This is a genomic window from Ferriphaselus amnicola (assembly GCF_000974685.2).
GTDB lineage: Bacteria > Pseudomonadota > Gammaproteobacteria > Burkholderiales > Gallionellaceae > Ferriphaselus > Ferriphaselus amnicola.
Genome location: NZ_AP018738.1, coordinates 862,387 through 920,057, shown reverse-complemented (window position 1 = coordinate 920,057; position 57,671 = coordinate 862,387). Strand labels below are relative to the sequence as shown.

Below are 57,671 nucleotides of genomic sequence, written 5' to 3'. Positions count from 1 at the left end.
CTACCTTCCGGCGCCAATAACAGATCGCAATCAAACAGCTTGGGGAATTTCCAATAACGCTCACATGACCAAGTGGCTATTCTGGCCAAGCCGCACAAACCCGTCTCGATACTCGGAATGAGCGCAGCCACCCCATCTTCATCGGAAGCTTCGATCATCAGCCGTAGCCGCAACTCTGCACGGGCTTGCATGGCGACATCACCCACTTGGCTGGTCACGTTCTCGCCCTCTCAGCGTGCTACCAGCTTACCAGCGGCAGCACTTGCCACGGGATCGTGCCACAAGGCTTTTTTGCGGGCGGGCGTAAGTAGGGTCGTTTCCGATTTTTGGGGCTTGTTGGTGTACTGCGCCCAGAAGGGGAAGCGCGCATCCTGCGAGTTGTTCAGCTTCGCGCCCTTGGGGGACGCAGGATCGAATTGAACAAGGTCGAAAATGAAGTAGCTATGCTCTTTGCCGTCGCGACTCAGCACCGCAGTCGGACCATCCGGTCCGGCTGGCTCCGCGATGCGCTGCAATATCAGAGTAGCAGCCGACTCATTGGCAAAACGCACAATGCGCGAGTCGCTCATTACGCCAGATTTGCTCAAATAGCGATAACCGTCATCACTTGAAAGCAGAAAGAGTCTGCCGCCAAACTCACCCGCCAAACCGTTGCCATGCGAGCTGGTCTCGATCACGAAGTCTGGCTTACCATCACCATTCAAGTCGGCAGAGTAGGCCAAATCGACAAACTCGCCTCCGGGGAAAGAGGCCATTTTCAACACCGCTTTCGCCGCAGCCTTGCCCTTTTCCTGAAGTTTAATCACCACATGCGTGCCCGCCTCGCTCTCTTCTTCAGCATGCTTGTTCGTCTTGGAGATACTGGCGAGGGAAATGTCATAGCCGGCACAGCTCGCACTCGCCTGCCCGCCCGCCCAATACACCATGCCGGGGGTCATGTTGCACTCCGTCAGCTTGACCGCCTGAACGCTACCCGGCTCGAAATCCGGTGCATAAACAGGCGTAACGCCCGCCCCCCATGCCTCGGCAAACGCACCGCCTGCAAACAGGCTAATGCCCAGCCCCAAGGCAGAACACACACCCGACCAACGCACAACCCAACTCTGACTTTCCACAACACCCTCCTTAGCCACCAATTTTTTCAGTGCGTTATGCCGATTGGCATAATCATCAACGACAAGACGAACTGCCATTGCAACCATTTCCGTAATAAGGGGTATTTTTGTAGCTGTGATCCTCCATCATCCCCTTCAGTTTCTTCCTTGCCGCTTCCGCATTCAGCTCCCCAACGCTTGGGCCTTCTTGGGTTTTTGGGGCGCGAGCAGCCTCTGCCTGCCTCCTCTTCTCCTCCGCCCTATCAGCCTCTATCCGTTTGTCTAATTGCCTGCTGTACTCCTTTGCCAGCTGCCTGTCGCCCCTAGCACCCGCAAAATCGTTTAGCTTCTCCTCCATACACTTAGCCCTATTGCTGTGAAGATGACTCAAGCCATATCCACGAAGTTCGTCATGCCGAATTGCCTCACTATAATCTTCCATTGCGCCTTGAGGATCGTTCAGCTCGTAACACTTCCAGTACGCCAGATCAGAATGCATGTAGCTCATGGCATCGTGGTCTGGATGCTCAGACTTTCGCCCCAACTCTATCCCTTTGTTATAGTCACTCATAGCGCCTTGCCGGTCACCGTTATTTCTCTTCTTCATCCCCGACTCCATATAACGATGCTCCGGCGAAGCGCACCCCGCCAGCGCAAGTGCCAATACCATTAACCCCAGTTGCAGACATTGTGATTTTCTCATGACATAACTCCTTGTAAGATTTTTCAGTTTTCTCGCCTTTTTGATACTTTTGACAAGCGCTGCGCGCACAATGTGCACGCAATCTCGTCCAACACTTATTTCAGTTTGCTCCGTGCTCTTTCAACTGTGCCAAGGTCTTCTGCGCACGCTCGTTGCCATGCTCAGCCGCCAAGGTGAGCCATTTCATCGCCTCGGCTCGATCCTGAGGCACCCCGACTCCGTTCAGGTACATGTAACCAAGATCATTTTCAGCCGAGGGAAATCCCTGCGCGGCCGCCAATTTTTCCCACTTCAGCGCTTCAGTAGCATCTACCGCGACTCCGATGCCCTTAAGGTAGTGCGCCCCCAGCATCTGTTGTGCGCTGGCATCGCCCTGTTCAGCTGCTAGGCGATACCATTTGTGGGCTTCGGTGTAGTCCTGCTTGATGCCAGTTGCACCATTATTGAAAATGTCGCCTAGTCGGTTGTAAGCCGTTATGTGTCGATGCTCCGCCGCAAGCTTGTACCACTTGATGGCCTCTGCAACATCAGGGGGTACGCCGTAACCGTTCTCATAAATCACCCCCAGATTGGATTGCGCCTCGACATTTCCTTGTGCTGCTGCAAGTTTTAACCACTTGAGCGCTTGTACATCATCCTGCTTGATGCCCCGTCCCTGTGAATAGAAAACCCCCAGCTTGTTTTGTGCGGTCGCATCGCCCGCTTCTGCGGCTTTTTCATACCATTTTGCCGCTTGCACGTCATCCTTTGGGACACCGTGCCCCATCTCATACATCCCCCCCAGATTACGCAAAGCACCCGAGTCCCCCTGTTCTGCTGCCAGCCTGTACCATTTCACCGCCTGCACATCATCCTGCGCTATGCCTTCGCCATGTTCGTACATGGCACCGAGGTTATATTGCGCCTTGGCAAACCCCTTTTGCGCCGCACTCTGGGTCAGCTTCACCGCCTCGCCCAAATTCTTGGCGACTCCCCATCCGGAGTAATAATGCACAGCTAATCTGTGCTCTGCTTCAGCGCTGCCCTGCGCTGCGGCCAATCGATACCACTTGAGCGCCTCGGCATAATCCTGCGTCACATGCCTGCCTGATGAATAATCATTTCCCAATTCAACCTGCGCAAGCACCAAGCCCTGTTCGGCGGCCTTGCGATACCATTGGATGGCTAGCGAGATATCTTTGGGTACGCCCAGACCATTCCAATACAGCGAACCGAGATTCAGTTGTGCATTGTCATAGCCCTGATCCGCTGCCAGCCTGAACCACTTCGCCGCTTCGGTGTAATCCTGTTTGACCCCTTCAGCATCGCGGTACAACACCCCCAGATTAGCCTGTGCTTCAGCATCCCCTTGGTCAGCGGCGAGTCGAATTAACCTTGCCGCCTCAGTAACATCTTTGGTGACACCTTCACCGAGGAGATACATGCCACCCAGATTGCTTTGCGCCTTGGCGTCTCCTTGCTTGACCGCCAGTTGAAACCATTTAATCGCCTCGGCTAAATTCGCCGTCACACCGATGCCTCGCTTATAAAACACACCCAAGGCGTTTTGCGCAGACGCATCGCCTTGGTCGGCCATCGTTTTAAAAATCTTGTAAGCCGCCGCGTAGTCCTTGCTGGCATACGCGGCCTTGCCCTGGGCGTAGCTCACTTGCTCTTGGGCAAAAGACGGTGCAGCCACCAAATTTGCGCCAAGCAAAGCAAGAGTCACCGTGCATACGCGAAATAAACCTGCTGTTTTCATAAGTTTTCCCTTCGTTAGTCGCAAGCCCATTGAGCCTACCTTGTTGATGCTGTATGAATCGTTTTACGGCTTCTATAACTCGGTTGCATCAGCCGACAAATCAGCTTCAAAGCTCTGCAACGGTTCTCGTCCCCTGGATAGCGTTTCCACCACGCCGTTGGGCGGTGTTCATGCGATGGCATCGAGTATTTCCCAGCAAATTTGATCAGTCCGGCTGGCTTCAGCCGCCCTGGGACAGCTCAACGCATAGGCAGCAGCATCGGGCGCGCGCCAGATCAAGTCGTGGCGCCCCAGCACATCATCGTATCTCGCCAGCGTTGCGCCCGGCGTTTGCTTCGCTATGTCGATGAAGCTGTCGAGCACCGAGGACGACACGAAAAACAAGTTGCAGATGTCCCATATGAACGAAGTCGCATGAAATTTCACAAAATATTCCCCAAAGTCTAGACCGCTCCAGCTACACTCAACGGCGACCCGGCCTGCTGCAGCGTCAGCGTCACCGGCAAACTGGCTTTCACTCTGAAAAACACGCAAGGGCTCATCGGGCGGGAAGAGAAAGGTCAGACACAGATCACAATCCAAGCGCGAATCGTAGTCGTTGCGCGCCTCGCGCCCCATAAGCTGCTCCACCCCCGTGTCAAGCGCGCGCAGCAATCTGGCTCGGTCTGCCGCCACCAGATGCTCTGCCACGGCCCGCACCAACTGCGCGGCACTGCCACGCGGGGCGACGATATCAAATGAAGTTATTCGGCTCATCCATCACCTCTCTCTAAAACAGTTCAAAGGTTGTCATCCACCCACAGCAGCAAGGAACATCTAAGCAGCGCACCCTGGCGATCAATTTGCCTGAGCACCCGTTCGATCACTGCGGGAGTCAGTTCCGCTGCAACGACTATCATGTGTGGCGCGTCAATCAGTGCCAATCAGCATGGCAAACAAACACAAACCAGAGATGAATCTTTTCATTGCATGTCCCCTTTTCATCGAAATTATTGAACCGCCATTATGTGTAGTTTTCCTCACCATCGACACGTCGGCAGCTAAATGGCCAGTATCCATTTTTGTCGTTCGTGCTTATTAGGGCTTGGCTCGTTGCATCGCCGCATCTGAGCAGCTCGATAAGCAACGTGTCCTTAACGCTTTCCTTCCTGCTTCCGAACAAACCGTTTTGCCTGTTCGTCATCCTCGCCCACTTTCCTGATTTCTTTGCCCTGAGGGGTAATCAACCAGTAATAGTCCGATGAGCCGCCCGCCTTGAAGTATTTATGCTTAGCCACAACCAGATGGTTGGCGTATTTTCCTTTGCCTACGACCAGCACATCATTTGCGTCTGTAATGTAATGCTCTTTGCCACTGGCCAGATCCAGCACATGCAGGGCATTGGAAACCGCCCATGCGACACTCAAAAAATACAACTGCTTTCCATCCGCAGAAAACTTCCAGTTGTTGATCTGCGTGAGTGTTTTTTCGAGAGCTTCGTCATAATGCGTCGCCAATAGACGGCGCACCTGCTTGCCGGAAATATCGGCAATCCAGAGTTCCCTTTCCAGTTCCTCGCTATCCGGTGCCTTCTGGCGCGTGGCTCGCCCGAACACCACCGTCTGCCCATCCGGCGACAGGATCGGCTCACTGTCACTACGCAGGGAAGTCAATTGCCGTGAAACGCCATCATCCCCAACATAAAAAATATTCCCCGCTTGTTCGTGCACGGAGGCGGCATTCGCCACACCCGCAAACATCAACACCAGCAACATAAAACCGAACCGCATACCACCTCCACCATGAGCATTAGAAAATTTACTACGATGCCACTCTATTTCATCAACCATGACTGATTAGACGCACTAGCTCACTGAGTATCAGGCTCAGGTTCGCAACCTCTTAAGCCGCCGATTTTTGCACTGCGTTATTGCTGATCGTCTTAATCATCAACGACAAGATGCACTGCCATTGCAACCAGTTCCGTAATAAGGGCTTGTTTTGTAGGTGTGATCATCCATCATCCCCTTCAGTTTCTTCCTTGCCGCTTCGTTACTCTGTTCCCAAGCGCTGGGGCTGGGGGGTTGATTGTGTCGGGCAAGATAGGCTTCAGTTGCTGCCCTGCCGGCTTCCTGCGTTCTCTTGCGTGCTTCTACTACGCGCTTGTCATAGTCGTCTGCTCGATCACGCTCATAACGATCAATCTGGGTGATTTGATTGCGGGCGTAATTGCGGGCGTATTCATTTTCCTGCTGGCTCGCGGCCAGTTGATACCATCTGCGGGCTTCCACATAATTCATCGATTCGGTATAGGAGTTACCAACTTTGACTTGTGCATCAGCATCCCCTTGCTCAGCAGCTTTGCGGTACCACTGAAGTGCAGCAGTTGCATCGCGCGTAACTCCTTCGCCATTTTCGTATGCCTTAGCGAGAGCTAGTTGCGAATCTCTATGCCCTTGATCAGCGGCCTTACGATACCAGTAGAGGGCACTCGACTTGCTTTGTGCTACGCCCTCTCCGTTGTCATACATTGCCGCCATGTTATATTGGGCTTGAGCCACACCATCCTCGGCTGCGATACGCATGTAGTTGAATGCAGAAGGGTAATCCGCTTGATTGTAGGCAAGGACTCCCTTGTTGTAGGCATCGTATCCTACTTGTGTATATGCAAGGACAGGGCGTGCGAGCACCGTGAAAAGCACAAATAAGAGAGCAAACAATTTTTGCATTGGCGTTGGGCGAGTCATGAAGTTCTCCGTAAAAGTTCAACTAATGATGAGGGACGTGCTCATTTGAACCAGACGCGCTGATCGATCAACAAAAAACTGAGTTGCTCAGCGCGTCCATAAGTGATAGTGCGTTATTGCTGACCGTCTTAATCATCAACGACAAGATGAACTGCCATTACAACCAGTTCCGTAATAAGGGCTTGTTTTATGGCTGTGATCCGCTTGCATTTCCTTCAGTTTCTTGCTTGCCGCTTCCGCATTCAGCTCCCAAACGCTGGGACCTTGGGCTTTACGAGCAGCCTCTTCCGCATATCGCTTTTCGAATTCTGCGTGCTTCGCAGCTTCCCCCGCTTGTCGAGCCCGTTCCGACAGTTCTAAAAGGGCTTGATCCTTGGCCCGAGATTTTTCCAACAAGATCGGCCAGTACTCCCTTGGCGCATAGCCGAGTTTGTTTTTTACATTTTGATTCGCGCCTTTGTAAATTAATGTGTTCTGAAACGACTCCCAAAATTCGTTATATCTCGCCGCATAATGAAGAACTGTATTTCCCTCACAGTCAGTGGCGTTGATGTCGTTTTCGTAGTATCTCGCTATCCTTTCGTACTTAAACCTACAATCTTCACCGCCCAAAGCTGCTTTCAACAATGGTGTCCGATTACAACTGGATTTGACTGAATAACTTGCTCCCTTGGCCTTCAACAATCTGACCATTTCTGCCTGATTTTCTTTTCGGGTGGCAGGTGCATTGTCCACTTGGTGGAGCATTTCTTCAGCTTTGCCTAAGGGTATCTCCCCACATTCAGTCATGTGGTTCGGGTCGGCCCCCCGATCCAGCAGTAGCTTTACCACGTCAAGTTTGCCGTAGGTTATGGCCTGTAGCATTGCAGTTGACTTATAGGGATCTTGCGCATCAACCGGATAGCCAGAGTTCAACAACAACTCCACCATATCTTTTTTGCTGTACTCTGCGGCACGTGCAAGAAATGCTCCGCTTCGCCACGCTTCTCGTGGGTCTGGCCGGAAACCACCTCGAATCACTTCCGCAGCCGCTGAAACATTACCCTCTCGTACCGCCTTGTCCATTTTCTGATACGGGGTAAGCGTTTCGCACCCCACCAACCCGCTAGCCAGAATCAAAACCAACAGTCCCTGCGTAAGATATTTATTCAATTTCGTCCCCTTTAGTTTCCGTTTTTGTTAAATGCTGTGCACACAAAGCGCGTGCCACCTCCCATTCAGCCCATGAGGCAAAGTGCGACACGGGTAAAATGCGTGCACCGCCTGTTGACAGCACGACCAGCATGTCATCGTCAGCATTCCAGCTCGTCCATTCCGACCACGGTGAGAATCGCCAAGTGTTGCTGCCGTGGGTGTCGATGCCCGCCTCGCTGAGTGTCCCGTAATAATGCTTGCGATAGTCGGGATTCTGATCCCAAGTGGTCGCCTTGCCGTACCAGATTTTAGCGATAACGCCCAGCGCCAGCCCGAGCAGCAACATCATCATGGCTGGGATTGGAAGTTGGTTCAGCCAAGTCAACACGCCAGCCAGCAACGCCCAAGCGGACAGGAACAACGCGATCTGCCACGCAACAAGAGTTTTACCCGATATCAACTGCTCTGCCTGCAAGTACTCATCCCGCGTCAGGCTACCGGCGAAATGGATGACGTTGCCATCGCCGTCATCGCCCCAATAGCGACCACCACCTAGTTTTTTTACCACATCATGGTTGCGCAGCACCTCGGGCATGTCGCCCTGCAACATCTCGTGAACAGCCGCTGCCAACATCTCCAGCACCACCACCGGACAACTATCCACCAGGTCGCGCGCCGCCTCGAAGCCTTGCGCCATGTGTGTGGTGGGGAGCGAGCGAAAGGCCTCCAGTTTTACCCATTTGTCGGCATCCTGCGCCACAAGCAGCGCCAAGCTCAAATCGCCCACGGCAGCGTGCTGGCGTTGCGCCAACTCGCGCAACACCGCAGCGGCGCAGTCAGGCTGTTGCGCGTGGCCTTGCACCAATTCGATCAGCGTTGCATCGTCCTCCAACGCCCAGTCTGGCTCGGTCGGATAGGCTTGCAGAATGCGTTGTACTCGGTCGGAGGTCATGTTCGAGTTGATAACGATTCGGACAAAGATTTCAGATTATCAGCGCACCGTGCTCGGGCACGCTCATAGTCAGCCGATGAAGCGAAGAACGAGGCTGGAAACGCGCGTGCTTCGATGAGCGAGACGACCACCAGCAGCTCGTCGCCCGAAGTCGCCCAGTGGCTCAGCTTGGGCCAGGCCGTGAAGCGCCAGAAATCCTCGCCATAAGCGTCGATGCCCGCTTCTCCGATCACCCCGAAGACATGCCCTCGACAATTTGGGTTGCGCTCCCAGAGCAAAGCCTGCTCGCTCTCTAGCCTCCACCCCATCCAGACTAACGCCAAGCCGAGTAAGCACATCAGAATGGCCGGTGTTTCCAATCTGCCCAGACCGGCTAAGACAGCACAGGCGATGGCCCAACCGCCTAATCCCAACATGAACTTTGACCAAGATATCCTAGTCGGCGCGGCCAATTTATTGGCCCGCATAAACTCATCTTTGCTCAGGCTACCGGCAAAATAGATCGCCTCTCGGCGGCTCGATAACGAGTTGATTATTCCGACCAATGGATGACTGCGCACTTGGCTGGGCAGGTCATTCTGTAGCTTTTCATGCACCGCACTTACCACGCTCTCCAGCATCTCAGCATCGCACCAACGGATCAAATCCAGCAACTCGTCCATGCCCAATGCCAAGTGCGTATCAGGCAGCAAACTGATCGCCTGCGCTTTCAAACCACTATGCGCACCCTGCTCTTTCAGTAAAAATATGCACAGATCGCCCACCGCCGAATTCTCTCGACGGGACAGCTCGGCCAGCGCCACATCCGCAAAATAGGGTTCACAATCAGCGCAAAATACCAGCTCAATCAAAACTGCGTCATCCACCAAGAGCCAGTCTGGCTCAGCGGGATAATCGATCAGTATTTGACTGACGCGCTGGTCAACTTCAGCCTGCTCCGTCGCCGTAAGCGGTGCTTGAGATCGTTCTTTGTCATTACTCATATCACACGCTTTCACTGCCATTCAGTCATATGAACCATGAGACGGAATCCACAATCAGGTATCAGGTGCAGCCACGATTATTTTTCCAGCTCGAAATTTTGAACACCCTTGTTTTGCACAGGCTGGGGTGACTCACCTTTGCCAGTTATAGACCTGACCTGACTCATCAAGCAGAGCATGAGTCGTGCAATCGGCGATAGTCCAGCAAACAATGGGCTTGCAATTCGGTGGGGTAGCGCAGGGGTGGCACACCCACCTAAGCTCGGCATTTGTTATCGGTATCCTACGGGGTTACTGGCTTGTTGGCAGCGGCGGGGGCAGATACATCGGGCTCAACGCGCTCTACGGGAGAGATCCTGATTCTCCTGCGCTCTGCAATCTCTGGCGTGTTGGGCACTACAACCCGATTGTTTTTGTATTCGGCTGGCGGGTTAGAGAACTTTGAAAAATCCATGGGCAGCCCCGTTTGAGTAGCCTGATTGTTTGCCTCTGCATGCACATAAAGCGGAAGCGCCAGTGTACACAGCAGTGCTAGTGTGGAGGATGTGAGTTTCATTGCAAAGTCTCCTTAAAAAGATTTACCGGTCAATTGAGTGCTAGTGATTGCAACCATTAAGTGCTCTCGCAAGAGGATCTGAGGTGTTCGAGCATAAATTTCTCCTTCTATCTTCTAGTTCAGTTTTGTGTTTCCTGCAGTCCCAATTGCAGTTCCGGTCGGCAGCTTCCCTTTCTGCTTCCAGCTCACTGTAGGTTTTTTCGCGCGGTGGCACATTGTGGGCAGCTGCGTTTTCACGGGCTGTACGTTCAGCGTTGTAACGATCAATCTCGGCAATTTGATTGCGGGCGTAATTGCGGGCGTATTCATTTTCCTGCTGGCTCGCGGCCAGTTGATACCATTTGCGCGCTTCAGCATAATTCATCGATTCGACGTACGAGATGCCAACTTTAACTTGTGCCTCAGCATCTCCTTGCTCAGCAGCCTTGCGGTACCACTGGAGTGCAGTAGCAGCATCGCGTGTAACACCTTCGCCCTTATCGTATGCATCGGCAAGGGCTACCTGTGAATCTCTATGTCCTTGATCTGCCGCTTTACGATACCAGTAGAGGGCACTCGATTTGCTTTGAGCTACGCCCTCTCCGCTTTCATACATTGTCGCCAAGTTGTACTGGGCCTTATCCACACCTTGCTCGGCTGCGATACGGAAATAGTTGAATGCAGATGTGTAATTAGCTTGTTGGTAGGCAAGGACTCCATTGTTGTAGGCATCCACTCCCTCATTTGTGTATGCAAAGACGGAGGGGGAGACAAGCACCGTGAAAAGCACAATAAATAGTGCGAACAATTTTTGTATTGGCGTTGGGCGAGTCATGAAGTTCTCTGTAAAAGTTCAAATAATGATGAGGGACGTGCTCATCCTACAGTACCGCTTGTCAAAATTTCCGGGGGCGCTGAACAACTCACCGGATTGAAACCCAGTTTGCTCCAGTCCAGCTGTACTTGTTTTACAGGCCAGCCCGCCGCAAGCTGAGCCAACAACGTTTCAAAGCTCACGGGGCAATCGGGCAATCGGCTGATCCAGTACAACTCGTGCCCTGAGCCAGCACACAGCTCAACCGCAGAACCGAAACGGATGACCACTTCTGGCAGACTGTCGTTCAAAATCGGCCAGCGCAATTGCTCTGCCACAGGTAGTGGTTCGCCTGGTTTCCAAAAGCGAAAAAGGGAACGATCTTCGACTAATGGCTCACTCAATACAACGGCATGGCCAAGCTCAGCCAGTACCGAAAGCACGCGCTGTTGCAAAATCTCCGCCTGCGCATCCCAGTGCGACTCCGACCAGCCTTCATCGTCAGATTGAAAATGACTAAAGCCCGCCTCGGCAAAACACTGGTCATCATTGACCGGCGCGGGCCACAGCGCATATGTCTGCCTGACATGCGCATGGTCATCGCTTACGGCAACCACTCCCCAATTGATCTCGAATGAGTGCATCATTAGCTCGCTTTCAGGATGGTTTTAATCTTTTGCCATATGCTAGGCTGAGGCAACTCCACCAGTGGCTGATCGCTCCCGTCCAGCATGAGCTGATCGGAAAACCAATACGCACAGCCACTCACTTCAACCTCATACACATAACGGTGACGATACCTGTGCCACTCCACGCGTAAAACCTGTCGCGCCTTAGCAGGTTTGCCACATAGCCGCACCATCGTGCCTATGGCCAAGCGCGGATCGGGAGTTTCGCTAGCCCACGCATCACGCCCCCCAATCGCGTCCTTGTTTGGGTAACGCTTCCACCAAAGTGATGTATTTTGATTGCCCATATCAACCTCGCCCACCGCTCGACACCCAGCCGCTTCTGGTGCTATTGGGCTTTTGCGGTAGCCTGAGCATGGCAGCTGCTGCTTTGATACACCTCGCTCCAGCGCCTAAGCTCACCCGACTGATGGCGCTGCAACAAGGACTGCGCCTCAGGAATCGACACTGTGCACAGCCTCATCTCGTCCAAACTGCTCCGGGCTTTATCCGCTTGATCGATCATCACCGCCTTAAGTGGCGGAGCACTTCCTGCGAAATCCTCAGCGGCCTGCGCTGCCATGGCGATGGCAATACCCACCCACATGGTGCGCATTTTTTCTTCTGCAAAGTGCGCCTTAGACACGATCATCAGCAGGTCAGGCTGACCGTTCTTCACACTAGCTGCAGGTAAGCAGGTAGCGACTTGTCGGCCTGAATAGTCATTGATGTCCTGCACGATTTGAACGCACATACCTCTCAGGCTCGCCTCCCCATCTTTGGGGGCATCGCTGTTGGCCAAGCTGGCATTACTCAGCATCATGGCAGCCATCGTTAAAGTTGCATAAACGTAGCGCATCGCACCCTCCTATCAAACCGTCGAAGAAAACTGCTGGCCACGTAACCGGCACAGCCCCTGTATTTCACGCAACTCGCTAGCGATCAAGGCGAAGGCTGGCAACGCTCCAAGCATCGTATCGACGATGAGCCACACCCATAGTGCACGGCGCACGATTTCACTAGGTGGCAGTAGCAGGAAAGACGCCCAAACCGTCATGGCTAACATGGTGAGGCTCATCACGGGTAACAGCCAGGATGACGACAATCTCACTGGATGCCACCCTTTGCCTCCCAGCCCGCGAGTCCAGCGGCGTACAGTAAAAAAACCAGCTACCGCCTGTAATGGCAACAGATACAAATTGACCTCGTCCAGCAAGGACAGCATCGCCTCCTGACCGGAATTCCAGACCAAGGGACTACGGAACAGCTCAAACATCAAAGTCAGGGAGTTTGACGAACCATCGATCCAGAGCAACAGAAACAGCATCGTCAGCATCAACACTCGCAGCAGGTAATATCCGCCAAACATCAGCGCGATCACGTAACACCCCTTGGTGATTGTCTTGCTCACGGGAAGTCTATCGCCTAGATATGGGCTATTTGACAATGTCGTCCTCATCCATTTGATTGACCGCCGTCATGGCGACATCCATAGAGTAGCGCGCGGTAGAAGCGATTTGGTATCTGGTCACGCCCTCGTCATAGGACTGAAAGTAATCTACAACCAAGGTGTCCGCTTGCCCTTTGGGAATATACGCACGCACCATGATGATCTCTCGGTTAATTCTATTCGCCAGTTCTAGCTTCTGGGTATCCGTTGCCGAGGTTTTAAAGCGATATACCCTGTAGTAACGAAGCAGCTGATGAGCTTGGTCGATATGAACCGTTGCTCTGCCACCCCCCGCCCCAAACTGAACAGACAGGTCTCCACTCTCAAGGCGGCTCGTTTTGAAGAGCGCTTGAGTGAATATGGACTCCAGCGTCGTCGGAGTCATTTCACTTGCTACCACCAAAGTGGGCGACGATACCGCAGCAGGATTTGCCTCAGACGCAGCCATCTGTTCGCCTGCCATCGCCACGCCGCACATGCCTAGCAGAGCCATCCCCAATATCCATTTTTTACTCATCAAACCTCTCCTCGTTATCGATCAACACTATTTGCAAGACCACACCAACTTAGACGAATGCAAAGCGGCTGTGTCAGGCTTGAGTCTGCAACTCTATGGCAGCTCGAAAACTTCAGCGTAGAACAACCTTTCCATCCGACTTAACAGAGAACTGAGTTTTCATACCCGCTTTCCATTGCCCTTTAGCTTTAGTAGTGAATTTTTCACCGGTATCATCATCAGTTATGAAGAGTATCGCGCAAGGCACATTCACTTCGGTGCCGCCAGCCGCCGCTCCCGCCAATGCTCCGGCCAAAATACCTAGTGCAGTAGCGGCGCGTCTGCCATTGCCATTACCAATTTGATGGCCAACAACCCCACCGGCAGCGGCTCCTACGACAGCACCACCCACATTGGGTTTGAATTCCTTACAAACTGACTGAGCCGTAGTATTGATCGTGCCTGTACGCACTGGTAACTGTTGGAGTGTCGAGGCGCATCCTGACGTGAGTACCACCGAGATGCTGAGTAGCAGTACAGAAATATTTTTCTTGATAGGCATTTGTGCTCTCCTTGTCGAGTTCAAAAATGCCCTCCGAGCGAGGGCTAAATTTAGACGTAGCCATCCCGTTTTCGTCAGGAAATTAATACGGTTTTTGCCCCACCCAGTTCCCTGAAGGTTCATATTGGCATGCCCAAACTTGGGTATTGTTACTACACACAGCCACGCCACACCCGATCGTTGTCGTGTTTTTCCAGACAACTTGCGTGTAATGACCGCACACCTGCCCGGCGGCGCAGCTGTTGTCCGAGTAGGTGTAAGCCTTCTTCTCGCTGCCCCAACTATCAACCACCTCTTTATCTGAAATATCCTGCATCGGTCCATTCGACCAAGCACCCGCCCAAAACAGATTCTCGCCATAGCTGCCACTCGAATGGCGCATATTGCATTGATTGGTATCCCTCAGATGCTCCGCCCACGCTTGAGCCGAAGCGGCCACTGTTGGTGAGTAGGTCACTTCGCCCACACCCACTTGAGCGCGCCAACGATTATGAGCGGCAACCATTTCGGCTGGATTCACCTCCACACACCAGGCATCAGAAACCGCCAACACCACCAGCAATCCAGTCATTACTTTGGAAATTTTCATTGTTCTCTCCCCGTTGAGAATCATTTTCGACCTATATGTTGAGATTAGTAATCTAGCTGAGCTCGCCAGCATCACTTCCGTCGCGCTTTATTCAAGGCTGAGTCTGCCCGCTCCATAAAAATGGGAGGAACGCTCATATAGACACTGGTTGAATTGCAAAATGAGTTGAGCACAGCCAATGCATCGCGCAAGTCTGGGGCGGCCATGAACAACTCAGCTGACACCTCTTGGCTGGCATATCCCAACATCGTGCCTTTCAAACCCACTTGAGTAAGTCTTTGAGCAATATCTTCCGACTCTGGTATCTCGACCAGCACATACTTCACGCCTTCTTTCATGGCAAAACTCACTTAGCACTTTGCTCCATTGCGACCGTGAACTTGGATAGCCTAGCTTTTGCTATGGGTAGCCCCTTGTCGCTAAATCCCCTCGGGTCTGCCACTCACCTGCAAGAGAATATCCAAATGAGTGGCATGTTTCGCTTCAAATATTAATAAGCTCGACGCAGCTGTTCATGGAACGAGTTGTAGTTTCCGCTATACGGATACGAGTTATAGTCCTTGGTCTTGGAGGCCTTGATATCCTCGGCTAGAGCCGCGATTTCCTTGCTACCGCTGGAGTTTTTCTTCGCCCGCTGGAGCACGTCTTCAGTTTTGGTGCTCTCCGTAGATGACGGGGCGCTCGACTCTGACAATGATCTCTGCATCTTGGCAGCGGCCAACAACAAAATCGGATCATGGCGCGCATCACCGTAGGCGATTAAACGATTGATCAAATTCGCCTGCTCAGTGCTTGCAGCCATGGATTGTGGCGATGCCGCTTTTGCTTCCTCGGCGCAAGCATTACCAATACACGCGAGAACCACAACGGAAGCTAATCCCAACTGTTTAGATACGTTCATTTAATTTCTCCTTTACCTTCATCACACGAAAACCCGCCAAATAAAAACGGAGGCTTGTAGCCTCCGTCCTATTACATGTCATCTTTTCCTGTCAGCTCTTTCTCCACTGCATCCCCTGTCAGCGCAACCGCCATGATCACCGCATTCACGGCCTTCTTATCCGCATTGGCAGGAACCTGAACCGTAAATACGGCTGCATATCGAGAGCCGTATTTCTTTAGCGACCAAGAGCCGACCTTGTAACTGGCATTCTTTTCCAAGAGCATCTTGGCCTTTTCGTCAGGCAGGGGCTGCTCAGACAAATATGCGATAGACCACAAGTCGCGTGACTCATACTCCCCCAAAATATTGGTATTCGCATTCACCCACAGGAGCTGGGAGCGACCATCCGACAATCCCCCCATAGTCAGCTTGGCATCACCGTCTGCATCCACCTCGTACTTGTAACCGATATCTTTCAGAACAGCATCGACACGCGCATCTTTCGTTGAATCAGCCATCGCGGGCGACGAGATACATGCTGCTGCCAACAAAGAGACCAAACATACTTTTTTCATCACATCCCCTTTCAAGTTAAGTGGGCGAAGTTATCTGCCCGATTTTTACAACACAACACTGCACATCTACTTAGACGGATAAACCCGGCACATTGTCAGGTAGTTCAGGACTGTTTTTTTGAGTGACGCAAGTTATGGGCGTTCGTCAACGAGGCTAAAGCTGCTCTCGTGATAGAACTTGTTTTTATGATTCCCTTGTTGACTAAGGCGACTTATTCGAAATAGGGATCGGTTTATCCTTCTACCGATCCACTCATATGGGAAGGATTCTAACAGCACGCCAAATATGCACCTATATGCCTAAAGACATAGGCAAACCCCCTACTGCGAACAACACCTATAACCACATAGCTGTACAGATAAACCCACGCAAACGCAGCATTACAACGTTAGAATACCCATCAGTAACTTTGCCATTGACCTACGTTAAGGAGAACGCAATGCCCGCATACAAGTCACTCACTTTAGCCATCTTAGCCGCAGCCGTAGGAATGTCTGCCTGCTCCAAACCAACCAGTCCGCCAGAAGCACCGGCAGTTCCGGTTGTTGTAGCGCCAGAAGCCAGCGCTCCGCTGCCTGCTTCCGAAGCATCGATTGCGGCGCCGGTAGCAACACCTACTGCTCCGGTCTCAGAACCAGAAAAGCCTGCTCCCGCGCAGGTTGCACCGGCCGCTACAAAGCCAGAGCCAGCATTGAAGACTCCTGAACCTACCAAGCCGAAGGTGGTAGCGACACCCGCTACTCCTGCGCCAAAACCAACTCCAGCGCCCACACCTACCCCGACTCCAAGCCCGACGCCTGCACCGACACCTGCTCCCACACCAACTCCTGTACCAGCAGCAGCGGCAACACTCTCTCAAGATCAATTCTTGTCATTGGCCTCGAAGAGTGGTTGTCTGGCCTGTCACGCAATCGATGCCGATAAGATCGGCCCTGCATGGCGCAAAGTGGGCGACAAATACAAGAGTGATGCCCATGGCGCATCCACTATTGCAAGCAATATCACGAGAGGTGGACGCTTTGGCTGGAACAAGTCTATGGCCATGCCCGCCAAGGGTGCTGGACGTGCGACCGAAGCAGAAATTGCGCAACTCGCTGCTTTCATCGCCGCATTGAGATAATCTCTTCAACAAAAAATAACGGGGCGTCAATTGACGCCCCGTTATTTTTCGCAAGCAGAATTCACATTCAGCTTGTCACCACCTCGTGAAGCAAGCCATCGGCAAATAACAAGGCACAGCGTACCGATTTAGCCGGATACACCGTCTGCATCGCAGCCCGATACTGCTCCATTTGCATAGTATGCCGCGACAGATTTGCGCTCTCACCCATCTTGTAATCCAGCACCCACACTTCGTCATCGAACTCGACTAGACGGTCGATGCGGCGCAGCTCGCCGTCGGCGCTGACGTAAGGGAGCTCGTTGCAGGCTCGTTGGAATTGCAAAGGATCAAAGAAGCGGTGCAAGTGTGGCTGAGCCAGCAAAGTTTGTGCTTGTGGCAGCAAGACTTCCAGCTCAGCGGTGGAAAGGTTGCAGCGTGATCGCAGCAGTGCGGCATCCGCATCACTCAACGCGATACCGCTCACCACCTCTCCCAGTGGGCGAGGAGTGTCGGTGGCCAGATGCTGCAACAGCGCGTGCAGCTTGATGCCACGCCGTTGCGCTTCACTCAAGCTGGCGCGACGTTGGCCGGTGGGAATGGGGCGAGTCAGCGCCGCATCGACCTCGGGCGCACTCACCGCAACGGTCTCCGCCACACTCAGCGCCTCACGCAGCAACGGGTTGCCCGCCACCGTCAAAGCATCCAGCGCCGCTGCGATGCGCCCGTACCACGAACCTTCGCTCAATTTTTCATTGCCGCTCACTAGCAGCGCCTGTTTGGCGCGCGTCATGGCGACGTAGAGCAGGTTCATCGCCTCGCGCTCGGCCAGTTTTTCTTCCGCCGAAAAATACGCGTCCCGCTTGATTCCGCGCGCCTTTTGCGTGGTGTAGAGGGAAAAGTGATTGGGCTGTTTTTCATCCGGCGACCAGTCCAGCAGCACGCCGTAGCTGTCGGATTTCTCACGCGCGTCGTTAGCATCGATCAGCCACACAATGGGCGCTTCCAGCCCCTTGGATTCATGCACGGTCAGGAAACGCAGCGCGTTGCCCACCGCCCCCAGCTTGCCCTCGTCCGGCGACTCATTGTCGCTGGCGGCGCGCAGCTCGGCCAGCTCCTGCAAAAAGCGCGGCAAGCTCGGGTAGCGCCCCGCATCCACGTTGAGCGCGATATGCAAGAAGGCTTGCAGATTGGCGCACACCTGCTCGCGGAACTCCGGCGGCACGGCGGCGCGATAGCGCGCCATGGCATCGGCCTCGAAGTAGATGCGGTCGAGCAAGTCATGCACCGGCAGGCGGTCGGCGAGGTTCAGCCAGTTGCGCAGCAGACGCTCAGCGCGCTGCAACAGGGGTGACGAAGTTCCCGATTCGACCAACAACTGTAAGCGTCGCCACCAGCTCCCCTCCTCCACCGCAGCCAGTTGCAGCAACTCCCCATCCCCGCAGCCGAACAGCGGCGAACGCAGCACCTGCGCCAGTTGCAGGTCGGCGAACGGGGTGATGAGGAAGGTCAGCAGCGCCTGCAAGTCCAGAGCTTCCAGCGTCTCCAGCAACCCGCCGCGCCGTGAGGTGACGAAGGGAATATGGCGCTGGCGCAGTGCCTGTTCGTAGATGGCGAGGTGAGTGCGTTTGCGCACCAACACCATGAGGTCGCCGTATTGCGCCGGGCGCACCGTGCCGTCTTCGTCATGCACATGCCAGTTGCCGACGATCTCGGCGACCCTGGCGGCGAACTGTTCGGCCTCTGCCTCACGCGCGCTGCCGCCCTTCTCCGCTCTGGCTTCCAGCAAAGGGTTACGCAACACCAACGCCCCCGCAGGCTCGGCTTCGGCCTTCTCCACCTGCGCCAATTCCAGCACCTCGACGTAGCCCGGCAGCCCGACGTTGTGCGACTCATGCGTGACGAAATCGTGGAATACCGGCTGCCCCTCGAACACGCCGTTCACCGCCGCCAGCACCGCAGGCGCGTTGCGCCGGGTGACGTTGCGCTTCTGATGCGCCGCGCCGTAGTGCTCTTGCAGGAATTCGCGCACCACGTCGAAGATGCGCGCATCGGCGCGGCGGAAGCGGTAGATGGACTGCTTCGGATCGCCCACCATGAAGATGGTCGGGCGCGAATCCACCGCGTCCGCCGCCGCGAACCACGCCTTGAGGATCTGCCACTGCAAGGGGTTGGTGTCCTGAAACTCGTCCAGCAACACATGCTTGTAGCGGCTGTCGAGCTTGTACTGCATGTATTCGGCATGGTCGCTGTCGTTGAGCAGACGTGCCGCCTGCCATTCCAAATCGCCGAAATCCATCTGCTGCTGGCGCTGTTTCAGGCTTTGGTAACAGTCCAGCAAGGCCGCGCCGCAGCGCAGCGCGTAAGTGTTGATGGCGTACACCTTGCGGTCGTCCAGCTCACCACGCAGGGCTTCGAGTTGGGCGAACAACGCGTCGCGTGCAAGAAGGAAGGCATCGGCGTTCTGCTTAGCGGTCGATTTCAGCGCACGCCGCTCGTCCTTTTGGGTGAACAGCAGCGCCCACACGGCGACAAAGCGCGCCTCGCCCACATTGTCCGTCCACGCCTGCTCCAGCGCACTCGCCGATTCTTTCTGCTTGGCCGTACCGCCCGCCGCCCACTGCCCAGCGAACGCCATCACCGCCTGCTCACTGCGACCATCCTGCGCCCACTCCGCGACCGGATCGCGCGATTCGTCGATCTCCAACTCGTCGCGCAACTGCGCCAGCGCCCAATCCACCGGCTCGCCCTGCCCAGCGACATACGCCTGCCACTCGTTGCGTAGCGCGACGAACTTGAACAGCAGCGCCTGCGTGCTGTGCAGCCCGATCTCGGCCAGCAGCGCCTGCATCGCCTGCTCGGTGACACTGCCCGGCGCATCGCCCAACTGGTCAGCGAACATGCGCCACGCCTCGTCCTGCAAAGCCTGCGTCTTCTCCAGCAGACTCACCCCGCCGGGTGCTGCCGCCAGCGGCGCGCGCTGCATCAACTGCATGAACCAACCGTGGAAGGTATTGATGGTGAGCGGCGGCTGGGCCTGCAACACCTCGGCGAACAAGGCGCGCGCGCGCGGCAAAGCCGCTTCGACCTCCGCCTCGGCCAGCGCCCGTTCGCGCAGAAACTGGCGCACTTTCTCGTCATCCGCCACCGCCAGCAGATGCAACCAATCATGCAACCGCTGCTGCATCTCCTGCGCCGCCTTGCGCGTGAAGGTGATCGCCAGAATCTCGGCAGGCTTCCCCCCCGCCAGCAACAGCCGCACCACCCGCGACACCAGCAACCAAGTCTTGCCGCTGCCCGCACAGGCTTCAACGACGATGCTGCGGGTGGGGTCTAGCGCGGTGTGGTTATCCATGATCGTTTAAATTTGAATCGTAGGCTGGGGTGAGGCACGAACCCCAACAATGTCAGATAAGCGAAAAAAATACTAGGTGCAAGCTCATCCGAGCCTTCGCGGATCAAACTTACGTAACAAAGTATCTGCCGAGATTTCTTTTCGGATCATGTCTGTCTGATCAATTTTCCGCCCCCGGTAGAAAAGGTTATATGACTCGAACGGAATCAACTTCCCGTCTGGCTGGGCAAAGTGAATGCAGGATTTCTTCACGGCGCGCAGGTCAAGGTTATGGATATCCATGAATTGCACGATGAGGACACGGAAGACGTTTTCGTAATCCAGTTTTGCCGCAGCCACTTTGGGTAGGCAACACAACAAGTCGGACAGACAAGAGGCTTGTGATTTTGGCGAGTGGTTGGTGGAGAAGAGTTTAAACACTTGATCTTTGAGTGCGGGGTCGCGCTCGAATACGATCGTGTTGCGCGGCCCAGCCAGTAGAGCATCCGGCCCTAGATGGCGAGTAAGGGGAATAACCTTGCCACCGAGTTTGAGCGCATAGGCCATCGCCAACGTATCTGGATTGCAAGGCACGGGTACCACATCTTCCTTGGTAAAAAGTTGCGACTGCTCCGCCACCGCGCGGCGAATACCGCTCACGGTGAGGCGTTTGTTCTGCCCTTGCACGGTCTTCCGCCCCACCTCACTCACAGGCTGCAAAGTCACACCGCGTACGCATTTCCATTGCAAGGCATGCTGAATCACTTCGCCGATTTGGTCTTCATTGATGCCGGGTAGCACGGTCATCACCAGCGTGGTGGAAATGCCAAATTTTTCCAATCGTTCCAGTGTGCGTTGATGCACTTCCGCCAAAGTCGCACCGCGCAGTTGCTTGAGTGTGTCGTCATGCAATGAATCGAATTGCAGATAGATTTCCAGCCCCGGCGAATATTTCACCAACCGTTCCGCGAAAGCGGCATCAGTCGCAATCGTCAGGCCGTTGGTGTTGACCATCAGATGTTTGATGGGGCGACTCTTCGCTGCATCCAAAATAGCAAAGAAATCGGGATGAAGCGTCGGCTCACCGCCAGAGAGTTGCACCACGTCCGGTTCACCCTCGTTCGCCACCACCGCATCCAGCATGGCGATGACATCGCTCAATGGTTTATGTTGCTGCTGCGGCGTGGATTCGGCATAGCACACAGGACAAGTGAGATTGCAGTTGTCGGTAATCTCCAGCACCGACAGACAAGAGTGCTGCATGTGGTCTGGGCACAGCCCGCAATCGTATGGGCAACCGTAGGTCATCTTGGTATTAAACTGCTCCGGCATCTCGGGATGCTTCACATATACCTCGCGGCACAGGCGGTAATACTCGGCATCGTCACAAATCAAGGTGCGCTCGAAGCCATGCGCGGGGCACCATTTTTCCAGAAGCACCTCTTCGCCTTTGATGATGATCTTGGCTTCGACATGGCGCAGGCAAGTGGAACACACCGACCCGGTCGTGTCGTAAAACAACCAAGGACGATTCTTTCTGCTCATGCGACCACCTTTAATTTTCGCCACTGTTCCCAACACAGCGGCATGTAGAACAACAGGGCAATGGCGCACACCACTTGTATGCCAGACAAACCAAAGCCGTAATCGAAGGGAACGGGTTTAAGCCCATCCACACACAAGCGCCACAACAGATAACTGCACAGCATCACCTTGAATAACAGCCCCGATTGCATCGCCCACGCCGACTGCACACGACGCAACGCCAACCACAACAACGCAGCAAACGCGATTTCATAAAGCTGAGTGGGATGGCGCGGAATACCGTCTCCAAAATCAATACCCCAAGGCAAACTGGTTGGCACACCGTAAGTGCCATCTTCCAGCCCCGCCACAAAACAACCGATGCGCCCTATCATCAAACCGAGCAAGACAGGGAACACAAAGGCATCACCCATTGAATTGCGCACACCAGAAAATTTCTTCGCCAACTCCACCCCGAGCAACCCGCCCAGCAAACCTCCTACCATGGACTGCCCAGCGAACCACACCTCTGCCTTGTTCCAATACATAGCCAACAGATGCGGCATCTCGATCCAGAACACTAGTTTGTTGCCTATGCCCGCCCCAAAAACACACCCTAGCAATACGGCATAACGTGCACCATGGAGCAATGATAGTGTCGTCTCCCCCTGACACAACAACAGCCGCCGGTAGTAAAACGCTCCCGCCGAAATCGCAAAGGCTTCCAAACCCGCATGAAATTGTTGCGGAAAGGATGTAATAGGAAACAACATTGACACCCCAACCTCACTCCCCGTCCGATGCTTGATGCTGTCCTGATTTACAACCCTGAATGGTGTTCGCTTTTTTGATCGCCCACCACCCTAACACCGCCACCACAGCGGAAAAACTCAAAGAAACCGGCACGATCTGAATTAGGCTCCAATCTTGAATCAAGAAAACAACATTGCTCACAACACAGCCACCACCGCCTAGCAACATCAAGCTTCCCAGCAGCAACAGAAAACATTTCGCGGCATATTCCACACTTCCCCCTCGAACAGAGTCGTTCATCCTCAAGACGTTGATTGGCAGCATAGGTTGAACCACCGCCCCTACTCAATCTACAAACCTTTCATGTCATCGATGCCAACCGGAAATTATCTTCGGCAATAACCGGGGACACGGTTTTCCCGCTCATCGCCCAGCCTTCCAATACTCTGGCCCACTCTATGGCGCGCGGCAGTGTGTGTCAACTTGCCCGCCGCTCAAAGAGCGCCCTGATCACCTCACTCGGCAGCCCACCACCCCTTGCGGCACAAGCCCTTCATCGCGCAATACTCGCACGCCTTGTCCACGCCGTTGGCGGGCAGTGTCGTGCCTGCGCGTAGCTGGCTGAATATCTCCTTGAGACGCGCCAGATTCAGCGCGGCCAGTTCGTCCATCGCTTGCTCCGGCTGCACGTTGACCACGGCCTTGCTGTCGTCGAGGGCAACGAAGGTGGCTTCGGCGGATTCGCTCATGGCGGCGTAGCTGGCAAGTTGTACGTCTTCTCCGGTTTGTTTGAGCAGGCCGGTGAGGCTATTTTTGTCTTTGGTTTTGTAGTCGAGCACGCGCTGTGCGCCGTCGGCTTGGGTGTCCAGTCTATCCAGCCTGCCGTGCAGCAGCAGATCGTCGTCCACGGCCAGTTGGTAGCCCTGCTCCGCCGCCGCGAAATGCCAGCCGTTCTGTTCGTTCTCCAACTGCCAATCCAGATAGGCCGCTTGCTGGGCTTGCCAGCGCAATCGCCAGCCGTGGGCGAGAAAGTCGTGTTGCACGGCGACGGCGAACACTTCGTCGCTGATGCGCGCCAGCGTGGCTTCCAGCTCGACGCGCGGCAAGCCGCTAAGCTGCGGGCGTTCGCCGTGAAAGCGCTGCAATATCTCGTGCACCCAGGTGCCGTAGTCGCGCTTGTCCAGCGCCTCGCGCACCTCGTCGAGTTCGTCCAGCCGCAAGATGTAACGGGCGTAATACTGGTAGGGGCAGGCCATCAGCGTGTTGTAGCCGCTGGGCGATATCTTGATCGGCAGCAACTTAGCTGGGGCTGCCGGTTGCGGCATGGTCAGCGACTGCAGCGGCGAGCTGGGTTCGGGCTGGACTTGCCCTCGTTCCAGCAAAGGCGCGAGTTCACGCTCGATAAGGTCGTCCTGCAACTGGACGCGCAGCAGTTCCAGCCACGGGCTGAGCAGGTTGGGTTCGCCGTTCTTGGTCTCTTGCCAAGTCACCAACACGGTGTCGTTGAGCGCCAGCAGACCGCGCAGGTCGTCCTGCACCTGTTGGACTTTCTGCGCGGTGACCGGCAGGCCGAGCGCGCCGCGCACTGCGTCGTTGAACCACTGGCCGCCGCTCAGATCGCCCGGCAGGTGGTCGGCATCGCAGCCCAAGAGCAGCACGGCATCGAAGCGCCGCCAGCGGGTGGCGGCCAGATGGGTGAACACCACCGGGCTTTCCACGCTGCTGTCGCGGAAGGTGTTGAGGTCGAGCTGCTGCGCCAGCCAGCGCCGCCATTCGCCGAAGCTGAAACGGCTGCGGTCGTCGGCCAGCTCTTCGCGCCATTCTGCGAGCAGTTGCAACAGCTCGCGTCCGGCGGCGTCCTGCGCCCAGCCGGTGAGTACGCCTAGACTGTCCAGACTTTGCTCCAGCCGCTCCAGCCAGCCGGTCAAGGTGAACTCGCGTCCAGTGGGCAGGCGCTGCGCGGCTTGTTGCAGGCGCAGCAAGGCGTGGCGCAACTCGTCCGACTCGGCCAGCCGCTGGAACTCCTCCAGCCGCGCCGATACTTGATGTTCGCGCAGCAGACGCTCCAGTTGATAGACCGCCTGCTTGCGTTCGGACGCGGGCTGATCGGCGAACACGTAAGGTGACTTCATCAGGTCGAGCACGTCCTGATAGTAGAAATCACCCTGCACCGCCTCTAACCAGCGCATCAGCACCGCGCTCACCGCCAGCGTGGCGAAGGTCCAGCCGGTCTCGTCCTGCACCAATATCTGCGCGCGCTCCAGCAAGGCACGCACTCGTCGTGCCACCAGCCGGTCTTGCGCCACCAACGCGATGCTGCGCTTGCCCGCCAGCAGCCAGCGGCGAATTTGTAGGTCTGCGGCTTGGGCTTCTTGCTCTAGGCCGTGAGCGGGAAAGAGGGAAAAATCAGTCGCAAGTCGCAAGTCGAAAGTCGAAAGAGGGTTCGAGGAACTCAAGGTTTGGGCTTCCACATCCCCCGCCGCTAACACTCGCAGATCGAATATCCGCACTGGCGCACGTTCGGCGTAAACCTGCAAGAAGCGCGTCTCGGGAGTAGAAAGATCGGAGGTGAGCAGTACGTACAGCGGCGCACTCGCTTGTGCGGCGAGAGTCGCCAGTCGTTGCTGGTAGGCGGCGACTCCGTCCAGTTCGCTGCTGCTGCTCATGGCATGCCACAACTCGTGAACTACTCGCGCCTCAAACTGCAAGGCGTTGTTCTTTCGCGCCTGATAGGCGTGTTCCAGCTGCGCCTGAAATGCCGCCTCATCCTTGGGCAAATTGACGTGCTGGCGGGTCAGTTCGTCCATCAGGGTGAGCAGTTCTCGCGCCAGCGCCCATAGATCGGCTTGCTCGAACCAGCCTTGTTTGCGCAGTGCTTGATACAAAGAGGCCAATCTGGCGCTATCGGAAACCACGGCCTGCGTGAGCGGGACGTTCTGAACCCAATCGGTGAAGGTGGTCAATTGCGGCAGTAGTAGCGCGGACACACCTGACAGCGCCGCCAGTCGTTGCACCAAAGGCTGCGCGACGTGGTAGTTCGGCAGCAAGATGACGACGTGACGCAGATCGGGTGGGGGGTGATCGCGCAGCAACTGCTGCGCGATCAGATCATACGGACTCAAACTTTCACTCAACGGCAACTGACTTCCTCACAGATCCGCCCAGCTAGGCGCCGCTTGCCAATGCTCGATCCAAGCTGGAATCTCGCTTGCTGGCATGGGTTCAGCGATGCCGTAGCCTTGAGCGATGTCACAGCCTAGTTGCAGCAGCAACCTGCCTTGCTCTAGCGTTTCCACTCCTTCCGCGACTAGACGACGTTTGAAAGCAGCCGCCAAGCCGATCACGCTCTCGACGATGGCAAAGCTTTCCATGTCATGCGCCATGTCGCGTACAAAAGTCTGGTCGATCTTGAGCACTTGGGCGGGCAGATGGCGCAAGTAGATCAGCGTCGAGTAGCCCGTACCAAAGTCATCCAGCGCAAAAGTCACGCCGAGATTGGCGCACTCGTGGATCACTTCGGAAACCAGCGCCACGTCGTCGAACGCGGTACTTTCCAGAATCTCCAACTCCAAATGATGCCTTTCCCACTCTGGGTAGCGCTCAAATAGGGAACGGAGATGGGAGACGAAATCCACGTCCTGTAAATGACGTGGCGAGATATTGACGCTGACTGGGAGTTCCAGTCCCGCTTGCCTCCAAACCACACTCTGACCGAGTGCCTCTTTCAGTACCCAATTACCGATGTCCACCGCGATGTCCAGACACTCGGTCAGCGGCAGAAAGTCGTGCGGTAACAACAAGCCACGCTCGGGGTGATTCCAGCGGATCAAAGCTTCGACACCCACCACCTTGCCCTTCCGCATATCGACCTTGGGTTGGTAATACAACTGGAACTCGCCAGAGGCTAATCCCGCCTCGACCCTACGCAGCAGCTCTTTTTGCTCGATGGTGCGACGATCATGCTCGGAATCGAAACGCACATAGCGATTACGCCCGCCCTGCTTGGCGGCATACATGGCCTGATCAGCGTGCCGCAACAAGGCATCCGCATCACCATCGTCGTAGGGAAACAGGGTGTAGCCGAGGCTGGCGGTGATACTGATCGTGTGTCCCTCTAGCAGATAGGGCTCGGACAGAGCGGACAACAAGCGCACCACGGCCAGCTCACTCTCTTCTTCGCTGCGCAGCCCGGTCAACAACAGAGCGAATTCGTCCCCGCCAATGCGGGAAGCGGTATCGCCGGAACGCACACAGCGATCCATCCGTCGCGCGACCTCCTGCAACAGCAGGTCGCCCACGGTGTGGCCGAACTTATCGTTGACCGGCTTGAAGCCATCCAGATCGAGATACCCCACCGCCAGCAATTCTCCGCTACGCTCGGACTGCGCCAGCGCGATACGGAAACGATCGGTGAATAGCGAGCGATTGGGCAACTGGGTCAACGCATCGTAATAGGCCAGACGCTCCATCTGACTCTGACTCATCTTGAGCGCCGTGATGTCAGTGAATACCCCAACGCAATGGGTGGTTACGCCACTTTCATTATGTACCGCAGAAATCGTCAACAGCTCGGCGAGCAGCTCGCCATCCTTGCGCCGATTCCACACCTCGCCGCTCCAATAGCCCTCACGCTGCAATGCCGCCCACATCTCGGCAAAGAATTCAGGAGGGTGATTCCCCGATGCGAGGATGTCCGAGTTCTTGCCAACCACCTCACTACGGTGATAGCCGGTGATCTCCTCGAACGCACGATTGACCTCAAGGATCTTGGCATTGGCATCGGTGATATAAATACCGTCGTGCGCAAACTGAAATACGCTGGCGGCAAGGCGCAACTGCTTCTCGGCCAGATTGCGCTCGGAAATATCACGCACCACCGCCACCACGCCGATGCACGCACCTTCATGATCGAATACCGGCGACTTACACGCCTCCATCAAAATGCGCCGCCCGTCATGCCGAGTGACCCACTCCTCATTGCAGATCGTGGTGCCCGCAGCAATCACGTCACGGTCACGTGCGCGGAAAAATTCAGCCTGCTCTTGCGGCACCAGATCAAAGTCGGTCTTGCCGATGACGGTGCTCACTGGCAAGCCCACGCTATGAGAAAAGGCTTGGTTGCAATCTAGGTAGCGCCCTTCCAAATCCTTGAAGATCACCATATCAGGAATAGTGTTCATCAGTTGGCGCAAGCGCTCTTGAGTTTCAGCGGCTTCCTCACTCACCATATCGGCATCCGACCACTCCAAAGGACGTACTAAGTCATGCTCAGACAATAGACCGACCAATCGTCCATATTCATCGACCACAACCAGATGTCGCATGCTGAACATCTGCATCTGCGCGGCAGCCTGAGTCAACGAAGCATCGCTGCGTATGCTGCGCACCGGCGAGGTCATCACCTCGCCCATCGTGACATGTTGCCGTTGTTCGCCATACATTCGCACGACATCACGCTCGGTCACGATGCCTATCGGCTCGTCGTGCTCGATTACGATCACGCAGGAAGCACGTGCTGCGACCATCTGCTCTAGTGCGCTGATGACTGGCATCTCTCGGGTTGCTTGTAACCAGTTCTGCCCCATCAGTGAGGCGACATCGCGCAGGTGGGCAAAGAAACCGATGCCTAGATGAAAGCGGAAATCACTTTCCGACACCATGCCGACCGGATTGTCGCTGCTATCGACCACCACCAGATGACGTATGCCATGACGGGTAGCAAACCGAAAGGCTGACGCCAACTCGACATCCATCTGAATGGTCATCACATGGGAAGTCATCAGATGAGCGACCTGCGTATCGGGCGGTAACTCGGCATTCATCGCCTTGACCATATCGCGCTCGGTGATGATACCGAGCAAATGGGTGCCCTCCATCACTAGCACCGACGAGATTCGTGAACTCGACATCGTCGCAGCGGCATCCGCCAAGGTGGAGTGTGGCGACAGACTATCCAGATGACGGGTCATGATGTCGGATAAGCGTTTATTCATCGTTTCACCTTAAGACTGACGCAACAACTCAGCAAACTGAATCGCCGGCATCGGTTTACCAAAGAAATACCCCTGACAGGCACAGCAACCGCTTCTGCACAGAATCATTGCCTGTCCTTCGGTCTCCACTCCCTCGGCGATCACCTCCATATGTAGGTTCAGCGCCGTCGAAATCAGCGTCTGCACAATCACCACGTCATCCACACTTTTTTCAATGTCGTTGACGAATGAACGGTTAATCTTGATGGTGTCAATTTCAATCTTACGCAGATACGCTAGACTGGAGTAGCCCGTGCCGAAATCATCCAGCGCGATGCGGAAACCCATCGCCTTGATTGCCGCCAACGCGGATTGCACTTCTTGTGGACGCATCAGAACACTCTCCGTCAGTTCCATCTCAAGCAACGTAGGATCAGCGCCAGTGTCGGCGATGGCTTGCGCCAACACCACGGGTAGATCGCTGTATAGGAACTGCCGCGCCGACACGTTGAAGCTGATCGGCACGCGTTTCAGCCCAGCATCGCCCCAGAGCCGGCTTTGCGCACACACCGCCCGCGCCACCCACTCGCCAATGCCATTGATCAGATTGCTTTGTTCTGCCACGGAGATGAACTGTCCGGGCGCTACCCTACCCTGCTCGGGATGATTCCAGCGAATCAGCGCTTCTCCGCCGATGATCTCACCATTCCGTGAATCGACCTTGGGTTGGTAGTACAGCTCAAACTCTTCGCGCTTCAGTGCCAAATGCAGGTCGTGCTCAATCGCCAAGCGCTCTTGGGTACGTACATTCATCTCATCTCGGAAAAAGCGATAGCCAGCTCGGCCATTTTCCTTGGCGTGATACATGGCGGCATCTGCCTTTTGTAGCAGTGCATCAAAATTTCCACCATCTTCGGGATACAGGCTGATGCCGATACTTGGGGTCGTATGTAGATCGTAACCACCAGCTAGGTAAGGTACTGACAATGTATCGACAATTTTCCGTGCTACGCTCGCGACGGCTTCGGTATTAGGCATCTCGACCAGAATGACGACGAACTCATCACCGCCGATGCGGGCGATGGAGTCCTGCTCGCGCACGCAAGTACGCAGACGTTCCGCCACAGCTTGCAGCAACATATCACCAACTTCGTGTCCCAAGGTGTCGTTGATCACCTTGAAGTGATCCAGATCAAGGAACAGCAAGGCCACACCACTACCGTGTCGCACCGCATTGCCAATGGCGCGCTCCATGCGGTCACGCAGCAAGCGACGATTGGGCAAGCCGGTCAGATGGTCGTGATTGGCCAGAAACTCGATCCGGCACTGCGCCTGCTTCTGGCTGGTGATGTCACGGAATGCGCACTGGAACACAACCATCCCATCCGGCAAGGTGACAAGCCGCACGGCGGCCTGAATGTCCATGATGCGCCCCCATTTGGAGCAATGTTGTGTCTCAAAATCGTCACGCCCAGTAGCTTCGATATTACGTTTGTGCTCCGCATACTCTTCTGGTGACTCTTTCGCCTCAAACTGCGGAATACGAAGATTCATCATCTCTTCGGCGGTGTATTCGTACTGGCGCAAAGCCTCTTGGTTATAGCCCGTCACCTTGCCTTCAAGGTTGAACAACACCACCGCATCCGGCATCTGATCAAACAACGTTTGATACTGGAAGCGTAAGGCTTGTATCTCATGCTCGGCGAGTTTGCGCGCTGAAATATCGACGATGATGGCAATGAAATATTCAGGCGACCCCGTCTCATCGCGCACCAAGGACAGGGTCAAATCGACCCATACCGGGCTGCCATCTTTGTGCAAATAGCGTTTTTCGACATGATGATCATCAAATTTACCCGCCAACATCTCAAAGAGGAGGGTGGCATCATTCCCCACATCACTCGGATGAGTGATATCGCTAAAGGTGAGTTTGAGCAGTTCGTCCGCGCTGTAGCCCAATATGGCGCAAAGGTTCTGATTGACCCTCAGCCAACGCCCATCAGTGGCCACATGTGCTACGCCCACCGCGGCCTGCTCGAACGTAGCTCGGAACAAAGCCTCTTGCCGGCGCAAAGCATCGGCAGCCTGACGTTCGGTCGATGCGTCATGGAACACCAACACTACACCCCGTATCGTTCCGTCCAAATCACGCACTGGAGCCGCCGAATCCTCGATCGCACACTCGCTGCCGTCGCGTGCGATCAGCACGGTGTGATTAGCCAAACCGACGATGCGCCCTTCGCGCAATACGATTTCAACTGGATTTTGGACAACTGCGCGTGTGGTTTCATTGACGATATGAAACACCTCTTGCAGCGTCCTCCCTTCCGCATCCGCGCTCGTCCACCCCGTCATCTGTTCCGCCACGGGATTGAGAAACTCCACACAACCTAGTCTATCGGTCACGACTACCGCATCACCGATGGAAGAGAGCGTGACTTGAACTCGCTCTTTTTCTACCACCAACTTCTGAGTCAGCCGATTAAGAATCAGTACGCTCACAAAGCCAATCCCTGGGAGCATCACCAACAGCAAGATGTAGAGATAGTATTCCTGCATCTCATAGCGCAGACCAACCGCATCACTGACCGAGCTGATTCGCGCGAGCGCTGCATCCTTGATCTCGCCGCCCAAAGTATCAAACTCTGCCGATAAGCGACGATCCAAACCACGTACTTCTAGATCGAGGCGAGTAATATTTTCGGGGTGTCCTAAGAGGGGGAATCGTTGCAGCAATTCCTCATACTGCCGAGTCAAGGAAGCGTGACTTTGTTGCAAATGCTGCAAGTGTGCTGTGCTGAGTCCCTGTTTGGCCAACTCATTGGCCAAGTGACTCATCTTATTCTGAACCATGCCCGCTTCAGCTTGGAAGCCTTCGTGGTAGCGCTTGAAGTCGGTCTCATCGTCACCACGTAGCAACAAGTCTTTCCACTCCTGCACTTGCCGCCTGAAAATCACTTGAATTTGATGCTGTTCATCCACCAGTGCGGTGACGGCTTGCACCCCCAGCACGGTTTCTTCACCAATATTGTTGAGCAGACTGTATAGCACCCAGCCACTAGTCAAGACGCTCAGCGCCATGACCAGCACAATCACTGCATATAGGATGCGTATTTTGTCTTTCAGTAGTTTGCTCACCGCAAACGCTCCCTAGGAACCCCAGACTCAGATTCGATTCAACTTACGCGAAAATGGTTATCGACCGAAACAGCCTGCCCTTTAGCCATTTGCGACGCACTCTATCACGAACCACCCCCAATTTTTTATGTGTGGAAGCGCAATAAAAAATAAGGGCAGCGATTCGCTGCCCTTATTCTCAGATGCCTATATCGTTCATCGGCCTGCGCGTAGCGCTTCGATGCGCTCATCCAACGGCGGGTGGGTCATAAACAAGCGGGAGAACGCGGCTCCACCTGAGATACCGGAGGCTGCCATTTGTTGTGGCAGTGCAGATTGCTCGTGATTGGCTTTGAGGCGCTCCAGTGCGGCGATCATCTTCTGACGTCCCGCCAAGCTCGCACCACCCGCATCGGCGCGGAATTCGCGCTGACGCGAGAACCACATCACGATGACGCTGGCCAGCACACCGAGCACCAGTTGCGCCACGATCTCGGCCACGAAAGCGCCGATGCCGGGGCCATGACTCTCTTCATCATTCTTGCGCAACAAGCTATCCACAAAGATACCGAAGAGCTTGGAGAAGAACACCACGAAGGTGTTGACCACGCCCTGGATCAGCGTCAACGTCACCATGTCGCCGTTGGCAACGTGACTGATCTCGTGCGCCAGCACCGCTTCTGCTTCATCCTTGCTCATGGCATTCAACAGGCCGGTGCTGACCGCGACTAGCGCATTGTTGCGATTCCAGCCGGTAGCGAACGCATTCACGTCAGGTGCGTCGTAGATCGCCACTTCCGGCATACCGATACCGGCGGCTTGCGCCTGACGGCGCACAGTCTCCACCAGCCAGCGCTCGGTCGGATCGAAGGGGTTGGTGATGATCTGCGCATTCACCGACTGCTTGGCCATCCACTTGGACATGAACAGCGAAATGATCGAACCCGCAAAGCCAATCACCGCTGACAGCACCAGCAAGGAGCTGAAATTGATCGCACCGCTGCGATCCAGATAGTGATCCACGCCGAGGATACGCAGCGTGATGTTGATGACAAACAGTACCGCCAGGTTGGTCAGAATAAATAAAAAGATTCGCTTCATATGTTTTTTACTCCAGATAACAGGTGTCGCGGGACACAAATTTTACCATTAACGTCCGCCCGCACCGCCTGAGATGGGGGACAGGATTTTCGTTTTCAAGCATTCGCGCCGGATACGACCGACTTTCTCCCAGATAGTTTCCGAGTATTTCACATAAGTATTGACTTATGTACTAACTAGAACATAATTCGCCAAACTCAAAACCGCAGCCCCTAGTCCTATGGCCATCAGCAAACCATTCTTACCCGCGATCCGTGAATTGGTCCGCACCTACCAAGCGTTCGAGATACATTCGGCACGTCACCTGCGCACACTCAACCTAACACTATCCCAGTTCGACATCATCGCTACACTGGGCAATACGGACGGCATGAGTTTCAAGCGTCTGGGCGAAAAGACGCTGATCACCAAAGGCACCTTAACTGGAGTAGTTGATCGCCTGACAGACAAGGGGCTAGTCAGGCGCATGGCATCGTCAACGGATGCTCGCAGTCAGATCGTACAACTCACCCCAGCAGGCGAAGTGCTGTTCAACCAAGTATTCCCAGCCCATGTCGCATATATCGAACAGGCATTCGCTGGCTTCCAGCAATCCGACTTTGACCGCATCGAACGCGCATTGCATGACCTTCATCGTGCGTTTCCCTCACTCGGTAGTGAGCCATGATGGAATACATGCAATCTTGGCTGGAACATCCCGTTTTTCAGGCGGGTATCGCACCATTCTTGGCCGCACTACTACTCGCCATGCTGCTGTCCAAACCTCGCCTGAGCGGCTTGGCCGTAGTCGTGGCTTTCGCCCTCACGGTACAACTGGTCGGCGGCTTTGCCATCGACCCGCTGACCAGCTCACGCAAGCTGGTGATACTCACGTTGGGTGCCGCAGCACTGGCCATCCCACTGAGTTTCAGCAAGCCCAAATGGCTCACCGCAGCACTTGCACTTTCCGCAGCCACTGCGGCTGTATGGATGGCGTTCAGCATCTTGAAACAGAAAGAGTTGCAGGAGATGCTGTTATTCGGCAGCAGTGGCGCACTCTATCTAGGCTGGCTGGTGTACTGGGGTGATCGTCTGCATGACATGCCGATCCGCAGCGCCAGTTGCGGGGTCGGGTTAGGTGTCGGCACTGGCGGCGCGGCTTTGATCGGATCATCTGCGCTACTAGGCGCATATGGCCTAGCGCTTGCCGCTGCCGCCGCTGCAGTCGTATCGCTCCATCTGATCCACAACCGCCCCTTGCCATTGCGCCGGAACTTCATCCTTCCACTGGTGGTAGGTGCGGGTCTGATCGGTTATCTAGGCTCACTCACGGCACAACTTCCCTGGTATGCCCTCGCCTGCCTAGCACTGATCCCACCGCTATGCGGGTTACCGCTGGCGGATGGCAAGCCTCGGCTGCAAAGCGTTCTATTCGTCACACTCTCAACTGCCTGCGCAGCGGGAGCGATCTACCTGACTTGGCGTATCGCCGGTACCCCTCCGTATTAACTTCAACCCAAAGGAGAAACACCATGCAAAAACACACACTGATCTCGACTCTGCTTGCTGCGCTCATCTTGCCCGTCTCCGCACTCGCCGCAAATTACACCGTCGATCCAACCCACACTTACCCGCACTTCAGCGTCAGCCACCTAGGCTTTTCTACGCTGCAAGGCCGCTTCGATAAGAGCAGCGGCAAGGTCACGTTCGATCAGGCTGCCAAGACCGGCACCGTGGACATCACTATCGATGCCGCTTCGATCAGCACGGGCCTAGCCAAACGCGACGACCACCTGAAATCGCCAGATTTCTTCAACGCTGCCGAATTCCCCACGTTGAGTTACAAGGGTAGCATTCACTTCAAGGGCGATACTCCAGCCAGCGTACAGGGCAACCTGACTTTGCTGGGCGTGACCAAGCCCGTCACGCTGACCATCGACAGCTTCAAGTGCGGTACGAATCCGATGAGCAAGAAAGAAGAATGCGGCGCTGGAGCCAGCACTCAGATCAAGCGCTCCGACTTCGGTATGAAGTCTTTCCTGCCGGGCGTAGGTGACGACATCAAACTGGTATTCGAGATCGAAGCCTATAAGGACTAAGTCAGCTCCAGCCTCTCAAGGAAAAATGAAGCCGGGATCTCCCGGCTTCTTTCACTCCACCCGACCGCCCAACAGATTCGCTGGAACCGCCTCATGCATCCGCTTCGGCGTGGCTAGATTCAGATTGTCCATGATGTCGCAGAACTCCTGCTCCGACTTTCCTGCGATGCGCAGGTTGAGTACCTTTTCCTCACCGATACTGCTCACTCGCCGCCCCTTGTAGTCATGCCCCGGATAGACCAGCGTCTCGTCTGGCAGGATGAACAGCTTTTGCGTGATGCTGCGATACATCTCCGTCGAACTGCCGCGCTGGAAGTCAGTCCGCCCGCAGGCATTGATCATCAAAGTATCTCCGGTAAACAGCCGGTCACGCCATATGTAGCACAAGCTGCCCGACGTATGTCCCGGCGTGGCGATCACCCGCAGAGATTCGTCGCCGAACACCAGAATTTCGCCATCCACCAGTTGGCGGTCATAACCACTAGCACCGCAGTTCGCCGCAATCACTGTGGTCGCACCGGTATGCTGTTTCAGCGCGTCTGCACCAGTGATGTGATCCGCATGGATATGCGTATCCAAAGCCCATACCAGCGTCAGCTTAAGCTCATTCAGCAACTCAAGATATTGCTCAGCCTGCTCCAGCACAGGATCGATGATGACGGCAGCACCGCGATCATCGGCGATCAGATAGGTCAACGTGGAAGAGGGTGTATCGAATAATTGCCTGAAAATCATCTGAATTCCTTCAATAGTCATTAGCGCACACTGACAGAAGTTGATTGGAACAATTCCAGATGGAAACGTTCAACTAATTTCACAACAGCCCACGCTCAGCGAACGACAAACAGCCGCTGCCTGCCACGATAAAATGATCCAGCACCCGCACGTCCACCAGCCCTAGAGCCTGTTTGAGGGCATCGGTCAGCAACTGGTCGGACTGGCTGGGTTCGGACACCCCGCTAGGGTGATTGTGGGCAAAGATGGTCGCCGCTGCGTTGTGATGCAGTGCCCGCTTCACCACTTCTCGCGGATACACGCTGGTCTGCGTCAACGTGCCGTGGAACAGCTCTTCTGCCGCGATGACGCGATGCTGCGCATCAAGGAACAGCACCACGAATACCTCCTGTCCGCGTCCGCCCAGCAACAGCCGCAGGTAGTTACGCACTGCCGCCGGTGAACTCAGCGCATCGCTGCTTTGCATCTGTTCCCCCAACGCCCGCCGTGACATCTCCAGCACCGCCTGCAACTGCACGAATTTCGCCTGCCCCATGCCGTGCAACGCGCAGAAGTCTGACTCACTAGCGGCAAACATCTGCGTCAACGAACCGAAGCGCTGCAACAATTCTCGCGCCAGATCCACCGCACTCTTACCCACCACTCCCGTGCGCAAAAAGATCGCTAGCAACTCGGCATCGGACAAAGCGGCCGCACCGCGTTCCAACAACCTCTCACGCGGACGCTCGCCCGCCGGCCAATCAACGATGCTCATCGTTGCCCTCCTTGCCAAATCAACAAGATGGACAACGGTAACACATCGTAAAGTTGAGTCATATATGCCGCTAGGCTAGGCCTTCCGGCCTACATGAATGACTCAGGGTAGTCTACTTTAGGCTTGGAGAGGGGCAAATAGCCCGCCCCTGCTCACCGACATGCCGACTGGGCCGCGACATTCCGCTTCTCTTACGCAGCAGGAGAGGAAGTCGTCACTGAAAGCCCAAGCATGGCTGGTTTCTTGTTAAGATGCGCGCCATTATGAAGCAAGCAAATACAAAGCGCATCCTGCTCGGCATCACCGGCGGTATCGCAGCCTATAAGGCGGCGGAACTGGTACGGGCGCTGCTCAAGCAGGGGTTTGATGTGCAGGTAGCGATGACGCAAGCGGCGACGCAGTTCATCACGCCAACTACGCTACAGGCGCTGTCCGGCCATCCGGTGCTGACCAATCAGTGGGACGCAGCCGACAACGGCATGGCACACATCGCTTCTGGACGTGAAGCGGATGTCATCGTGATCGCGCCCGCCACTGCCGACTTCCTTGCCAAGCTAGCGCACGGGCTGGCGGACGACTTGCTTTCCACCCTTTGCCTAGCGCGCGATTGCCCGCTGCTGGTCGCCCCTGCGATGAACAAGCAGATGTGGAGCAATCCAGCCACGCAGCGCAACATCGCGCAACTCGCCGCCGATGGCGTGCCCCTCCTCGGTCCAGCCAGCGGCGATATGGCTTGCGGCGAAACCGGCATGGGGCGGATGCTGGAAGCGGCGGAGTTGGTGGACGAGATCATCGCCCACTTCCAGCCCAAGCTGCTGACGGGCGTGAAGCTTTTGATGACTGCCGGACCGACTTACGAAGCAATTGACGCGGTACGCGGCATCACCAATCGCAGCTCGGGCAAGATGGGTTACGCCATCGCACACGCTGCTCGCGAAATGGGCGCAACAGTCACACTGGTTTCTGGGCCGGTGGCGCTGGCTGCACCGACAGGTGTGGAGCGCATTTCGGTCAACACGGCACTGGAAATGGCCGACGCGGTGAATCGTCGCGCAGCTCAGACCGACATCTTCATCGGCGTGGCGGCGGTGGCGGATTACCGCCCGGCATCACCGAACGAGCAAAAGATCAAGAAATCTGACGCACCGCTGACTGTCGAACTCGTCCCCAATCCTGACATCATCGCCAGTATCGCCTCGCTACCGAACGCGCCGTTCTGCGTCGGCTTTGCTGCCGAGAGCGAAAACCTGCATGAGTACGCGCAGGCAAAGCGTCGCGCCAAGCGCCTGCCGCTGCTGGCCGCCAATCTTGCGCAGACTGCCATCGGCGCGGACGACAACGAGCTCATCCTGTTCGACGACGACGGCGCACACCCGCTGCCGCGCACCGACAAACTCAGCCTCGCACGGACGCTGCTGCGCCACGTTGCCCAACTTTACCGAAAAGGAAAACCAGCATGAAGAAAGTGGACGTCAAAATTCTCGACCCTCGTTTGCACGAGCATCCGCCCGCCTACGCCACGCTGGGTTCGGCGGGCATCGACCTGCGCGCCTGCGTGGACGGCACTATGATTATCCAGCCCGGCCAGTGCGAGCTAATTCCCAGCGGCATCGCTCTGCATTTGTCCGACCCGCATCTGGCAGCGATGATCCTGCCGCGCTCGGGGCTAGGGCACAAACACGGTATCGTGCTGGGCAATCTGGTCGGGCTGATCGACTCGGACTATCAAGGACAAATCTTCGTCTCACTGTGGAATCGTGGCCATCATCCGTTCACTCTGATGCCGATGGAGCGCATGGCGCAACTGGTGATCGTGCCGGTGCTACAAGTGCAGTTCAATCTGGTGGATGATTTCCCAATGAGTCAGCGCGGCGCAGGCGGTTTTGGCAGTACCGGCAAGCACTAAGATATCCATCACGAAAGTAATAAAGGGGGCTTACGCCCCCTTTATTATTCGAACCCGCATTGGGAACGTTCTATGACTTATGCCGAGAACGACGAGCCGCAACCACAGGTAGTGGTGGCATTCGGGTTCTTGATAACGAACTGCGAACCTTCCAAACCTTCCGAGTAGTCGATCTCTGCGCCGACCAGATACTGGAAGCTCATCGGATCGATCAGCAATTGCACGCCGTTCTTGGTCATCACGGTGTCATCTTCGTTGGCGATCTCATCGAAGGTGAACCCGTACTGGAAGCCGGAACAGCCGCCGCCAGTAACGAATACGCGCAGTTTCAGATCAGCATTACCTTCCTCGTCGATCAGTTGTTTGACTTTGTTGGCTGCATTGTCGGTGAACAGCAGCGGGTCTTGCATTTCGGTGACAGCATTCATGGTGAACTCCAATTCGTTAACGATGCAGCATTATAGTTAGCTTGTACGACTACGCAACCCTTACGGTAACAAGGGTACGACATCCAGCGCGGTAGCTTCCGGCAAGCCGAACATCAGGTTCAAGTTATGCACGGCTTGCCCCGCTGCACCCTTGACCAGATTGTCAATCACCGACAGCACCACCACAGTATCGCCGCCTTGTGGCCGGTGGACAGCGATGCGGCAGGTGTTCGCTCCGCGCACCGAGCGTGTCTCGGGATGGCTGCCCGCAGGCAATACGTCCACGAACGGTTCGCTGGCATAACGCTGCTCGAACAGTGCTTGCAGGTCAGCATCGGTCTTGATGCGCGAATACAGCGTAGCGTGGATGCCCCGGATCATCGGCGTCAGGTGCGGCACGAAGGTCAGACCGACCTCGTTGCCGGCGGCGCGCGCCAAACCTTGCTTGATCTCGGGCAGATGGCGATGACCAGGCACGCCATAGGCCTTGAAGCTATCAGCGGCCTCAGCCAGTAAGGTGCCGATCTCGGCCTTGCGCCCTGCTCCAGACACGCCCGACTTAGCATCGGCGATCAGGTTGGAGGTATCGACCAATCCTGCTTCGATCAACGGCAAAAAACCGAGCTGCACGGCAGTCGGATAACAGCCGGGATTCGCCACCAGCCTCGCGGTCTTGATCGCTTCACGATTCACTTCCGGCAGACCATACACCGCCTCCGCCACCAACTCTGGGCAGGCGTGAGCCATGCCATACCATTTCTCCCAAGTCGGAATATCTTTGATACGGAAGTCAGCCGCGAGGTCGATCACCCGCACACCCGCGTCCAACAAGGCACGCGCTTGCTGCATGGCTATGCCATTAGGCGTAGCGAAGAATACCGCGTCGCATTGATCGAGCTGTGACTGGTCTGGATGCGAGAAGCATAGATCGACGTAGCCACGCAGGCTGGGAAACATCGCATCCACTCGCGTACCCGCATCGGCGCGCGAAGTGATCGCCGTCAATTGAACTTGAGGATGCCGCGCCAGCAAGCGCAGCAACTCCACTCCGGTATAACCGGTGCCACCTACGATACCTACCTTGATCACGAGCACCTCCTAAATTTTGCGCGATGATAAATGAAAAAGCCGCCCAAGGGCGGCTTTCCTGTTTTCCAGCGATTAACGCTTGGAGAACTGCTTCCTGCGGCGCGCTTTACGCAGACCGACCTTCTTACGTTCAACTTCGCGAGCATCGCGAGTGACCAGACCAGCCTTGCTCAGCACTGGCTTGAGCGTTGCATCGTAGTCGATCAGGGCGCGGGTGATGCCATGACGCACAGCACCGGCTTGACCAGATTCGCCACCACCAGACACGTTCACCAGAATGTCGAACTTGCCCAGCATTTCAGTCAGTTCCAGCGGCTGACGCACGATCATGCGGCCAGTTTCACGGGAGAAGAACACATCCACAGGCTTGTCATTGACGACGATGTCGCCCTTACCAGCCTTGATGAACACGCGGGCTACCGCGCTCTTGCGACGGCCTGTGCCGTAGTTGTAAGTAACGCTCATGGTTATGCCTTCAGCAGATCAGTAGGTTGCGGTTGTTGCGCAGAGTGCGGATGAGTTGCACCACCGTACACCTTCAACTTGCGCAGCATAGCGTAGCCCAGAGGACCCTTAGGCAACATGCCCTTGACCGCCTTTTGCAGCACGCGCTGTGGATGACGCTGTTGCAGCTTGGTGAAATTGGTTTCGTAAATACCGCCTGGATAACCAGTGTGACGGTAGTACATCTTGGCTTGCGCCTTGTTACCGGTCACGCGCAGCTTATCCACGTTCACAACCACGACGAAATCGCCGGTGTCAACGTGAGGTGTGTAAATCGCTTTGTGCTTACCACGCAGACGCGAAGCAATCTGGCTGGCCAAACGACCCAACACAGCATCCTTGGCATCAACCAGAATCCAGTCGTGCTGGACTTCATGTGGCTTGGCGGAAAATGTTTTCATGGCTTTTCCTGAATCTAGTGAACTACGAAAGGCGCGCATTCTATTGAATGAAAGCAACCGTGTCAAACGAAATCGCGGGAATAATCAGGGTAACTCGGCCGCATTTGCCTCGCTCATATCCGCCTCAACATAACGCAAGAGGGATTCAAACAAAACCTCACGCGGGAACGCGTTGTTATCGTTGAAGAACGGGCGCCAAAACGGGTGCTTATTGCGGTTGAACGGCAACACGAATGACCAATGATCCGCCTTGATGTAACCCAACAATTGGCTCTCTGGAAGTATCTGATCGGAGTAGATCATATGACTATCGTTGCGCGCATCGAATTTAGCCAGATGCTTGCTGAGCGGGGACAACGCCCAATGCTGATTCTCCGGCGCATCGTAAACACCGAGTGAATAGTAGCGTATGCCCTTGGGGAGTTCGTTCCAATGATCTGCCATCCAATGCATACGAGCACTGCGCGAGATGCTCTCGATCGGCTGATCGTCCACCGGCCGGCATGAAGGCCAAGGCAGTTTAGCAAATAGAGTTTTATATATCCCATCCAACTCGTCGCCCAAAGGGCTGCCGTAGATCGCCCCAGTCGTCGTCACCAATGCCTTCAGATTAGCCGGCACGGCGCTGGCCTCGCCCATTTGGCGCAACGCTTCCAGCGTATCAGCAGCCCCTTTGGAATAGGCAACCACCACAATGTCATTGTTGGGGTAATGCAACACGCTTTCATGTATTGCATCGGCGACTATTTTTCCATTGTACTTAGAGGAAGCCCTCCCAGCGACCTTAACTACTTCCACGACAGGAAAGTGTGGCTTCAAGTAATCGTAATCGGCAGCACTTGCTTCCTCACCTTTACCCGCTCCGAACGGATTCACCGTCCCCGAAACGCATTCCCACAACACCCCCGAAACCAGAATGACCGTCAGATTTGAAGGTTGCTGGGAAGCGGCGGGCAATTGCCATGGCGCTTGCAGCGGAAGCTCATCGCCCAGATCGTGAAGGATATCCTCACAGTTTCGTTCGTCTGGATATTGCCCTCGCCGCTGTTCGACCACACAACACAAGGCCTGACGGAATCGCGCACGGGAATCTACAACCGTTTTGTCAGCGGCCTGTTTGAATTCGATCGCTGACTTGATGGGCGCATTTGTAGGCATGGAACTACCACAGTCAATCATAAGCACTCCTAATCGCGCAGCCGACCAACTCAAAAGTATGAGCAGACAATCCGCCCATCACCTTGCCTACTAAGCGACGCAATCCACGAAATAGCGCTTCTCGCCGCCCTCCATCTCGCCCACCAGACCGTGGATGTCGGTCTCAAAGCCGGGGAAGCGTTTATTGAAGTCGCGGGCGAATTTCAGGTAGTCCACGATGATGGTGTTGAAACGCTCGCCGGGAATCAGCAAGGGGATGCCGGGCGGGTATGGCGTCAGCAGCACCGCCGTGATGCGGCCCTCCAGTTCATCCACCGGCACGCGCTCGATCTCATCGTGCGCCATGCGGGCGAAGGCATCCGAAGGCTTCATCGCTGGCTGCATGTCCGACAGATACATCTCGGTGGTCATCTTGGCCACGTTGTGCAGCTTGTAGGTGTCATGGATCTGCTGGCACAGGTCGCGCAGGCCGGTACGCTCGTACTGCGGGAACTTGGCGGCGAACTCCGGCAGGATGCGCCAGATCGGCGCGTTCTTATCGTAGTCGTCCTTGAACTGCTGCAACGCAGTGAGCAACGTGTTCCAGCGGCCCTTGGTGATGCCGATGGTGAACATGATGAAGAACGAGTACAGCCCGCACTTCTCCACAATCACGCCGTGTTCGGACAGATACTTGGTGACCATCGCCGCCGGGATGCCCGAGTCGGCAAAATCGCCATCCACGTCCAGTCCTGGGGTGATGATGGTGGCCTTGATCGGATCGAGCATGTTGAAGCCTTCCTCCAACTTGCCAAAACCGTGCCATTTATCCTTGGGATGCAGCACCCAATCTTCGCGCGAGCCGATGCCTTCCTCGGCAATACGCTCCGGCCCCCACACCTTGAACCACCAATCTGCGCCAAACTCCTCGTCCACCTTACGCATCGCACGGCGGAAATCCAAAGCTTCGGCGATAGATTCCTCCACCAGTGCGGTGCCGCCGGGCGGTTCCATCATCGCCGCTGCCACATCGCACGAAGCGATGATGGAATACTGCGGCGAAGTCGAGGTGTGCATCAGATAAGCCTCGTTAAATACGTGGCTATTCAGCTTGCGCCCTTCCGGCTCGCGCACTAGGATCTGCGAGGCTTGACTCAAACCCGCCAACAGTTTGTGCGTCGATTGAGTCGCAAAGATCATCGACTCTTTAGCGCGTGGGCGCTCGCGTCCGATGGCGTGCATGTCTTTGTAGAAGTCGTGGAATGCGGCATGCGGTAGCCAAGCCTCATCGAAATGCAGCGTATCGATCTTGCCGTCCAACATCTCCTTCAGCGTCTCGACGTTGTAGATCACGCCATCGTAGGTGCTTTGGGTGATGGTCAGGATGCGCGGCTTCTTGGTCTTGTCCTTAATGAACGGATTCGCGTCGATCTTGCGCTGGATACTCACCATATCGAACTCGGACTTGGGGATAGGCCCGATGATGCCAAAGTTGTTGCGCGTCGGGGTCAGGAACACCGGCACCGCGCCGGTCATCATGATCGAATGCAGGATGGACTTGTGGCAGTTGCGATCCACCACCACGATGTCGTCCGGTGCCACGGTCGAGTGCCACACGATCTTGTTCGAGGTCGATGTACCGTTGGTGACAAAAAACAAATGATCGGAATTGAAGATTCGCGCGGCGTTGCGCTCGGAGGCCGCGACCGGACCTGTGTGATCCAGCAACTGGCCGAGTTCGTCCACCGCGTTGCACACATCGGCGCGCAGCATGTTCTCGCCGAAGAACTGATGGAACATCTGCCCCACCGGCGACTTCAGGAACGCCACGCCGCCGGAGTGGCCGGGGCAATGCCAGGAATACGAACCGTCCTGTGCGTAATGCAGCAAGGCGCGGAAGAACGGCGGCGCCAGCGAATCCAGATAGGCCTTGGCTTCGCGGATGATATGGCGCGCCACGAACTCCGGCGTGTCCTCGTGCATGTGGATGAAGCCGTGCAACTCACGCAGCACATCGTTGGGGATGTGGCGCGAAGTGCGCGTCTCGCCGTACAAGTAGATCGGGATGTCGGCATTCTTGAAGCGAATTTCTTCGACGAAGGCGCGCAGCGACTTCAGCGCCACCTCGGTCTCTTCCTTGCTGCCTGCGCCAAACTCCTCGTCGTCGATGGACAGCAGGAAAGCGGAAGCGCGACTCTGCTGCTGCGCGAACGAAGTCAGGTCGCCATAGCTGGTCACGCCCAGCACTTCCATGCCCTCTTTTTCGATGGCATCGGCCAGCGCGCGAATGCCGAGGCCGCTGGCGTTCTCGGAACGAAAATCTTCGTCGATGATGACGATAGGAAAGCGAAACTTCATTATCTACTCCCGGTGGGAATTAAGAATTGGCGCGGATTGTCGCAGATTTGAGTCTAGCTGTGCATTGTTACAACTGACTCAGCGAGAACGATAGGATTATCGGTTTGGCGACCTGTTCGGCCGATCCGCCCCGAAACTGCTGCTCGCCGCGCCCATCAGCACGGCGTTTTCCTGCGAATCTTGGCAGACCTGCTGGATCTCGGCGAGCTTTTCCTGCATGGCTTTCTCCTCCTCGCAGGCAATCACCTCACCTGCGGGCAAGCGCGATTGGCTCAGTGTACGGCATATAGCTCAAATCTTTGGCAAAGTCACTCCGTGCTGCCCTTGATACTTGCCGCCACGATCCTTGTACGAAGTTTCGCAGACTTCATCCGACTCAAAGAACAGCACCTGCGCCACACCTTCGTTGGCGTAGATCTTGGCGGGCAGCGGCGTGGTATTGGAGAATTCCAGTGTCACGTAGCCTTCCCATTCCGGCTCGAACGGGGTGACGTTGACGATGATGCCACAACGCGCATAGGTGGATTTTCCCAGACACACCGTCAGCACATTGCGCGGGATGCGGAAATATTCCACGGTGCGCGCCAACGCGAACGAGTTAGGGGGAATGATGCAGTAATCGGCCTCGACATTGACGAAGGAATTCGGGTCGAAGTTCTTCGGATCGACGATGGTGCTATTGATGTTAGTGAAAAGCTTGAATTCGCGCGAGCAGCGGATATCGTAGCCGTAACTGGACGTGCCGTAGGACACGATCTTCTGCCCGTTCACTTCCTTCACCTGCCCCGGCTCGAACGGGTCGATCATGCCGGTCTGCTCCGCCATGCGGCGTATCCATTTGTCTGATTTGATGCTCATAAATTCAGGCAAAAGACACAAGAGACAAGACACAAGGTTGCGGATCCGCTTTCCCTTTAGCCTTGAACCTTTAGCCTTGAACCTTTCCTCCCTTAAGTATTCTGCACCACGATCTTCGGAAACACTGCGCTGTGATCCTGCGCCATTTCCGCCACTTTCACGGCCACACGGCGGGCCATCTGCTTATAGACTTTGGCGATCTCACCGTGGGTATCCGCCACCACGGTTGGCGTGCCGGAGTCTGCCTGTTCGCGGATGCGAATGTCCAGCGGCAGACTGCCGAGGAACTCGGTGTTGTAGTCGGCACACATCTTTTCGCCGCCGCCTGCGCCAAAGATGTGTTCTTCATGGCCGCACTTGGAGCATATATGTGTGCTCATGTTCTCGATGATGCCGAGGATCTTGATGTTGGTCTTCTCGAACATCTTCAGGCCCTTTTTGGCGTCCATCAGCGCGATGTCCTGCGGCGTGGTGACGATGACCGCGCCGGTGACGGGGATCTTCTGCGCCAACGTGAGCTGGATGTCGCCGGTACCGGGCGGCAGATCCACCACTAGATAATCAAGATTGTCCCAACGGGTCTGGTTGAGCAACTGATCCAACGCTTGACTTGCCATCGGGCCGCGCCAGATCATGGGTGCGTCGTCGCCATCGATCATGAAACCGATAGACATGGCCTGAATGCCGTGCCCATCCATCGCCTCCATCGACTTGCCATCCTTAGATTTCGGTCGTCCGGTGATACCGAGCATGGTCGGTTGCGACGGGCCGTAGATGTCGGCGTCCAGTATGCCAACGCGCGCACCTTCCGCCGCCAGCGCCAACGCCAGATTCACCGCTGTGGTGCTCTTGCCCACACCGCCTTTGCCCGAAGCGACGGCGATGATGTTCTTGACACCCTCGACCAACTTCACGCCGCGCTGCACCGCGTGGGACACGACCTTACTGCTCACGTTCGCGTTGACTTTGGTAGCCCCCGGCAACGCAGCACGCAGATGCGCTTCCACCGTCGCCTTGATCTCGCCCCATACACTGGCCGCAGGATAGCCGAGCTGGATGTCCAGCGACACTTCCCCGCCGCTCACCTTAATATTCTTGACCGATTTACCCGCCACGAAGTCCTTCTTCGTATTCGCATCGATCAGCGTCTTCATCGCTGCCTGTACATCTGCTTCAGTGAATGCCATTTTATGTGCTCCATAAGCTGTTGCTAACGTGGGCGGGGATTTTACCCAATTCCCACGCTCAAGTTTGTTAAAATCAGCCCCTGTTTTCAACAAGGTTACGCCATGACCCGCAAGATTCTCGTCACCTCCGCCCTGCCCTACGCCAACGGCAGCATCCACCTCGGCCATTTGGTCGAATACATCCAGACTGACATCTGGGTGCGTTTCCAGAAAATGTGCGGCAATACCTGCCACTACGTCTGCGCCGACGACACCCACGGCACGCCCATCATGCTGCGCGCCGAGAAGGAAGGCGTGACGCCGGAGCAACTCATCGCCCGCGTGTGGCAGGAGCACTTCGACGACTTCGCCGCCTTCCATGTCGAGTTCGACAACTACGGCTCGACCAACTCAGCCGAGACACGCGGCTACTCCGAAGAGATCTACCGCCGCCTGCAAGCTGCTGGGCTGATCGAAGTGCGCTCCATCGAGCAGTTCTACGACCCGGTGAAGTCCATGTTCCTGCCGGATCGCTTCATCAAGGGCGAGTGCCCTAAGTGCCACGCCAAAGACCAATACGGCGACAACTGCGAAGTGTGCGGCGCAGCTTACGCGCCCACCGACTTGATCGAACCCTTCTCCGCCGTCTCCGGCGCCAAACCCGAACTGCGCAACTCCGACCACTATTTCTTCAAACTCTCGGATGAACGCTGCCAAGCATTCCTGCGCCGCTGGACGCAGCAGGAAAACCACCTGCAAACCGAAGCCGCCAACAAGATGCGCGAATGGCTGGGCGAAGGCGACGACAACAAGCTCAGCGACTGGGACATCTCCCGCGATGCACCCTACTTCGGCTTCGAGATTCCCGACGCACCGGGCAAATATTTCTACGTCTGGCTGGACGCGCCAGTCGGCTACATGGGCAGCTTCCAGCAACTGTGTGCCAAGGCTGGCCTGAATTTCGACGAATACTGGAACAAAGACTCAAGCACCGAGCTGTACCACTTCATCGGCAAAGACATCCTCTACTTCCACGCCCTATTCTGGCCCGCCATGCTCGAGCACACCGGCCTCCGTACCCCGACCAAACTGTTCGCCCACGGCTACCTGACGGTGAACGGCGAAAAGATGAGCAAGTCGCGCGGCACCTTCATCACCGCCAAGAGTTATGCCGACCACGTTGGCAACACCGAATACCTGCGCTACTACTACGCCGCCAAACTCAACGGCAGCATGGAAGACCTCGACCTTAATCTTGATGATTTTGTGGCGCGGGTGAACAGCGACTTGGTTGGAAAGTACATCAACATCGCCAGCAGAACAGCAGGATTCATTAGCAAAAAATTTGGCGGCATCGTTGCCACTCACGGCCAAATTTCAGAAAACCGAGGCGCGCAGCTAATGGGCGAATTTCTTGGTGCTGACAAATTGATTGCCGAGGCATACGAGAACCGTGATTTCAGCAAAGCCATACGTGAAATCATGAAACTTGCTGATCGCGCCAATGAATATGTCAATGACTCTGCACCTTGGCTGCTAGCCAAACAAGAAGGACAAGAAGCGAAACTGCATGAAGTGTGTACGATTAGCCTGAATCTATTCCGATTGCTAACACTGTATCTGAAACCCATTCTCCCCAAACTGGCTGCACAGGTTGAGTCATTCCTAAATATTGAACCCTTAACTTGGGCAGATGCAGGGCTCATCCTTGACGGAAAGATCAATGATTACTCCCATCTGATGACCCGCCTCGACCCCAAGCTGCTCGAAGCCATGGTCGCGGCCAACAAAGAATCGCTGCAAGCCACACCCACCTCGCATTCGCAGCAACACCATGCCGAGCAGCAGGTCAACGCCAGCAAAGCGCCAGAGATCGCGCCGACCATCTCTATCGACGAGTTCAACAAGGTCGATCTGCGCGTGGCGCGCATCGCCAATGCCGAGCATGTGGAAGGAGCGGCCAAGTTGCTGAAGCTGACGCTGGACATCGGCGAAGCCACGCCGCGCACCGTGTTCGCAGGCATCAAATCGGCTTATGACCCAGAGAAACTGGTCGGTCGTTTGACCGTGATGGTGGCCAACCTTGCGCCGCGCAAGATGAAGTTCGGCATGTCGGAAGGCATGGTACTGGCGGCTTCAGGAGACGAACCCGGCTTATTCATCCTGTCGCCCGATTCTGGCGCGCAGCCGGGAATGCGCATCAAGTAAGTTTATGGTCTCGCTACGCGCGAGCAATTCGACCCACTGAATTCCCGCCATCGCGGGAGTTCAATATGTTTTTGGAGGTGCTGCCACAGCCCGTATGGAACAATCGAGTAAGTTGAAGCTGTCGCACTATTTTCGTCCCCGTTTACTAGAACTGCTGCACGACTACGACAAGTCGCGCTTCGCCACCGATGTGACAGCGGGTATCACCGTCGGCGTGGTCGCTCTGCCACTGGCCATCGCCTTCGCCATCGCTTCGGGCGTGAAGCCGGAAGCGGGCATCTTCACCGCCATCATCGCCGGCTTTCTGATCTCGGCGCTGGGCGGCTCGCGCGTACAGATCGGCGGACCGACCGGCGCATTCATCGTCATCGTGTATGGCATCGTCATGCAGTACGGCCTGGCGAACCTGCTGATCTGCACCATCATGGCGGGCTTCATCTTGGTCGGACTGGGCGTGGCACGGCTGGGCAGTTTGATCCGCTACTTCCCGCGCCCGCTGGTTTCCGGCTTCACCAGCGGCATCGCGGTGCTTATCATGTTGAGCCAAGTGAAAGAATTTCTCGGACTAGACATCCCCGTGATGCCTGCCGAGTTCCTGCACAAAGTCCCCGCCATTTTCGACGCCCTGCCCACCCTGCACTGGCCGACGCTACTACTGGCCATCGCCTCTGCCCTGCTGATCTGGTACTACCCCAAGACTTGGGCACAAAAGATCCCCTCTCCCATCGTCGCCTTGACGCTGGGGACGCTGGCCGTGACGCTGTTCAATCTGCCCGTCGAAACCATCGGTACGCGCTTCGGCGGCATCCCGCAGGGGTTGCCCGCCTTCGATCCACCCGAGTTCACCCTCGCCACGTTGCGCTATCTAATCCCACCCGCCATCACCATCGCCCTGCTGGGCGCAGTTGAATCGCTGCTCTCCGCCACCGTTGCGGACGGCCTAGCTGATGACAAGCACGATCCGAATCAGGAGCTGATCGCACAAGGCATCGCCAACATCGTCTGCCCCTTCTTCGGCGGCATCCCCGCCACCGGTGCCATCGCCCGTACCGCCACCAACGTGCGCGCCGGAGCGACCAGCCCCGTGTCCGGCATCGTGCATGCGTTGGTGCTGCTGCTCATCATTCTTGTCGCCGCCCCACTGGCGACCAATATCCCGCTGGCGACGCTGGCCGCCATTTTGATGATCGTATCTATCAACATGGGCGAATGGCGCGAGTTTGGACGACTGCACAGATACCCGCGCGAAGACAGCACCGTGCTGGTCATCACCTTCATGTTGACTGTGGTGTTCGACCTCACCGTGGCGGTGGAAGTCGGCTTACTGCTGGCAGGTATCTTTTTCATTCGAAAAATCACCGACGCCACTCAAGTCAGTCAGGAGGAAACGGAACACGAAGAGGACACCGCAGACACAGAGCCAAGTCGCAAGCTGCGTGTCCCGCGCGGCGTGCTGGTCTATCGGGTGTATGGCGCGCTGTTCTTCGGCGCGGCGGACAAGCTGGAAAGCGTACTGCATCAGCAGCATCTGGAACCGGAAGTGCTGATCCTGAAGATGGACGAAGTCATCACTATGGATGCCAGCGCGCTGCATACGCTGCAAGGCTTAGCGGCGAAATTGCAGCGGCGCGGCAAGCACTTGATCTTGAGCGGGCCGCACACGCAGCCCTATTTTCTGATGCACTCAGCGGGATTCTTCGACGAGATCGGCCGCGACAATGTCTGCGCCAATCTTGACTCTGCCATCCGTCGCGCGCGAATCGTACGCGACGGCAAGGCGGAGTCAGTCTAGCAATATGAATTCGAGCGCAGCCTCGCCTTCCTCTGCCTGAAACTCCGCCGCGACCGCGACGCCGACCACGCTCACCAACTCGTCGCCGCAATACAGCAAGGGCAAGCGTTCGCGTCGCCAAGGCGGAACACCTCGCTCTTGCAATAGGTTCTTGAGTGAACGCTTCGCGGCATTCGGATGCGGACGTAGTGATTCTCCGCCGCTGCGCAAGCGCAACGTCACCGGAGCGCGCTGCAATTTCGCCTGACTGATACCCGCACCAACGGCTGGACGCACCGCCACGCGGCATTGCAACGCGGGCCATTCCAGCTCCGTCTCACCTTGCCAAGGCAACACCAGCGCCGGATCGAATGCGCCCAGATCACGCAGCAGCAGAACGCGATCCTGATAACGCTGCACCTGCCAGCCATCGCCAAATTCCACACATACGGCCGCATTGGGCTGCGCTTCAATGAGTTGACGCAGCATATTGGCTAGCTGCACCGACTGCGGCATCGGCGCACCGTGACTATGAAGGTAATGGCGCAACAAGTTTTTGGCGCGCGGCTGCGAACGTGCGCGCAAGCTGGAAACCGTCAGCTCGTCAGCGCTGGCATCCTCGGCTGCCAGCTCATCCAGCAATGCACTCGCTTCGGCAAAATGCCCAGCGCTACGCGCCAAAGTCTGCCGATACGCGGGGAAGCGCTGCTCCAGCAGCGGCAGCACTTGGTGGCGTAGGAAATTGCGCGGATAACTGGCGTCGGCGTTGCTTTCGTCTTCGATCCACGTCAGATCGTACTGCTGCGCGTAGGCCAGCAAATCGGCACGGGCGATGTCCAGCAAGGGGCGAACCGTAGCGCACATCGTCGCTGAAGCTGGCTTGAACAGCGGCATCGCGGCCACGCCCTTGATGCCCGCGCCGCGCAGCAGTTGCAGCAGCAGCGTTTCGGCTTGATCGTCGGCATGATGGGCGAGTGCGATGAGATCAGCGGGTTGACGGGCAAACGCGGCATGCCGGAGTTTGCGCGCCGCCGCTTCGATGCCATGCTGACGCAACGGCGAGATGTCCACGCGCTCGATGTGCAGAGGAATGGCCTGACGGGCACAAAGCGCAGCACAAAAATCCGCCCAGTCATCGGCATTCGGGCTGATACCGTGATGGACGTGCACGGCAGACAGTCGCCAGCCATGGCGGGATGCAAGCTGACTCAGCAGATGCAGTAGCACCACCGAATCCATGCCGCCACTCAGTCCGACGCAGATCGAACTGCCCTCGGGAATCACCGAGTTCAGACGAGCAGACAGATGGTTTAGCAGATCAGCGGGCATGGGGAACTCTGCGCAAAGCAAGAGGCCGTTCATGTTGCAACGCACTCAACACGAACGGCCTCATCACCAAAAACAAGCAATTACGCGGCTTGGATCTCGATTTCCTTGTACTTGCCGTAGCTCATCAGACGATTGAAACGAGTCTGCAACAAGTCATCGGTGGACTTGCCCTGCACCTGCTTCAACGCGTCCTGCAGTGCCTTCTTCACCGACTGCATCGCCGCCGGATAGTCACGGTGCGCGCCGCCTTGCGGTTCGGCCACGATCTTGTCCACCAAGCCCAGCGACTTGAGGCGGGTCGCGGTGATGCCCAGCGTCTCGGCGGCATCCGGCGCCTTGTCTGCGCTCTTCCACAGAATCGAGGCGCAGCCTTCCGGCGAGATCACCGAATAAGTCGCGTATTGCAGCATCAGCGTCACATCGCCCACCGCGATCGCCAGCGCGCCGCCGGAACCACCTTCGCCGATGATGGTGCAGATCAGCGGCGTGCGCAGTTCGGCCATCTCGAACAGGTTATGGCCGATAGCCTCGGACTGTCCGCGCTCCTCCGCGCCCACGCCGGGATACGCGCCGGGCGTATCGACAAAAGTCAGGATGGGGATGCCGAATTTCTCAGCCAGCTTCATCAGGCGCAACGCCTTGCGATAACCCTCGGGACGCGGCATACCGAAATTGCGGTACTGGCGTTCCTTGGTATCGCGGCCCTTTTGATGGCCGATCACCATCACACTTTGACCGTTGAAGCGCGCCAACCCGCCGACGATCGCGGCATCATCGGCATAGGTGCGGTCGCCGTGTAATTCCTGAAAATCTGTGAACAGGTGCTGAACGTAGTCCAGCGTGTAAGGGCGCTGCGGATGGCGCGACACCTGCGAGATCTGCCAAGGCGTGAGCTTGGCGTAAGTGTCTTTCAACAGCGAATTGCTCTTCTCCTGCAAGCGGCTGATCTCGTCGGAGATGTCCAGCGCAGCGGAATCGTCGTGCATCTTGCTCAGCTGCTCGATCTTGCCTTCTAAATCGGCGATCGGCTGCTCAAAGTCGAGAAAGGTCAGTTTCATTTTTTAAACCGTTTTCGTTCGTTCAAATTAGGGGCGAATGATACAGGAATACGCCGAAAATCGCTGAAGGGGACGCACCGGCAATGCCATATGAAGAGTGACGAAATCATGCCCCTCCCTTATCCAAGGCCTATTGCGCACAACCACTCACACTGGAGACATATTGATAACTTGCTATCAGTTCTTTAAAGGCAGAGTAAGCAATCTCAAATTACTGGAGAGTATTTGCGCTAAGCGTGACAGAGACATAAACGTCTCGCTCCTCCATGTAGGCAACCGCCTCATGATTGCCGTAACGATCCCCTGTGAACTGCTTTATTACAAACTTTCTTCCATCCGCATCAAAAGTTTCTGAGTCACTGACTTTTAGATTGGGATTTTTGTTTATGAACTCTTGAACCTCATGTTTGATGAAGTCCTCTAAACTTAAGCTAGGTTGGCAGGCTTTTACGGCGGTATTTGCGTACATCACAACAGGTGCGCTATCCCAAGATTGACTCGGCTGGTAATAGACAACCGAGACCCCATCTCTTTTTCCACTCTCAGTATCCATCTTCCAGCCAGCAGGTTCAGCTAGTGAAAAAATGAGACCTCGCCCAACGATGGTAAATCTCTGAGCATCGGCAAATGACGATTGCGTCATCACACTTAACCCAAAAAGAAAAACCATAGCGATAATTTTCATAGGCCTAACGAAAGCAGATACCCTAAAAAGCGACAATGAAAGTCGATTCATTTCCTTGCCTAGGCTACGCTGTCCCGCCCACCGTCAACCCATCTATCCGCACGGTCGGCTGGCCCACGCCGACTGGGACGCTCTGCCCTTCTTTGCCGCACGTTCCCACACCGGGGTCGAGCGCCAAGTCGTTGCCTATCATCGAAACGCGGGTGAGTGCTTCTGGGCCGTTGCCGATCAGGGTCGCGCCTTTCACTGGGTAGGTAATCTTGCCGTCTTCGATCATGTAGGCTTCGGTGGTGGAGAACACGAATTTGCCGCTGGTGATGTCCACTTGCCCGCCGCCGAAGTTGGCCGCGTACAGGCCGTGCTTGACCGAGGCGATGATCTCTTCCGGCGAGCGGTCGCCGTTCATCATCATGGTGTTGGTCATACGCGGCATCGGCAGATGGGCATAGGATTCGCGACGCGCGTTGCCGGTCACCGGCACGCCCATCAGCCTAGCGTTCAGGCTGTCTTGCAGATAGCCTTTGAGGATGCCGTCTTCGATCAGCACGGTGCGCTGCGTGGGATTGCCTTCATCGTCCATCTGCAAGGAACCACGCCGCTTAGCGATGGTGCCGTCGTCCACCACGGTCACGCCTTTGGCAGCGACGCGCTCGCCGACGCGACCGGAAAACGCCGAGCTGCCCTTGCGGTTGAAGTCGCCTTCCAGCCCGTGTCCAACGGCCTCGTGCAGCAGAATGCCGGGCCAGCCGGAGCCAAGTACCACGGTCATGCTGCCCGCTGGCGCTGGTTTAGCGTCGAGGTTGATCACGGCCTGATGCACCGCCTTGGCAGCGTAATCTTGCAGCAATTCGTCGGTGAAATAATCGTAGCCGAAGCGTCCGCCACCGCCCGCCGAGCCTTGCTCGCGCTTGCCGTTGCTTTCGACGATGACTTGCAGCGACAGGCGCACCAGCGGGCGGATGTCGGCGTTCATCAGGCCGTCGCTGCGCGCCACCAGCACCACTTCGTATTCGCCCGCCAGCCCCGCCATGACTTGCGTCACGCGCGGATCAAGGGCGCGGGCGGCGCGTTCCAGACGTTCCAGCAGCGAGACTTTGGCGGCTGCGTCCAGCGTAGCCAGCGGGTCATGCGGAAGATAGAGGTCGTGCTTGCGTCCACCGTGCAGTTGCGGCGCAGTCTGCGCTCCGCCTTGACGAGCGATGGCGCGCGTCGCTAGTGCGGCATTCTCCAGCGCGGGCAAGCTGATGTCGTCGGAATAGGCGAAGGCGGTCTTTTCGCCACTCACCGCACGCACGCCCACGCCTTGGTCGATGCCAAAGCTGCCGGACTTGACGATGCCCTCTTCCAGCGACCAGCTCTCTGCACGGCTGTATTGGAAATACAGGTCAGCGTAATCCACGCGATGCGCCAGCATCTGGCCAAACACGCCCTCCAGCCGACTCGCGTCTAGACCGTGTGGCAACAGCAGCGATTGACTCGCCAGTTCGAAGATGGAATCGCTCATGCGGATTTATCGCAGCAAGTGCAGGTCAGAGTGCGATGCGACAGCGCCGGCAAACTAGCGCGGATGCTGGCCTGATACGCCGGATTGATGTCCGCCACCACCACGCCGGAGCCGCGCGGCAACTCGTCCAGCACGCGCCCCCAAGGATCGACGATCATGCTGTGGCCGTGTGTCTCGCGCCCATTGACGTGATAACCACCCTGCGCCGAAGCGATGACGTAGGCCAGATTCTCGATGGCGCGGGCGCGTACCAGCACCTCCCAGTGCATTTTGCCGGTCGTAGCGGTGAAGGCCGAGGGCAACACGAGAAGATCGATATCCTTCATAGCGCGGAACAGCTCGGGGAAGCGCAGATCGTAGCAAATAGCCAAGCCGATGCGCCCGAAGGGAGTCTCGACCACCACCACCTGATCGCCCGGCTCAATGGTGCGCGCTTCGTGATATTTCTCGTTGCCGAGGTCGAGGTTGAACAGATGGATCTTGTCGTAACGCGCCACCTGCTTGCCCTGATCGTTGAACACCAGCAGCGAATTGCGCACCTTGGCTGGATCGTTCGCCACCAGCGGGATCGAACCTCCGACCAGCCATATCTTGAACTCACGCGCCACGTCAGCCAAAAACTTCTGAATGCGACCTGTGCCGGGCTGCTCACGCACCGCCAGTTTGTCGGTCTCGTTCATCCCCATGATGGGGAAGTATTCCGGCAGCACCACCAGCTTCGCGCCTTGCTCGACGGCCTTGGCGATGAGGCGGCGCGCCTCGTTCAGATTGGCTTCGACATTGGGGCCAGAAGCCATCTGTACAGCGGCGACCTTGAATGCGGGAAGGGCTTGCGATGCAGAGTTAGTCATAGTTCAGTTTTCCAAAACAGGATTCTTCAATGGCTCGACGGGTGCTTGGCCTACCTTGACCACATTGGGATTGATCCAACTCCCCGTCACATTGTATTCAAACGACACCAGCTTATCGAGCGGGTTGCTCAACAATTTATTGGCCAAAAATGCGCCCACGCCCACCACGGGATTGATAATCAATGCGCCAACCAGCGACACGCTGTTACCCACGGTCGGCAGGATGCGCACACGCAGATTCTGCGTCTCACGATTCAGATCGACCTCGCCCTTCATCGTCACTTTGGCGGCAGAACCATCGATCATGAACGTATCGGAGCGCATCACCCCGCGCCGGATCTGCGCTTCGCCAGTGATGTTGTCAAACTGAAAGCCCTCGCTGAACACGTCCTTAAAGTCCAGCGAGATGCGCTTGGGCAGGGCCTGTAAGCTGAGGATACTGAGTAGTTTGCCGATGCCCGGATCGATCTTCATGAACTGTCCGCGCCCTGCTTCCAACTTGATGTGCCCGTCCAGCGTAGCGTAATTGAATTGAGCCGGGCCGCCGAACCAGCTGAACTCGCCTTCCAGCTTGCCGCTGCCCTGTTTGACACTGTTGGGGTAGCCTGAGCGATCAAGGATCTTGCCCGCGTCATTGATCTGCAAAGCCAAGTTGATTTGCGTCACATCCCCACCACTGGGGTTAGTCTGCAACAAACCATCCACATTCAACACGCCTTCTGGATTATTGAGACGCAACACCTCCAAGCGCCAATCCCGACCTTGCGGCTGACCTTGCAGTTCAAAGTGTCCCAGCTTGCGGGTGTTCCAGCTCAGATTATCCACCGCGACATCCAGTTTGGGGATGCGCTCCCCCACCGGAGGAATCGCCAGATTCGACAGCACTTCGCGTGTATCGCTGGCAGGCTGCGACTCCAGCTTGAGATTCTTCAGCCGCGCCACCAGCATGCCCTTACCCTCGGGCAGCCAACTCAAATTTCCGCTTGCATCGTCGGATGCCAGTTGCAACTCCAGTGCGTTGCTGCGACTACGCCCCGTGAGGCGCACAGCATCGATCTTATGTCGCCCGCCGGTCAGTTTCTGCACGGAAAGATCGATTCCCGCCAGCACCGGCAAGACCGCTCCGCCTCCGTTACTCAGGCCGCCCCAACCATCCAGTGCCAACTCAGGGATACTGCCGCTGATCCATACGCCATCCTTGTCGGACGATTTTGCTGGACCACCAAAGCTGACCATGCCGCGCGTCACTTGCATCTCGTCACCCGATTCCTGGCGCTGCAAATTCCCCTCGATCACGTCGCCATAGCGGAACAACAACCGATCCTGCCCCGCTTGCACGCTCTTCGTCTCCAGCCGCACCGGCACTACTGCTTCGGCGCGCTTACCGAACGGTGGCGGCAGATCTGATGCCAACCCTTGCAGATTCGAAGTCATCAGCACATCGACCACTTTTTTATGCACCGAGATCTCCGCCGCCCAATCGGCATAACCGCGCAAATAGCGCAACACCGGATAAGGCTCGGAAGCACGCGCCAGTTCAGGATTGGCGCGCCCGTTGGCCTTGACCTGAAGCGTCCCATTCTCGCCGCTATCGACCTGCACAGTCGCCGGACCGCCCAAGAATTGGGCATTGGCGTTCTGCGTATGCACGCCCGACTCAGTGAAATTCAACATCCCTCGCGTGTGCATCATTTTTGGCATACCTTTAGCCAACTCGATGTCGTTGTCGAGGAATTCGTATTGCCCAACCACCTTGACGGGCTGGCTACCACGAAGCGGCACTTGCACGTTAATGTCCAAATGTCCGTTACCGGTAGCCGTCATACCATCCGTGAACTCGTCGATGTAACCGCGCACCGGACTTTTCTGAATGAACTCCAATCCGCTACGCGTCGCGCCCACAAACTCACCGCTGATCTCTAACGGCGCAGTGGTGCTAACCATGTCAGCCAACACCACCTTGACATTCTTCAACGCCCCGCCCACGGTAGTGGCGCTCGGTGATAACACCTCCAACTTAGCGCCTTCGATGCGCAACTCAGCCG

General features: G+C 56.2%; 56 protein-coding genes (2 of these 56 only partly in view). 8 read left to right on the top strand and 48 right to left on the bottom strand.

The annotated features are described in order from the left end of the window. From OYT1_RS04385 to OYT1_RS13630, 23 genes are all read right to left on the bottom strand, one after another. Positions 1 to 218 carry the 5' portion of a hypothetical protein gene (locus OYT1_RS04385; RefSeq protein WP_062626933.1) on the bottom strand. 190 nt of this gene lie to the left of the window's left edge, so only the first 218 of its 408 coding nucleotides appear in the window; it begins with the start codon at positions 216 to 218; its stop codon lies beyond the left edge, outside the window. A gap of 12 nt (positions 219 to 230) precedes the next feature. Then, positions 231 to 1,193 carry a hypothetical protein gene (locus OYT1_RS04380; RefSeq protein WP_062626932.1) on the bottom strand — a complete coding sequence of 321 codons (963 nt, stop codon included), beginning with the start codon at positions 1,191 to 1,193 and terminating at the stop codon, positions 231 to 233. Then, entirely contained in the window at positions 1,171 to 1,701 is a 531-nt protein-coding gene (locus tag OYT1_RS04375) for a tetratricopeptide repeat protein (protein WP_145983669.1), read from the bottom strand. Before OYT1_RS04375 ends, OYT1_RS04380 begins: the two co-directional genes overlap by 23 nt. Positions 1,702 to 1,897: 196 nt before the next feature. Continuing rightward, positions 1,898 to 3,538 (bottom strand): SEL1-like repeat protein, encoded by a 1,641-nt coding sequence (locus tag OYT1_RS04370; RefSeq protein ID WP_062626930.1) that lies wholly within the window; start codon positions 3,536 to 3,538, stop codon positions 1,898 to 1,900. Between the two features lie 168 nt (positions 3,539 to 3,706). Then, positions 3,707 to 4,294 (bottom strand): hypothetical protein, encoded by a 588-nt coding sequence (locus tag OYT1_RS04365; protein ID WP_062626929.1) that lies wholly within the window; start codon positions 4,292 to 4,294, stop codon positions 3,707 to 3,709. A 377-nt stretch (positions 4,295 to 4,671) separates the two neighbouring features. Next, positions 4,672 to 5,367 (bottom strand): TolB family protein, encoded by a 696-nt coding sequence (locus OYT1_RS04360; RefSeq protein WP_110818383.1) that lies wholly within the window; start codon positions 5,365 to 5,367, stop codon positions 4,672 to 4,674. A 99-nt stretch (positions 5,368 to 5,466) separates the two neighbouring features. Next, a complete protein-coding gene (locus tag OYT1_RS04355; RefSeq protein ID WP_084612003.1) occupies positions 5,467 to 6,264 on the bottom strand; it encodes a tetratricopeptide repeat protein in 798 nt (265 codons plus the stop codon). Positions 6,265 to 6,399: 135 nt separating this feature from the next. After that, entirely contained in the window at positions 6,400 to 7,416 is a 1,017-nt protein-coding gene (locus OYT1_RS04350) for an ankyrin repeat domain-containing protein (protein WP_062626926.1), read from the bottom strand. Beyond that, complete coding sequence (locus OYT1_RS04345; RefSeq protein ID WP_062626925.1) at positions 7,409 to 8,350, bottom strand: hypothetical protein; 942 nt, start codon at positions 8,348 to 8,350, stop codon at positions 7,409 to 7,411. The genes OYT1_RS04350 and OYT1_RS04345 overlap by 8 nt, the downstream gene beginning before the upstream one ends. Beyond that, positions 8,347 to 9,333, bottom strand: coding sequence for a hypothetical protein (locus OYT1_RS04340; protein WP_062626924.1), 987 nt, complete (start codon positions 9,331 to 9,333; stop codon positions 8,347 to 8,349). The genes OYT1_RS04345 and OYT1_RS04340 overlap by 4 nt, the downstream gene beginning before the upstream one ends. A gap of 283 nt (positions 9,334 to 9,616) precedes the next feature. Beyond that, positions 9,617 to 9,889 (bottom strand): hypothetical protein, encoded by a 273-nt coding sequence (locus OYT1_RS04335; protein ID WP_119283466.1) that lies wholly within the window; start codon positions 9,887 to 9,889, stop codon positions 9,617 to 9,619. A 40-nt stretch (positions 9,890 to 9,929) separates the two neighbouring features. After that, entirely contained in the window at positions 9,930 to 10,703 is a 774-nt protein-coding gene (locus tag OYT1_RS04330) for a tetratricopeptide repeat protein (protein ID WP_062626923.1), read from the bottom strand. A 41-nt stretch (positions 10,704 to 10,744) separates the two neighbouring features. Continuing rightward, positions 10,745 to 11,329 carry a hypothetical protein gene (locus OYT1_RS04325; protein ID WP_062626922.1) on the bottom strand — a complete coding sequence of 195 codons (585 nt, stop codon included), beginning with the start codon at positions 11,327 to 11,329 and terminating at the stop codon, positions 10,745 to 10,747. Beyond that, positions 11,329 to 11,658 (bottom strand): hypothetical protein, encoded by a 330-nt coding sequence (locus OYT1_RS04320; RefSeq protein WP_062626921.1) that lies wholly within the window; start codon positions 11,656 to 11,658, stop codon positions 11,329 to 11,331. Before OYT1_RS04320 ends, OYT1_RS04325 begins: the two co-directional genes overlap by 1 nt. 41 nt (positions 11,659 to 11,699) lie before the next feature. Continuing rightward, positions 11,700 to 12,209: a hypothetical protein gene (locus OYT1_RS04315; RefSeq protein WP_062626920.1), complete on the bottom strand. Its 510-nt coding sequence runs from the start codon at positions 12,207 to 12,209 to the stop codon at positions 11,700 to 11,702. Between the two features lie 12 nt (positions 12,210 to 12,221). Then, entirely contained in the window at positions 12,222 to 12,761 is a 540-nt protein-coding gene (locus OYT1_RS04310; RefSeq protein WP_062626919.1) for a hypothetical protein, read from the bottom strand. A gap of 25 nt (positions 12,762 to 12,786) precedes the next feature. Further along, positions 12,787 to 13,317 carry a YbjN domain-containing protein gene (locus tag OYT1_RS04305; RefSeq protein WP_062626918.1) on the bottom strand — a complete coding sequence of 177 codons (531 nt, stop codon included), beginning with the start codon at positions 13,315 to 13,317 and terminating at the stop codon, positions 12,787 to 12,789. Positions 13,318 to 13,429: 112 nt separating this feature from the next. Continuing rightward, entirely contained in the window at positions 13,430 to 13,858 is a 429-nt protein-coding gene (locus OYT1_RS04300; protein ID WP_062626917.1) for a glycine zipper 2TM domain-containing protein, read from the bottom strand. Positions 13,859 to 13,940: 82 nt separating this feature from the next. Further along, positions 13,941 to 14,447 carry a CAP domain-containing protein gene (locus tag OYT1_RS04295; protein ID WP_232013227.1) on the bottom strand — a complete coding sequence of 169 codons (507 nt, stop codon included), beginning with the start codon at positions 14,445 to 14,447 and terminating at the stop codon, positions 13,941 to 13,943. Between the two features lie 71 nt (positions 14,448 to 14,518). After that, positions 14,519 to 14,785, bottom strand: a complete 267-nt coding sequence (locus OYT1_RS04290; protein WP_062626916.1) for a hypothetical protein — start codon at positions 14,783 to 14,785, stop codon at positions 14,519 to 14,521. A gap of 152 nt (positions 14,786 to 14,937) precedes the next feature. After that, positions 14,938 to 15,348, bottom strand: a complete 411-nt coding sequence (locus OYT1_RS04285) for a hypothetical protein (RefSeq protein ID WP_062626915.1) — start codon at positions 15,346 to 15,348, stop codon at positions 14,938 to 14,940. A 71-nt stretch (positions 15,349 to 15,419) separates the two neighbouring features. Continuing rightward, entirely contained in the window at positions 15,420 to 15,905 is a 486-nt protein-coding gene (locus OYT1_RS04280; protein ID WP_062626914.1) for a hypothetical protein, read from the bottom strand. Positions 15,906 to 16,326: 421 nt separating this feature from the next. Beyond that, on the bottom strand, positions 16,327 to 16,725 hold the full coding sequence (locus OYT1_RS13630) for a hypothetical protein (RefSeq protein WP_172588509.1): 399 nt from the start codon (positions 16,723 to 16,725) through the stop codon (positions 16,327 to 16,329). Positions 16,726 to 16,774: 49 nt separating this feature from the next. On the opposite strand from OYT1_RS13630, the gene OYT1_RS13625 reads away from it, so the two are divergent. Next, positions 16,775 to 17,026: a c-type cytochrome gene (locus OYT1_RS13625; protein ID WP_172588508.1), complete on the top strand. Its 252-nt coding sequence runs from the start codon at positions 16,775 to 16,777 to the stop codon at positions 17,024 to 17,026. 67 nt (positions 17,027 to 17,093) lie between these two features. Here OYT1_RS13625 and OYT1_RS04270 read toward each other — a convergent pair whose 3' ends face one another. From OYT1_RS04270 to htpX, 8 genes are all read right to left on the bottom strand, one after another. Next, positions 17,094 to 20,360 carry a UvrD-helicase domain-containing protein gene (locus OYT1_RS04270; protein ID WP_062626911.1) on the bottom strand — a complete coding sequence of 1,089 codons (3,267 nt, stop codon included), beginning with the start codon at positions 20,358 to 20,360 and terminating at the stop codon, positions 17,094 to 17,096. A gap of 84 nt (positions 20,361 to 20,444) precedes the next feature. Beyond that, the gene (locus tag OYT1_RS04265) at positions 20,445 to 21,884 is read right to left on the bottom strand and encodes a radical SAM protein (RefSeq protein WP_062626910.1); all 1,440 of its coding nucleotides are present in this window, start codon (positions 21,882 to 21,884) and stop codon (positions 20,445 to 20,447) included. Further along, on the bottom strand, positions 21,881 to 22,636 hold the full coding sequence (locus OYT1_RS04260) for a prolipoprotein diacylglyceryl transferase (RefSeq protein ID WP_062626909.1): 756 nt from the start codon (positions 22,634 to 22,636) through the stop codon (positions 21,881 to 21,883). The genes OYT1_RS04265 and OYT1_RS04260 overlap by 4 nt, the downstream gene beginning before the upstream one ends. A 13-nt stretch (positions 22,637 to 22,649) precedes the next feature. Then, positions 22,650 to 22,940 (bottom strand): hypothetical protein, encoded by a 291-nt coding sequence (locus OYT1_RS04255; RefSeq protein ID WP_062626908.1) that lies wholly within the window; start codon positions 22,938 to 22,940, stop codon positions 22,650 to 22,652. Positions 22,941 to 23,131: 191 nt separating this feature from the next. Then, on the bottom strand, positions 23,132 to 25,750 hold the full coding sequence (locus OYT1_RS04250) for a PD-(D/E)XK nuclease family protein (RefSeq protein WP_062627031.1): 2,619 nt from the start codon (positions 25,748 to 25,750) through the stop codon (positions 23,132 to 23,134). Between the two features lie 15 nt (positions 25,751 to 25,765). Then, complete coding sequence (locus OYT1_RS04245; RefSeq protein WP_062626907.1) at positions 25,766 to 28,609, bottom strand: EAL domain-containing protein; 2,844 nt, start codon at positions 28,607 to 28,609, stop codon at positions 25,766 to 25,768. Positions 28,610 to 28,618: 9 nt separating this feature from the next. After that, positions 28,619 to 31,726, bottom strand: a complete 3,108-nt coding sequence (locus tag OYT1_RS04240) for a sensor domain-containing protein (RefSeq protein WP_062626906.1) — start codon at positions 31,724 to 31,726, stop codon at positions 28,619 to 28,621. Between the two features lie 195 nt (positions 31,727 to 31,921). Further along, complete coding sequence (gene htpX, locus OYT1_RS04235) at positions 31,922 to 32,806, bottom strand: protease HtpX (protein ID WP_062626905.1); 885 nt, start codon at positions 32,804 to 32,806, stop codon at positions 31,922 to 31,924. Positions 32,807 to 33,026: 220 nt separating this feature from the next. Here htpX and OYT1_RS04230 point away from each other — a divergent pair, with 220 nt between their 5' ends. The 3 genes from OYT1_RS04230 to OYT1_RS04220 are packed head-to-tail and all read left to right on the top strand — an operon-like array spanning position 33,027 to position 34,884. Then, positions 33,027 to 33,473: a MarR family winged helix-turn-helix transcriptional regulator gene (locus OYT1_RS04230; protein WP_062626904.1), complete on the top strand. Its 447-nt coding sequence runs from the start codon at positions 33,027 to 33,029 to the stop codon at positions 33,471 to 33,473. Further along, entirely contained in the window at positions 33,470 to 34,294 is an 825-nt protein-coding gene (locus OYT1_RS04225; RefSeq protein WP_145983668.1) for a hypothetical protein, read from the top strand. Before OYT1_RS04230 ends, OYT1_RS04225 begins: the two co-directional genes overlap by 4 nt. A gap of 23 nt (positions 34,295 to 34,317) precedes the next feature. Next, positions 34,318 to 34,884, top strand: a complete 567-nt coding sequence (locus OYT1_RS04220; RefSeq protein WP_062626902.1) for a YceI family protein — start codon at positions 34,318 to 34,320, stop codon at positions 34,882 to 34,884. Between the two features lie 51 nt (positions 34,885 to 34,935). Here the strand turns inward: OYT1_RS04220 and OYT1_RS04215 are convergent, their stop codons facing one another. Both OYT1_RS04215 and radC read right to left on the bottom strand, forming a co-directional pair. After that, positions 34,936 to 35,619, bottom strand: coding sequence for an MBL fold metallo-hydrolase (locus OYT1_RS04215; RefSeq protein ID WP_145983667.1), 684 nt, complete (start codon positions 35,617 to 35,619; stop codon positions 34,936 to 34,938). Between the two features lie 79 nt (positions 35,620 to 35,698). Continuing rightward, positions 35,699 to 36,373 carry a RadC family protein gene (gene radC / locus OYT1_RS04210; RefSeq protein ID WP_062626901.1) on the bottom strand — a complete coding sequence of 225 codons (675 nt, stop codon included), beginning with the start codon at positions 36,371 to 36,373 and terminating at the stop codon, positions 35,699 to 35,701. A 263-nt stretch (positions 36,374 to 36,636) separates the two neighbouring features. Here radC and coaBC point away from each other — a divergent pair, with 263 nt between their 5' ends. Both coaBC and dut read left to right on the top strand, forming a co-directional pair. Then, positions 36,637 to 37,833: a bifunctional phosphopantothenoylcysteine decarboxylase/phosphopantothenate--cysteine ligase CoaBC gene (coaBC, locus tag OYT1_RS04205; protein WP_062627029.1), complete on the top strand. Its 1,197-nt coding sequence runs from the start codon at positions 36,637 to 36,639 to the stop codon at positions 37,831 to 37,833. Beyond that, on the top strand, positions 37,830 to 38,279 hold the full coding sequence (gene dut, locus OYT1_RS04200; protein WP_062626900.1) for a dUTP diphosphatase: 450 nt from the start codon (positions 37,830 to 37,832) through the stop codon (positions 38,277 to 38,279). Before coaBC ends, dut begins: the two co-directional genes overlap by 4 nt. Before the next feature lie 77 nt (positions 38,280 to 38,356). On the opposite strand, the gene erpA is transcribed toward dut, so the two are convergent. From erpA to apbC, 9 genes are all read right to left on the bottom strand, one after another. Then, a complete protein-coding gene (gene erpA / locus OYT1_RS04195; protein WP_062626899.1) occupies positions 38,357 to 38,707 on the bottom strand; it encodes an iron-sulfur cluster insertion protein ErpA in 351 nt (116 codons plus the stop codon). Positions 38,708 to 38,767: 60 nt separating this feature from the next. Beyond that, entirely contained in the window at positions 38,768 to 39,796 is a 1,029-nt protein-coding gene (argC, locus tag OYT1_RS04190; protein ID WP_062626898.1) for an N-acetyl-gamma-glutamyl-phosphate reductase, read from the bottom strand. Between the two features lie 72 nt (positions 39,797 to 39,868). Further along, a complete protein-coding gene (gene rpsI / locus OYT1_RS04185; protein ID WP_062626897.1) occupies positions 39,869 to 40,261 on the bottom strand; it encodes a 30S ribosomal protein S9 in 393 nt (130 codons plus the stop codon). A gap of 2 nt (positions 40,262 to 40,263) precedes the next feature. Then, a complete protein-coding gene (rplM, locus tag OYT1_RS04180; protein WP_062626896.1) occupies positions 40,264 to 40,701 on the bottom strand; it encodes a 50S ribosomal protein L13 in 438 nt (145 codons plus the stop codon). A gap of 84 nt (positions 40,702 to 40,785) precedes the next feature. Continuing rightward, positions 40,786 to 41,859 (bottom strand): vWA domain-containing protein, encoded by a 1,074-nt coding sequence (locus OYT1_RS04175; protein ID WP_145983666.1) that lies wholly within the window; start codon positions 41,857 to 41,859, stop codon positions 40,786 to 40,788. A gap of 90 nt (positions 41,860 to 41,949) precedes the next feature. Further along, entirely contained in the window at positions 41,950 to 44,196 is a 2,247-nt protein-coding gene (locus OYT1_RS04170) for an arginine/lysine/ornithine decarboxylase (RefSeq protein ID WP_062626894.1), read from the bottom strand. Positions 44,197 to 44,292: 96 nt separating this feature from the next. Next, positions 44,293 to 44,415 carry a hypothetical protein gene (locus OYT1_RS13975; protein ID WP_269460709.1) on the bottom strand — a complete coding sequence of 41 codons (123 nt, stop codon included), beginning with the start codon at positions 44,413 to 44,415 and terminating at the stop codon, positions 44,293 to 44,295. Between the two features lie 72 nt (positions 44,416 to 44,487). Beyond that, positions 44,488 to 45,054, bottom strand: a complete 567-nt coding sequence (gene dcd, locus OYT1_RS04165) for a dCTP deaminase (protein ID WP_062626893.1) — start codon at positions 45,052 to 45,054, stop codon at positions 44,488 to 44,490. A 92-nt stretch (positions 45,055 to 45,146) separates the two neighbouring features. Further along, positions 45,147 to 46,241 (bottom strand): iron-sulfur cluster carrier protein ApbC, encoded by a 1,095-nt coding sequence (apbC, locus tag OYT1_RS04160; RefSeq protein ID WP_062626892.1) that lies wholly within the window; start codon positions 46,239 to 46,241, stop codon positions 45,147 to 45,149. A gap of 102 nt (positions 46,242 to 46,343) precedes the next feature. Here apbC and metG point away from each other — a divergent pair, with 102 nt between their 5' ends. Both metG and OYT1_RS04150 read left to right on the top strand, forming a co-directional pair. Continuing rightward, on the top strand, positions 46,344 to 48,428 hold the full coding sequence (gene metG, locus OYT1_RS04155; protein WP_062626891.1) for a methionine--tRNA ligase: 2,085 nt from the start codon (positions 46,344 to 46,346) through the stop codon (positions 48,426 to 48,428). A gap of 94 nt (positions 48,429 to 48,522) precedes the next feature. Next, positions 48,523 to 50,220, top strand: coding sequence for a SulP family inorganic anion transporter (locus OYT1_RS04150; RefSeq protein WP_172588507.1), 1,698 nt, complete (start codon positions 48,523 to 48,525; stop codon positions 50,218 to 50,220). Here the strand turns inward: OYT1_RS04150 and tilS are convergent. The 6 genes from tilS to OYT1_RS04120 all read right to left on the bottom strand — a co-directional run. Next, complete coding sequence (tilS, locus tag OYT1_RS04145; RefSeq protein ID WP_062626890.1) at positions 50,212 to 51,528, bottom strand: tRNA lysidine(34) synthetase TilS; 1,317 nt, start codon at positions 51,526 to 51,528, stop codon at positions 50,212 to 50,214. The two genes, OYT1_RS04150 and tilS, sit on opposite strands and share 9 nt — an antisense overlap. Before the next feature lie 80 nt (positions 51,529 to 51,608). Continuing rightward, the gene (locus tag OYT1_RS04140) at positions 51,609 to 52,586 is read right to left on the bottom strand and encodes an acetyl-CoA carboxylase carboxyltransferase subunit alpha (RefSeq protein ID WP_062626889.1); all 978 of its coding nucleotides are present in this window, start codon (positions 52,584 to 52,586) and stop codon (positions 51,609 to 51,611) included. A gap of 211 nt (positions 52,587 to 52,797) precedes the next feature. Further along, positions 52,798 to 53,271: a hypothetical protein gene (locus OYT1_RS04135; protein WP_145983665.1), complete on the bottom strand. Its 474-nt coding sequence runs from the start codon at positions 53,269 to 53,271 to the stop codon at positions 52,798 to 52,800. A gap of 64 nt (positions 53,272 to 53,335) precedes the next feature. After that, a complete protein-coding gene (tldD, locus tag OYT1_RS04130; RefSeq protein ID WP_062626887.1) occupies positions 53,336 to 54,775 on the bottom strand; it encodes a metalloprotease TldD in 1,440 nt (479 codons plus the stop codon). Next, a complete protein-coding gene (locus OYT1_RS04125) occupies positions 54,772 to 55,626 on the bottom strand; it encodes a carbon-nitrogen hydrolase family protein (RefSeq protein ID WP_062626886.1) in 855 nt (284 codons plus the stop codon). The genes tldD and OYT1_RS04125 overlap by 4 nt, the downstream gene beginning before the upstream one ends. A gap of 3 nt (positions 55,627 to 55,629) precedes the next feature. Next, a protein-coding gene (locus OYT1_RS04120; protein ID WP_062626885.1) for a YhdP family protein crosses the window boundary here: on the bottom strand, positions 55,630 to 57,671 show its 3' portion. The gene runs 1,804 nt beyond the window's last position; the window shows 2,042 of its 3,846 coding nt (coding positions 1,805-3,846); the start codon falls outside the window, past its right edge; the stop codon is at positions 55,630 to 55,632.

What these genes read in the sequence shown, in the direction of transcription:
- OYT1_RS04340 (WP_062626924.1), bottom strand. Translation starts at nt 9,333, where the DNA reads ATGAGTAATGACAAAGAACGATCTCAAGCACCGCTTACGGCGACGGAG.
- dut (WP_062626900.1), top strand. Translation starts at nt 37,830, where the DNA reads ATGAAGAAAGTGGACGTCAAAATTCTCGACCCTCGTTTGCACGAGCAT.
- OYT1_RS04360 (WP_110818383.1), bottom strand. Translation starts at nt 5,367, where the DNA reads ATGGTTGATGAAATAGAGTGGCATCGTAGTAAATTTTCTAATGCTCAT.
- coaBC (WP_062627029.1), top strand. Translation starts at nt 36,637, where the DNA reads ATGAAGCAAGCAAATACAAAGCGCATCCTGCTCGGCATCACCGGCGGT.
- OYT1_RS04285 (WP_062626915.1), bottom strand. Translation starts at nt 15,348, where the DNA reads ATGAACGTATCTAAACAGTTGGGATTAGCTTCCGTTGTGGTTCTCGCG.
- dcd (WP_062626893.1), bottom strand. Translation starts at nt 45,054, where the DNA reads ATGAGCATCAAATCAGACAAATGGATACGCCGCATGGCGGAGCAGACC.
- OYT1_RS04305 (WP_062626918.1), bottom strand. Translation starts at nt 13,317, where the DNA reads ATGAGTAAAAAATGGATATTGGGGATGGCTCTGCTAGGCATGTGCGGC.
- OYT1_RS04170 (WP_062626894.1), bottom strand. Translation starts at nt 44,196, where the DNA reads ATGAAGTTTCGCTTTCCTATCGTCATCATCGACGAAGATTTTCGTTCC.
- OYT1_RS04135 (WP_145983665.1), bottom strand. Translation starts at nt 53,271, where the DNA reads ATGAAAATTATCGCTATGGTTTTTCTTTTTGGGTTAAGTGTGATGACG.
- OYT1_RS04380 (WP_062626932.1), bottom strand. Translation starts at nt 1,193, where the DNA reads ATGGCAGTTCGTCTTGTCGTTGATGATTATGCCAATCGGCATAACGCA.
- radC (WP_062626901.1), bottom strand. Translation starts at nt 36,373, where the DNA reads ATGAGCATCGTTGATTGGCCGGCGGGCGAGCGTCCGCGTGAGAGGTTG.
- OYT1_RS04325 (WP_062626922.1), bottom strand. Translation starts at nt 11,329, where the DNA reads ATGATGCACTCATTCGAGATCAATTGGGGAGTGGTTGCCGTAAGCGAT.
- OYT1_RS04295 (WP_232013227.1), bottom strand. Translation starts at nt 14,447, where the DNA reads ATGAAAATTTCCAAAGTAATGACTGGATTGCTGGTGGTGTTGGCGGTT.
- erpA (WP_062626899.1), bottom strand. Translation starts at nt 38,707, where the DNA reads ATGAATGCTGTCACCGAAATGCAAGACCCGCTGCTGTTCACCGACAAT.
- tilS (WP_062626890.1), bottom strand. Translation starts at nt 51,528, where the DNA reads ATGCCCGCTGATCTGCTAAACCATCTGTCTGCTCGTCTGAACTCGGTG.
- OYT1_RS04225 (WP_145983668.1), top strand. Translation starts at nt 33,470, where the DNA reads ATGATGGAATACATGCAATCTTGGCTGGAACATCCCGTTTTTCAGGCG.
- OYT1_RS04270 (WP_062626911.1), bottom strand. Translation starts at nt 20,360, where the DNA reads ATGGATAACCACACCGCGCTAGACCCCACCCGCAGCATCGTCGTTGAA.
- OYT1_RS04215 (WP_145983667.1), bottom strand. Translation starts at nt 35,619, where the DNA reads ATGATTTTCAGGCAATTATTCGATACACCCTCTTCCACGTTGACCTAT.
- OYT1_RS04150 (WP_172588507.1), top strand. Translation starts at nt 48,523, where the DNA reads ATGGAACAATCGAGTAAGTTGAAGCTGTCGCACTATTTTCGTCCCCGT.
- OYT1_RS04245 (WP_062626907.1), bottom strand. Translation starts at nt 28,609, where the DNA reads ATGAATAAACGCTTATCCGACATCATGACCCGTCATCTGGATAGTCTG.
- tldD (WP_062626887.1), bottom strand. Translation starts at nt 54,775, where the DNA reads ATGAGCGATTCCATCTTCGAACTGGCGAGTCAATCGCTGCTGTTGCCA.
- metG (WP_062626891.1), top strand. Translation starts at nt 46,344, where the DNA reads ATGACCCGCAAGATTCTCGTCACCTCCGCCCTGCCCTACGCCAACGGC.
- htpX (WP_062626905.1), bottom strand. Translation starts at nt 32,806, where the DNA reads ATGAAGCGAATCTTTTTATTTATTCTGACCAACCTGGCGGTACTGTTT.
- OYT1_RS04265 (WP_062626910.1), bottom strand. Translation starts at nt 21,884, where the DNA reads ATGAGCAGAAAGAATCGTCCTTGGTTGTTTTACGACACGACCGGGTCG.
- OYT1_RS04300 (WP_062626917.1), bottom strand. Translation starts at nt 13,858, where the DNA reads ATGCCTATCAAGAAAAATATTTCTGTACTGCTACTCAGCATCTCGGTG.
- OYT1_RS04260 (WP_062626909.1), bottom strand. Translation starts at nt 22,636, where the DNA reads ATGTTGTTTCCTATTACATCCTTTCCGCAACAATTTCATGCGGGTTTG.
- OYT1_RS13975 (WP_269460709.1), bottom strand. Translation starts at nt 44,415, where the DNA reads ATGCAGGAAAAGCTCGCCGAGATCCAGCAGGTCTGCCAAGATTCGCAG.
- OYT1_RS04330 (WP_062626923.1), bottom strand. Translation starts at nt 10,703, where the DNA reads ATGACTCGCCCAACGCCAATACAAAAATTGTTCGCACTATTTATTGTG.
- OYT1_RS04320 (WP_062626921.1), bottom strand. Translation starts at nt 11,658, where the DNA reads ATGGGCAATCAAAATACATCACTTTGGTGGAAGCGTTACCCAAACAAG.
- OYT1_RS04315 (WP_062626920.1), bottom strand. Translation starts at nt 12,209, where the DNA reads ATGCGCTACGTTTATGCAACTTTAACGATGGCTGCCATGATGCTGAGT.
- rpsI (WP_062626897.1), bottom strand. Translation starts at nt 40,261, where the DNA reads ATGAGCGTTACTTACAACTACGGCACAGGCCGTCGCAAGAGCGCGGTA.
- OYT1_RS04125 (WP_062626886.1), bottom strand. Translation starts at nt 55,626, where the DNA reads ATGACTAACTCTGCATCGCAAGCCCTTCCCGCATTCAAGGTCGCCGCT.
- OYT1_RS04230 (WP_062626904.1), top strand. Translation starts at nt 33,027, where the DNA reads ATGGCCATCAGCAAACCATTCTTACCCGCGATCCGTGAATTGGTCCGC.
- OYT1_RS04220 (WP_062626902.1), top strand. Translation starts at nt 34,318, where the DNA reads ATGCAAAAACACACACTGATCTCGACTCTGCTTGCTGCGCTCATCTTG.
- OYT1_RS04175 (WP_145983666.1), bottom strand. Translation starts at nt 41,859, where the DNA reads ATGCCTACAAATGCGCCCATCAAGTCAGCGATCGAATTCAAACAGGCC.
- OYT1_RS04290 (WP_062626916.1), bottom strand. Translation starts at nt 14,785, where the DNA reads ATGAAAGAAGGCGTGAAGTATGTGCTGGTCGAGATACCAGAGTCGGAA.
- OYT1_RS04140 (WP_062626889.1), bottom strand. Translation starts at nt 52,586, where the DNA reads ATGAAACTGACCTTTCTCGACTTTGAGCAGCCGATCGCCGATTTAGAA.
- OYT1_RS04255 (WP_062626908.1), bottom strand. Translation starts at nt 22,940, where the DNA reads ATGCTGCCAATCAACGTCTTGAGGATGAACGACTCTGTTCGAGGGGGA.
- OYT1_RS04375 (WP_145983669.1), bottom strand. Translation starts at nt 1,701, where the DNA reads ATGAAGAAGAGAAATAACGGTGACCGGCAAGGCGCTATGAGTGACTAT.
- OYT1_RS04345 (WP_062626925.1), bottom strand. Translation starts at nt 8,350, where the DNA reads ATGACCTCCGACCGAGTACAACGCATTCTGCAAGCCTATCCGACCGAG.
- rplM (WP_062626896.1), bottom strand. Translation starts at nt 40,701, where the DNA reads ATGAAAACATTTTCCGCCAAGCCACATGAAGTCCAGCACGACTGGATT.
- OYT1_RS04335 (WP_119283466.1), bottom strand. Translation starts at nt 9,889, where the DNA reads ATGAAACTCACATCCTCCACACTAGCACTGCTGTGTACACTGGCGCTT.
- OYT1_RS04355 (WP_084612003.1), bottom strand. Translation starts at nt 6,264, where the DNA reads ATGACTCGCCCAACGCCAATGCAAAAATTGTTTGCTCTCTTATTTGTG.
- apbC (WP_062626892.1), bottom strand. Translation starts at nt 46,241, where the DNA reads ATGGCATTCACTGAAGCAGATGTACAGGCAGCGATGAAGACGCTGATC.
- OYT1_RS04280 (WP_062626914.1), bottom strand. Translation starts at nt 15,905, where the DNA reads ATGAAAAAAGTATGTTTGGTCTCTTTGTTGGCAGCAGCATGTATCTCG.
- OYT1_RS04365 (WP_062626929.1), bottom strand. Translation starts at nt 4,294, where the DNA reads ATGAGCCGAATAACTTCATTTGATATCGTCGCCCCGCGTGGCAGTGCC.
- OYT1_RS04370 (WP_062626930.1), bottom strand. Translation starts at nt 3,538, where the DNA reads ATGAAAACAGCAGGTTTATTTCGCGTATGCACGGTGACTCTTGCTTTG.